56 protein-coding genes (1 of these 56 running past the window's edge) are annotated in these 54,223 nt (G+C 71.3%); 27 read left to right on the top strand and 29 right to left on the bottom strand.

What is annotated here, in order from left to right; translation table 11 throughout:
• From rnr to DR046_RS01625, 10 genes are all read right to left on the bottom strand, one after another.
• On the bottom strand, positions 1–285 hold the 5' portion of the coding sequence (gene rnr, locus DR046_RS01670) for a ribonuclease R (RefSeq protein ID WP_115379285.1). Its footprint begins 1,908 nt before the window's first position; 285 of the gene's 2,193 nt are visible here — the first part of the coding sequence; its start codon is at positions 283–285; its stop codon lies beyond the left edge, outside the window.
• An 88-nt stretch (positions 286–373) separates the two neighbouring features.
• Positions 374–1,402, bottom strand: coding sequence for a DNA recombination protein RmuC (locus DR046_RS01665; RefSeq protein WP_115379283.1), 1,029 nt, complete (start codon positions 1,400–1,402; stop codon positions 374–376).
• Complete coding sequence (mutL, locus tag DR046_RS01660; RefSeq protein ID WP_115379281.1) at positions 1,399–3,198, bottom strand: DNA mismatch repair endonuclease MutL; 1,800 nt, start codon at positions 3,196–3,198, stop codon at positions 1,399–1,401. The genes DR046_RS01665 and mutL overlap by 4 nt, the downstream gene beginning before the upstream one ends.
• 86 nt (positions 3,199–3,284) lie before the next feature.
• Positions 3,285–4,625, bottom strand: coding sequence for a M16 family metallopeptidase (locus DR046_RS01655; protein WP_115379279.1), 1,341 nt, complete (start codon positions 4,623–4,625; stop codon positions 3,285–3,287).
• Positions 4,622–6,010: a M16 family metallopeptidase gene (locus DR046_RS01650; protein ID WP_370815479.1), complete on the bottom strand. Its 1,389-nt coding sequence runs from the start codon at positions 6,008–6,010 to the stop codon at positions 4,622–4,624. The genes DR046_RS01655 and DR046_RS01650 overlap by 4 nt, the downstream gene beginning before the upstream one ends.
• A 124-nt stretch (positions 6,011–6,134) precedes the next feature.
• Positions 6,135–6,641, bottom strand: coding sequence for a DUF3035 domain-containing protein (locus DR046_RS01645; RefSeq protein WP_115379277.1), 507 nt, complete (start codon positions 6,639–6,641; stop codon positions 6,135–6,137).
• A gap of 52 nt (positions 6,642–6,693) precedes the next feature.
• The gene (lspA, locus tag DR046_RS01640; RefSeq protein ID WP_115379275.1) at positions 6,694–7,158 is read right to left on the bottom strand and encodes a signal peptidase II; all 465 of its coding nucleotides are present in this window, start codon (positions 7,156–7,158) and stop codon (positions 6,694–6,696) included.
• Positions 7,159–7,174: 16 nt separating this feature from the next.
• A complete protein-coding gene (gene purH / locus DR046_RS01635) occupies positions 7,175–8,746 on the bottom strand; it encodes a bifunctional phosphoribosylaminoimidazolecarboxamide formyltransferase/IMP cyclohydrolase (RefSeq protein ID WP_115379273.1) in 1,572 nt (523 codons plus the stop codon).
• A gap of 12 nt (positions 8,747–8,758) precedes the next feature.
• On the bottom strand, positions 8,759–10,483 hold the full coding sequence (locus DR046_RS01630; protein WP_115379271.1) for a heparinase II/III family protein: 1,725 nt from the start codon (positions 10,481–10,483) through the stop codon (positions 8,759–8,761).
• A 56-nt stretch (positions 10,484–10,539) separates the two neighbouring features.
• Complete coding sequence (locus DR046_RS01625; protein ID WP_115379269.1) at positions 10,540–11,802, bottom strand: RsmB/NOP family class I SAM-dependent RNA methyltransferase; 1,263 nt, start codon at positions 11,800–11,802, stop codon at positions 10,540–10,542.
• Between the two features lie 72 nt (positions 11,803–11,874).
• Between DR046_RS01625 and DR046_RS01620 the strand changes: the two genes are divergently transcribed.
• Positions 11,875–12,171 carry a DUF1674 domain-containing protein gene (locus DR046_RS01620; RefSeq protein WP_245190753.1) on the top strand — a complete coding sequence of 99 codons (297 nt, stop codon included), beginning with the start codon at positions 11,875–11,877 and terminating at the stop codon, positions 12,169–12,171.
• A 94-nt stretch (positions 12,172–12,265) separates the two neighbouring features.
• On the opposite strand, the gene DR046_RS01615 is transcribed toward DR046_RS01620, so the two are convergent.
• Both DR046_RS01615 and dapB read right to left on the bottom strand, forming a co-directional pair.
• Positions 12,266–12,607, bottom strand: coding sequence for a dihydrodipicolinate reductase (locus DR046_RS01615; protein WP_115379267.1), 342 nt, complete (start codon positions 12,605–12,607; stop codon positions 12,266–12,268).
• Positions 12,608–12,707: 100 nt separating this feature from the next.
• A complete protein-coding gene (gene dapB / locus DR046_RS01610) occupies positions 12,708–13,517 on the bottom strand; it encodes a 4-hydroxy-tetrahydrodipicolinate reductase (RefSeq protein WP_115379265.1) in 810 nt (269 codons plus the stop codon).
• A 119-nt stretch (positions 13,518–13,636) separates the two neighbouring features.
• Between dapB and rbfA the strand changes: the two genes are divergently transcribed.
• The 4 genes from rbfA to DR046_RS01590 all read left to right on the top strand — a co-directional run bounded on the left by rbfA (position 13,637) and on the right by DR046_RS01590 (position 16,358).
• Positions 13,637–14,068 (top strand): 30S ribosome-binding factor RbfA, encoded by a 432-nt coding sequence (gene rbfA, locus DR046_RS01605; protein WP_115379263.1) that lies wholly within the window; start codon positions 13,637–13,639, stop codon positions 14,066–14,068.
• Positions 14,065–14,787 (top strand): phosphodiester glycosidase family protein, encoded by a 723-nt coding sequence (locus DR046_RS01600; protein ID WP_115379261.1) that lies wholly within the window; start codon positions 14,065–14,067, stop codon positions 14,785–14,787. Before rbfA ends, DR046_RS01600 begins: the two co-directional genes overlap by 4 nt.
• A gap of 98 nt (positions 14,788–14,885) precedes the next feature.
• Positions 14,886–15,788 (top strand): tRNA pseudouridine(55) synthase TruB, encoded by a 903-nt coding sequence (gene truB / locus DR046_RS01595; RefSeq protein ID WP_115379259.1) that lies wholly within the window; start codon positions 14,886–14,888, stop codon positions 15,786–15,788.
• 51 nt (positions 15,789–15,839) lie between these two features.
• Positions 15,840–16,358, top strand: a complete 519-nt coding sequence (locus DR046_RS01590; protein ID WP_115379257.1) for a DUF1643 domain-containing protein — start codon at positions 15,840–15,842, stop codon at positions 16,356–16,358.
• Here the strand turns inward: DR046_RS01590 and DR046_RS01585 are convergent.
• A complete protein-coding gene (locus tag DR046_RS01585; protein ID WP_115379255.1) occupies positions 16,319–16,669 on the bottom strand; it encodes a hypothetical protein in 351 nt (116 codons plus the stop codon). The genes DR046_RS01590 and DR046_RS01585 overlap by 40 nt on opposite strands.
• Positions 16,670–16,898: 229 nt before the next feature.
• Here DR046_RS01585 and rpsO point away from each other — a divergent pair, with 229 nt between their 5' ends.
• The 3 genes from rpsO to pnp all read left to right on the top strand — a co-directional run bounded on the left by rpsO (position 16,899) and on the right by pnp (position 19,976).
• Positions 16,899–17,168 carry a 30S ribosomal protein S15 gene (gene rpsO / locus DR046_RS01580; RefSeq protein ID WP_115379253.1) on the top strand — a complete coding sequence of 90 codons (270 nt, stop codon included), beginning with the start codon at positions 16,899–16,901 and terminating at the stop codon, positions 17,166–17,168.
• A gap of 207 nt (positions 17,169–17,375) precedes the next feature.
• Positions 17,376–17,654 (top strand): hypothetical protein, encoded by a 279-nt coding sequence (locus DR046_RS01575; protein ID WP_115379251.1) that lies wholly within the window; start codon positions 17,376–17,378, stop codon positions 17,652–17,654.
• A gap of 189 nt (positions 17,655–17,843) precedes the next feature.
• Positions 17,844–19,976, top strand: coding sequence for a polyribonucleotide nucleotidyltransferase (gene pnp / locus DR046_RS01570; RefSeq protein WP_115379724.1), 2,133 nt, complete (start codon positions 17,844–17,846; stop codon positions 19,974–19,976).
• A gap of 329 nt (positions 19,977–20,305) precedes the next feature.
• On the opposite strand, the gene DR046_RS01565 is transcribed toward pnp, so the two are convergent.
• Positions 20,306–21,007, bottom strand: a complete 702-nt coding sequence (locus tag DR046_RS01565) for a glutathione S-transferase family protein (protein WP_115379249.1) — start codon at positions 21,005–21,007, stop codon at positions 20,306–20,308.
• 141 nt (positions 21,008–21,148) lie between these two features.
• On the opposite strand from DR046_RS01565, the gene mscL reads away from it, so the two are divergent.
• Positions 21,149–21,607, top strand: coding sequence for a large conductance mechanosensitive channel protein MscL (mscL, locus tag DR046_RS01560; RefSeq protein WP_115379247.1), 459 nt, complete (start codon positions 21,149–21,151; stop codon positions 21,605–21,607).
• A gap of 4 nt (positions 21,608–21,611) precedes the next feature.
• Here mscL and ald read toward each other — a convergent pair whose 3' ends face one another.
• The gene (gene ald / locus DR046_RS01555; RefSeq protein WP_115379246.1) at positions 21,612–22,733 is read right to left on the bottom strand and encodes an alanine dehydrogenase; all 1,122 of its coding nucleotides are present in this window, start codon (positions 22,731–22,733) and stop codon (positions 21,612–21,614) included.
• Between the two features lie 155 nt (positions 22,734–22,888).
• Here ald and DR046_RS01550 point away from each other — a divergent pair, with 155 nt between their 5' ends.
• The gene (locus DR046_RS01550; RefSeq protein ID WP_115379722.1) at positions 22,889–23,332 is read left to right on the top strand and encodes an Lrp/AsnC family transcriptional regulator; all 444 of its coding nucleotides are present in this window, start codon (positions 22,889–22,891) and stop codon (positions 23,330–23,332) included.
• A 60-nt stretch (positions 23,333–23,392) separates the two neighbouring features.
• Here DR046_RS01550 and DR046_RS01545 read toward each other — a convergent pair whose 3' ends face one another.
• Positions 23,393–23,716, bottom strand: a complete 324-nt coding sequence (locus DR046_RS01545; RefSeq protein WP_115379245.1) for an AzlD domain-containing protein — start codon at positions 23,714–23,716, stop codon at positions 23,393–23,395.
• Entirely contained in the window at positions 23,713–24,396 is a 684-nt protein-coding gene (locus DR046_RS01540) for an AzlC family ABC transporter permease (RefSeq protein ID WP_115379244.1), read from the bottom strand. The genes DR046_RS01545 and DR046_RS01540 overlap by 4 nt, the downstream gene beginning before the upstream one ends.
• Positions 24,397–24,459: 63 nt before the next feature.
• Here DR046_RS01540 and DR046_RS01535 point away from each other — a divergent pair, with 63 nt between their 5' ends.
• From DR046_RS01535 to DR046_RS01520, 4 genes are read left to right on the top strand one after another with little or no spacing between them, the layout of a single operon-like run.
• Complete coding sequence (locus DR046_RS01535) at positions 24,460–25,281, top strand: formate dehydrogenase accessory sulfurtransferase FdhD (protein ID WP_115379243.1); 822 nt, start codon at positions 24,460–24,462, stop codon at positions 25,279–25,281.
• A complete protein-coding gene (gene mobA, locus DR046_RS01530) occupies positions 25,278–25,871 on the top strand; it encodes a molybdenum cofactor guanylyltransferase MobA (RefSeq protein WP_115379242.1) in 594 nt (197 codons plus the stop codon). The genes DR046_RS01535 and mobA overlap by 4 nt, the downstream gene beginning before the upstream one ends.
• A complete protein-coding gene (gene mobB, locus DR046_RS01525; RefSeq protein WP_115379240.1) occupies positions 25,862–26,332 on the top strand; it encodes a molybdopterin-guanine dinucleotide biosynthesis protein B in 471 nt (156 codons plus the stop codon). Before mobA ends, mobB begins: the two co-directional genes overlap by 10 nt.
• On the top strand, positions 26,320–28,356 hold the full coding sequence (locus DR046_RS01520; protein ID WP_115379239.1) for a molybdopterin-binding protein: 2,037 nt from the start codon (positions 26,320–26,322) through the stop codon (positions 28,354–28,356). Before mobB ends, DR046_RS01520 begins: the two co-directional genes overlap by 13 nt.
• Positions 28,357–28,444: 88 nt before the next feature.
• Here the strand turns inward: DR046_RS01520 and DR046_RS01515 are convergent, their stop codons facing one another.
• From DR046_RS01515 to irrA, 3 genes are read right to left on the bottom strand one after another with little or no spacing between them, the layout of a single operon-like run.
• A complete protein-coding gene (locus DR046_RS01515) occupies positions 28,445–29,332 on the bottom strand; it encodes an NAD(P)-dependent oxidoreductase (RefSeq protein WP_115379237.1) in 888 nt (295 codons plus the stop codon).
• 26 nt (positions 29,333–29,358) lie between these two features.
• On the bottom strand, positions 29,359–30,111 hold the full coding sequence (locus DR046_RS01510) for an SDR family NAD(P)-dependent oxidoreductase (RefSeq protein ID WP_115379235.1): 753 nt from the start codon (positions 30,109–30,111) through the stop codon (positions 29,359–29,361).
• A gap of 26 nt (positions 30,112–30,137) precedes the next feature.
• Complete coding sequence (irrA, locus tag DR046_RS01505) at positions 30,138–30,566, bottom strand: iron response transcriptional regulator IrrA (protein ID WP_115379233.1); 429 nt, start codon at positions 30,564–30,566, stop codon at positions 30,138–30,140.
• A gap of 150 nt (positions 30,567–30,716) precedes the next feature.
• Between irrA and fabA the strand changes: the two genes are divergently transcribed.
• Positions 30,717–31,226: a bifunctional 3-hydroxydecanoyl-ACP dehydratase/trans-2-decenoyl-ACP isomerase gene (fabA, locus tag DR046_RS01500; RefSeq protein WP_115379231.1), complete on the top strand. Its 510-nt coding sequence runs from the start codon at positions 30,717–30,719 to the stop codon at positions 31,224–31,226.
• Here fabA and DR046_RS01495 read toward each other — a convergent pair.
• On the bottom strand, positions 31,215–31,715 hold the full coding sequence (locus tag DR046_RS01495) for a DUF2306 domain-containing protein (protein ID WP_115379229.1): 501 nt from the start codon (positions 31,713–31,715) through the stop codon (positions 31,215–31,217). The two genes, fabA and DR046_RS01495, sit on opposite strands and share 12 nt — an antisense overlap.
• A 91-nt stretch (positions 31,716–31,806) precedes the next feature.
• On the opposite strand from DR046_RS01495, the gene DR046_RS01490 reads away from it, so the two are divergent.
• The 7 genes from DR046_RS01490 to DR046_RS01460 all read left to right on the top strand — a co-directional run bounded on the left by DR046_RS01490 (position 31,807) and on the right by DR046_RS01460 (position 37,871).
• Positions 31,807–32,565, top strand: coding sequence for a LytTR family DNA-binding domain-containing protein (locus tag DR046_RS01490; RefSeq protein ID WP_167766835.1), 759 nt, complete (start codon positions 31,807–31,809; stop codon positions 32,563–32,565).
• Positions 32,566–32,650: 85 nt separating this feature from the next.
• Positions 32,651–33,880 carry a beta-ketoacyl-ACP synthase I gene (gene fabB, locus DR046_RS01485; protein WP_115379225.1) on the top strand — a complete coding sequence of 410 codons (1,230 nt, stop codon included), beginning with the start codon at positions 32,651–32,653 and terminating at the stop codon, positions 33,878–33,880.
• Between the two features lie 71 nt (positions 33,881–33,951).
• Entirely contained in the window at positions 33,952–34,731 is a 780-nt protein-coding gene (locus DR046_RS01480) for an enoyl-ACP reductase FabI (protein WP_115379223.1), read from the top strand.
• 192 nt (positions 34,732–34,923) lie between these two features.
• Positions 34,924–35,367 (top strand): hypothetical protein, encoded by a 444-nt coding sequence (locus DR046_RS01475; protein ID WP_115379221.1) that lies wholly within the window; start codon positions 34,924–34,926, stop codon positions 35,365–35,367.
• Between the two features lie 52 nt (positions 35,368–35,419).
• Entirely contained in the window at positions 35,420–36,106 is a 687-nt protein-coding gene (locus DR046_RS01470; protein WP_115379219.1) for a haloacid dehalogenase type II, read from the top strand.
• Positions 36,106–36,936, top strand: coding sequence for an alpha/beta fold hydrolase (locus DR046_RS01465; protein WP_115379217.1), 831 nt, complete (start codon positions 36,106–36,108; stop codon positions 36,934–36,936). Before DR046_RS01470 ends, DR046_RS01465 begins: the two co-directional genes overlap by 1 nt.
• On the top strand, positions 36,918–37,871 hold the full coding sequence (locus tag DR046_RS01460) for a threonine ammonia-lyase (RefSeq protein ID WP_115379215.1): 954 nt from the start codon (positions 36,918–36,920) through the stop codon (positions 37,869–37,871). Before DR046_RS01465 ends, DR046_RS01460 begins: the two co-directional genes overlap by 19 nt.
• A gap of 84 nt (positions 37,872–37,955) precedes the next feature.
• Here the strand turns inward: DR046_RS01460 and DR046_RS01455 are convergent, their stop codons facing one another.
• Genes DR046_RS01455 through pobA form a run of 4 tightly spaced genes read right to left on the bottom strand, consistent with a single transcriptional unit; the run spans position 37,956 to position 42,502 of the window.
• Positions 37,956–39,194: a TCR/Tet family MFS transporter gene (locus DR046_RS01455; protein ID WP_115379213.1), complete on the bottom strand. Its 1,239-nt coding sequence runs from the start codon at positions 39,192–39,194 to the stop codon at positions 37,956–37,958.
• Between the two features lie 49 nt (positions 39,195–39,243).
• On the bottom strand, positions 39,244–40,554 hold the full coding sequence (locus tag DR046_RS01450) for a lyase family protein (protein WP_115379211.1): 1,311 nt from the start codon (positions 40,552–40,554) through the stop codon (positions 39,244–39,246).
• Positions 40,551–41,303: a 3-oxoadipate enol-lactonase gene (gene pcaD / locus DR046_RS01445; RefSeq protein ID WP_115379720.1), complete on the bottom strand. Its 753-nt coding sequence runs from the start codon at positions 41,301–41,303 to the stop codon at positions 40,551–40,553. The genes DR046_RS01450 and pcaD overlap by 4 nt, the downstream gene beginning before the upstream one ends.
• Positions 41,304–41,338: 35 nt before the next feature.
• The gene (gene pobA, locus DR046_RS01440) at positions 41,339–42,502 is read right to left on the bottom strand and encodes a 4-hydroxybenzoate 3-monooxygenase (protein ID WP_115379209.1); all 1,164 of its coding nucleotides are present in this window, start codon (positions 42,500–42,502) and stop codon (positions 41,339–41,341) included.
• 141 nt (positions 42,503–42,643) lie between these two features.
• Between pobA and DR046_RS01435 the strand changes: the two genes are divergently transcribed.
• Both DR046_RS01435 and DR046_RS01430 read left to right on the top strand, forming a co-directional pair.
• Positions 42,644–45,145, top strand: a complete 2,502-nt coding sequence (locus tag DR046_RS01435) for a GcvT family protein (RefSeq protein WP_115379207.1) — start codon at positions 42,644–42,646, stop codon at positions 45,143–45,145.
• Between the two features lie 157 nt (positions 45,146–45,302).
• The gene (locus tag DR046_RS01430; protein ID WP_115379205.1) at positions 45,303–45,758 is read left to right on the top strand and encodes a hypothetical protein; all 456 of its coding nucleotides are present in this window, start codon (positions 45,303–45,305) and stop codon (positions 45,756–45,758) included.
• Here DR046_RS01430 and DR046_RS01425 read toward each other — a convergent pair.
• The gene (locus tag DR046_RS01425) at positions 45,746–46,696 is read right to left on the bottom strand and encodes a DUF2125 domain-containing protein (RefSeq protein WP_115379203.1); all 951 of its coding nucleotides are present in this window, start codon (positions 46,694–46,696) and stop codon (positions 45,746–45,748) included. The two genes, DR046_RS01430 and DR046_RS01425, sit on opposite strands and share 13 nt — an antisense overlap.
• A 68-nt stretch (positions 46,697–46,764) precedes the next feature.
• Between DR046_RS01425 and DR046_RS01420 the strand changes: the two genes are divergently transcribed.
• The 3 genes from DR046_RS01420 (at position 46,765) to DR046_RS01410 (ending at position 51,161) form a co-directional block, all read left to right on the top strand.
• Positions 46,765–47,307, top strand: coding sequence for a gamma-glutamylcyclotransferase (locus tag DR046_RS01420; protein ID WP_115379201.1), 543 nt, complete (start codon positions 46,765–46,767; stop codon positions 47,305–47,307).
• A 97-nt stretch (positions 47,308–47,404) separates the two neighbouring features.
• A complete protein-coding gene (locus DR046_RS01415; RefSeq protein WP_115379199.1) occupies positions 47,405–48,619 on the top strand; it encodes a biopolymer transporter ExbB in 1,215 nt (404 codons plus the stop codon).
• Position 48,620: 1 nt separating this feature from the next.
• Positions 48,621–51,161 (top strand): peptidoglycan -binding protein, encoded by a 2,541-nt coding sequence (locus DR046_RS01410; RefSeq protein WP_115379197.1) that lies wholly within the window; start codon positions 48,621–48,623, stop codon positions 51,159–51,161.
• A gap of 141 nt (positions 51,162–51,302) precedes the next feature.
• On the opposite strand, the gene DR046_RS01405 is transcribed toward DR046_RS01410, so the two are convergent.
• The 3 genes from DR046_RS01405 to hisC are packed head-to-tail and all read right to left on the bottom strand — an operon-like array spanning position 51,303 to position 54,183.
• Positions 51,303–52,145 (bottom strand): extensin-like domain-containing protein, encoded by an 843-nt coding sequence (locus DR046_RS01405; RefSeq protein WP_245190752.1) that lies wholly within the window; start codon positions 52,143–52,145, stop codon positions 51,303–51,305.
• Positions 52,142–53,104 (bottom strand): prephenate/arogenate dehydrogenase family protein, encoded by a 963-nt coding sequence (locus DR046_RS01400; RefSeq protein WP_115379716.1) that lies wholly within the window; start codon positions 53,102–53,104, stop codon positions 52,142–52,144. The genes DR046_RS01405 and DR046_RS01400 overlap by 4 nt, the downstream gene beginning before the upstream one ends.
• Positions 53,101–54,183 carry a histidinol-phosphate transaminase gene (gene hisC / locus DR046_RS01395; protein WP_115379195.1) on the bottom strand — a complete coding sequence of 361 codons (1,083 nt, stop codon included), beginning with the start codon at positions 54,181–54,183 and terminating at the stop codon, positions 53,101–53,103. Before hisC ends, DR046_RS01400 begins: the two co-directional genes overlap by 4 nt.
• Between the last annotated feature and the right edge of the window lie 40 nt (positions 54,184–54,223).

The following is a 54,223-nucleotide window of genomic DNA, read 5'->3' as shown; positions in this document are numbered from 1 at the left end:
CTCCGGCGCGTCGCCGCGCCAGTCGGCGGGCGCGAGGAACAGGTCGCCGTCCCTGTCGGTCCCGGCGACCTTCAGGATCGAGACGGGCGGCAGGCGGTTCGGGTCGTCGAAGGACTTCCGGCGCTTCGTCAGGTGGCCCTCGTCCTGCATCTCGCGCAGCAGGCGCTTCAGATCGACCCGCGCGGCGCCCTTGACGCCGAACGCCTTGGCGATGTCGCGCTTGGAGGTCAGGGCGGGGTTTTCGGCGATCCATTGCAGGACCGCCTCCTTGGTGGGAATGCTCATGCGGGGCAGGTAGCACGGGCCGGGGGCGGCGTCGAACCGATCCGCAGCGATGCGTGCGGGGCAAGCCCCACAGAACCGATGGAAGATCCTAGGAGCGGTGGATGACCGGCGCGAGACGCGGCTTCGCCGGCGCATCCTCGCCGAAATCGAACGCGTCCAGCCGCTCGGCCCGCTTGCCTGCCCGCTCGGCGGCGGTGGCCAGTCCCTCCACGTCCCGGCGCGCCTGGTCGAAATGGGTCTCGAGCTTGGCCGCCCGCTCCACGATCAGCTCCACGTCGCGGTGCAGCGCGGCCAGCGCGCGACGGATGTCGCCCGCCTGCTCGCGCATCCGGTGGTCCTTCAGGATCGCCCGCAACGTGTTCAGCGTCGCCATCATCGTCGTGGGCGACACGATCCAGACCCGCGCCGCGAAGCCCTCGCGCACGATCTCCGGGTGGTTGGCGTGAAGCTCCGCATAGACCGCCTCGGAGGGCAGGAAGAGGCAGGCGCCTTCGGCCGTCTCGCCGGGGAGGACATATCTGTCGGCGATGGCGCGGATATGGGTGCGCAGTGCCGCGCGGAAGGCGGTGCGGCTGGCCTGGGAGGGCTCAGCGATCAGCGCCTCGTAGCTCTCCAGCGGGAACTTCGCGTCGATGACCAGCGGGCCGGGCGGGTCCGGCATGTGGATCAGGCAATCGGCCCGGCGGCCGTTCGAGAGGGTCGCCTGCCAGGTGAAGGCGTCCGGCGGCAGGGCCTTGGCGATCAGGTCGTGGAGCTGGATCTCGCCGAAGGCGCCCCGGGTCTGCTTGTTCGACAGGATGTCCTGCAGTCCCAGAACGTTCGAGGACAGGTCCTCGATCCTAGACTGCGCCGCGTCGATAGCCGTCAGGCGCTGCTGCAATGCTCCGAGGGTCGCCGCCGTGCGCGTCGCGCCTTCGGTCAAGGCCGCCGCCGTCCCCGCTTCGGCGCGCGCCTGCGCGTCCGTCAGGGCCGCGAGCGTGCCGGTCAGCTGCGTCTGGGCGCGCGACAGGTCGCGCAGGCGGGCCGACATGGCCAGCACGATCGCCACGAGGAGGAGCGCGACCGCCCCCGCGGCCAGCGCCCCGAGTGTCGCCGGATCGCCGAGGTCGAGCGTCATGTGCGGCCGAACAGCCGCTCGATATCCTTGAGGTCGAGCGTCACATAGGTCGGCCGGCCATGGTTGCACTGGCCGGACATCGGCGTCGCCTCCATCTCGCGCAGCAGCGCGTTCATCTCGGGCGCCGACATGCGGCGGCCTGCGCGGATCGAGCCGTGGCAGGACATGCGGCTCAGGATCGCGTCGAGCCTGCGGCGCAGCGTGAGCGGGTCGGCCTCCTCATCCTCCTCCAGCTCCTCGACGATGTCGCGGATCAGCGCCTCGGCCGAGACCGCTCCGAGGATCGCCGGCGTCTCGCGCACGGCCAGCGTGCCGGGGCCGAAGGGCTCCAGCGCGAGGCCGAGGGTCGACAGGTCCAGCGCAAGCAGGCGCTCGGCCCAGGGGCCGACCTCCACCACCTCGGGGATCAGCAGGGCCTGCGCGGCGATGCCGCCGGTCTCGGCCTGCGCCTTGAGACGTTCGTAGACGAGGCGCTCATGGGCGGCGTGCTGGTCGACCAGCACGAAGCCGGTTTCGGTCTGGGACAGGATGTAGGTCTCGTGGAGCTGCGCGCGGGCGGCGCCGAGCCAGCCTGCGGGCGCGGTCTCGCGCACTGCCTCAGGCTCCGGCTCCATGCGGGCGGAAGCTTCGGCGAAGCCCGGCATCTGCATCGCGTAGGCGGTGTCCCGGGCGCGCGACGAGGGGCGGTCCATCTGGTAGACCGGCGCGGCGGGCCGCTCGGGACGTGCCGCGCCCAGTGTCGCCCCTGCGACGGTCGTGGCGACGCGATGGCCCGCCTCGGCCAGCGCCTGCCTGAGGCCGGAGACGATCAGCCCGCGCACCAGCCCCGCGTCCCGGAACCGCACCTCGGTCTTGGCGGGGTGGACGTTGCAGTCGACCAGCACGGGCGCGCAGGTCAGGAACAGGGCCGCGACGGCGTGGCGATCCTTCGCGAGCACGTCCGCATAGGCGCCGCGCAGGGCGCCGGTCAGCATCCGGTCCCGCACCGGGCGGCCATTGACGAAAAGGTACTGATGCACCGCGTTGCCGCGCGAATAGGTCGGCAACCCGGCATGGCCGGTGAGCCTGTGCCCCTCGCGCTCGGCGTCGAGCGTCATGCAGTTCTCGGCGAAGGCCCGGCCCAGGATCGCGGCGAGCCGGTCGGCGAGGTTCGCTGCCGGATCGGCGCGGAACAGCGTCCGGTCCTCGCCGTTCGAGACGTCGCGCAGGTGGAAGGCCACCCCCGGCTCGGCCATGGCGAGGCGGCGGACGGCGTCGGCGACGGCCATCGTCTCGGAGCGTTCGGACTTGAGGAACTTCAGCCGGGCGGGGGTCGCATGGAACAGGTCGCGCAGCTCGACCACGGTTCCGGCGCGCAGCGCGGCGGGGCGCGGGGTCTCGATCCGGCCGCCCGAGACGTGCAGCGATGCGGCCTCGGCCGAGCCGGCGGCGCGGGTGGTGATCGTCAGCCGGCCGACGGCGCCCAGCGAGGGGAGCGCCTCGCCGCGGAAGCCGAAGGAATGGATGTTGAGCAGGTCGCTGCCGTCGATCTTGCTGGTCGCGTGGCGCGACAGGGCCAGCGGCAGGTCCTCGGCCGCGATCCCGTGACCGTCGTCGGTGACCCGGATCAGCGTGCGCCCGCCATCGGCGATCTCGATCCCGATCCGCGTGGCGCGAGCGTCGAGCGCGTTCTCGACCAGCTCCTTGACGGCGGAGGCGGGGCGTTCGACCACTTCGCCCGCGGCGATGCGGTTGACGGCGCCCTCGTCCAGCTGACGGATGCGCGGTGGGGAGATGTTGCGGTCGGCGGCGCCCATGCCACGAGACCTAGCGCGCGCCGCCGCCCATTGGAACCCGGGTCGCCCCGGTTTTCGGGCCGCCCCGAGGGGGGGCGGCGCCATGCTCATCCGTCGCTAGCCGTCTCGGGTAGCGGGCCCGTCTCCAGCCCGTCAGGCTGGCCCACAACGACGAAATGAAGGTTCTCCGGCTGGAGGATGCGGCGCGCCACGCGGGCGATGTCTTCGGGCGTGACCGCCATGACCTTGTCGTTGCGCGTCGCGATGTAGTCGATCGGCAGGTCCTGCGACTGCATCGCCACAAGGATGTTGGCGATGTTGGCGTTGCCGTCGAATCGCAGCGGATAGGCGCCGGTCAGGTAGGTCTTGGCTGCGTCCAGCTTCTCGGTCGAGATGCCGTTCGTCGCCACGTCCTCCCAGATGTCGCGCACGATCTGGACGGCCTCGGCGGTCTTGTCGTTCGAGGACGCGAACTGGCCCAGATACTGCGCCGCGTGATCGCGGGGGACGAGGAAGCTGCCGATGCCGTAGGTCAGGCCACGCTCTTCGCGCACCTCGGTCATCAGCTTCGAGGCGAAGCCCGAGCCGCCGAGGATGTGGTTCATCACATAGGCCGGGAAGAAATCCTCGTCGTCGCGCATGATCCCCTCGTGGCCGAACAGGACGAGCGATTGCGGCGTCGGCCAGTCGACGACGGTCACCCCGCCCTCGAGGCTGTATTCGGCCTCGCCGGCCTCGGGCGCGCCGCTTTCGGGCAGGTCGCCCAGCAGCTTGTCGAGCAGGGGGCCCAGCTCCTCGGCGGTGATGTCGCCGGTCACGCCGACATGGACGTCGTCGCGGGTCAGGGCGTTGCGATGCGCCTCGACCAGATCCCCGCGGGTCAGGGAGGAGACCGTTTCGCGCGTGCCCTCCAGCCGGGTGCCGTAGGGATGCTCCGGGAAGGCGAGCCGGTTCATCGTGGCGGAGGCGATCTCCTGCGGGTCGGTCTCGTCCTGCGCGATGACGGCCAGGACCTGGTCGCGGACGCGGTCGATGTCGTCCTGCTCGAATTGCGGGAACTTCAGCGCGTCGCGTAGCAGGGCCAGCGACTCGGTTCGGTTCTCGGTCAGCACCTCGGCCGAGACCGAGACGCTGTCGTTGTAGGTCTCGAAGGCGAAGCTGGCCGCCAGCCCCTCGACCGCCTCGGCGAAGGCGAGGGCGTCGCGGTCGGCGGCGCCTTCCTCCAGCAGGGCCATCATCAGGTTGGTGGCGCCGCGCTTGCCGGGGGCGTCGAGATTGGCGCCGCCCTCGAAGCTGATCTCGATGGCGAGGAAGGGGATCGACGGCTCCTCGACCAGCCAGGCGGTGATGCCGCCCTCGGAGGTGACCTCCTGGATCTCGACCGCCGCCAGGGCGGGCAGGGGCAGGACCGTCGCGGCGGCGAGCGTCAGGGCACGCAGGAAAGTCATTGGCTGATCTCTTCGGGTTCGGCCTGCGCCTGCTCGGGCGCGGGCTCGGGGCGTTTCAGGTAGCCGGTCACCGACTTCTTCGGGTCGAACAGGCGCTCGGCGGCGGCGAGGATGTCCTCCTCGGTCACGGCCTCCAGGATGCGGGGCCAGGCCTGCACGTCCTCGACGGTCAGGCCCGAGGTGACGCCCACGCCGTAGGTGCGGGCACGGCCCTGAAGGCTGTCGCGGCCGTAGATCTCGCCCGCGCGGACCTGCGTCTTGATCCGGTCGAGCTGGGCGTCGTCGATGCCCTCCTCCAGCAGCAGGGAGATCATCCGGTCCATGTCGGCTTCGGCGTCCTCCAGCGATCGTCCCGGGACCGGCATGACGACAAGACCGAAGGTCGTGTCGTCGAGCGAGGTGCCGTTGTAGAAGGCGGAGGTATAGAGCGCCGTGCCCTCATCCTGCTCCAGCGTGCGGCCCATGATCGAGGTCTGGGACGATCCGCCCAGCACCTGCGCGAGGATCGTCAGCGCGGCGGCCTCCTCCTGCGCACCGGGGTCGCGTTCGGGGGCGAGGTAGGTGCGGATGACGTAGGGGTTGGAGACGCGCTCGTCCTCGAAGGTGGCCCGGCGCGGGATGACCTGCGGCGGCTCGGAGGGGCGGAGGCGCGCGCCCAGCGCCGGGTTCGGCTCCACCGGGCCGTAATGTTCCAGCGCCAGCCGCTCGACCTCGGCGGGATCGACGTCGCCCGCGACGATCAGGGTCGCGTTGTTCGGGGCATAATGCTCCCGATAGAACTCGATGGCGTCCTCCAGCGTCAGCTGGCTGACCTCGTGCTGCCAGCCGATGATCGGGATGCCGTAGGGGTGGTTCATGTACTGGATCGCGTTGCGCTGCTCGGCGAAGAGCGCGCCGGGATCGCTGTCGACGCGCTGCGCGCGCTCCTCCTCGACGACGTCGCGCTCGGTCAGGAAGTCCTCGGAATCCAGCTGCAGGTCGCGCATCCGGTCGGCTTCCATCTTCATCATCAGGCCCAGCCGGTCGGCGGCGACGCGCTGGAAGTAGCCGGTATAGTCCTGCGAGGTGAAGGCGTTGTCGGACCCGCCCTGGGCTTCGACGGTGGCCGAGAACTCGCCGGGCTCCAGCTCGTCGGTGCCCTTGAACATCAGGTGTTCGAGATAATGGGCCAGGCCCGACTTGCCCGGCGGCTCGTCGGCGGAGCCGACATCGTACCAAACCATGTGGACGACGAGGGGGGCGCGGTGATCCTCGATCACGATCGCGTCCATCCCGTTCGGGAGGGTGAAGGTCGTCACCGTGTCGTCGCCCAGATCGGGAGTGCTCTGCGCGAAGGCAGGCAGGGCGAGGGCCGTCACGGCGGCGGCGAGGGTCGGCAGTCGCAAGGGCAGGCTCCGGGGTTCGGGTGTCTGAGCTACCGTGCCAGATGAGGTCGGCGCGCGCCAATTCAAACAGGGGCTGCGGCGTGCCTCACGATGTTGTCAGCGCAGAGCGGCCCGCCGCTGCCACCTATTCGACGATCTCCGGCGGCGCGGCGACCGTGCGCACGCCGAGGCGGCGCAGGCGCTCCAGCTCCCGGTGCTGGTCGAGCGACTGTTCCTCGTAGGCGCGGAAATAGACGTTCACGCTGAACAGCCGTTCCAGCAGGCGCCCGTCGCGGCGGCGGCGGAAGGCGAGGTCCTCCTGCGCGAGCTGCGCGCGGATGTCGCCCTGCACGCCGTAGCGCGTGACGGCGGCGACCAGCGCGCCGTCGACGCCGGCGCCCCGGTCGATGTTGCCGCCCAGCGCGGCGATGGCCTCGGCCTGCGGTTGCGGATCGGTGCGGTTGACCCCGCCCGGCGTCGGCGGCGGCAGCGTGGAGAAGTCCGGCGGCGGCTGAAGCGGGCGGGTTGGCATGATCGCGAACTCGTCCGGGGTGCGGTCCTGCGCGCGGATGTTGAATAGGGTCGGGTTCTCGCGCTCGCAGGCGGCAAGGGTCAGGGCGGCCAGCGCGGCCAGGCTGATGCGGGCGATCATCCGGTCTTCCTCGTGTCGTCGGCGCCCGGTCTAGCGCAGGGGCGGGCCGGGGTCACGGGGTCTTGTGCCGCGTCTCGCCCCAGATCACGAGGCCCAGCGCCCCGGCAAAGATGAAGACGTCGGCCAGGTTGAAGGCGAAGGGGTTCCGGATGCCGCAGCAGGACATGTTGAGGAAATCCGCGACCGCGCCGTAGAGAACCCGGTCGAGCGCATTGGCCAGCGCCCCGCCGATCACCAGCCCGGCTGCGATGCGGGCGACGGGCCGCTCCATGCCCCGGGCCCAGCGCCAGAGCACGACCGATATGACGACGGCCAGAACGATCAGCGCCCAGCGGGCGCCGACGCCCGAGAAGAGGCCGAAATTGATCCCCTCGTTCCAGCCCATCCGGAACACCAGGAAGGGCGGGAGGACCGGCATCACCAGCACCTCCTTCAGGTTCAGCCCGAAGACGACGATCAGCTTCGACAGCTGGTCGATCCCGAAGGCCAGAGCGGCCGCGACCCAGAGTCCGCGCATCGGTGTCGCCCCCGCCTCAGTGCCGGAAATGCCGCATGCCGGTCAGCACCATCGCCAGACCGGCCTCGTCCGCGGCGGCGATGACCTCGTCGTCGCGCATCGACCCTCCGGGCTGGATGACGGCGACAGCCCCGGCCTCTGCGGCAGCCAGCAGCCCGTCGGCGAAGGGGAAGAACGCGTCCGACGCGACGACCGAGCCGCGGGCGGCGCTATGCGGCAGGCCCAGGGCCTCGGCCATGTCCTCGGCCTTGCGCGCGGCAATGCGCGAGCTGTCGACCCGGCTCATCTGGCCCGCGCCGATGCCGACGGTCGCGCCGTCCTTCGCATAGACGATGGCGTTGGACTTGACGTGCTTGGCGACCGTCCAGGCCAGCGCGAGGTCGCGCATCTGCGCCTTGGTCGGCTGGCGCTTCGTGACGATGCGCAGGTCGTCCTCGGCCACGTGGCCGGTGTCGTGGTCCTGCACCAGCCACCCGCCCGCGACCTGCTTCATCATGCGCCGCGCCGTGCGCGGGTCGGGCAGGGTTCCGGTGGTGAGCAGCCGCAGGTTCTTCTTCGCGGCGAAGACGGCCTTCGCCTCGTCGGTCGCGTCGGGAGCGATCACGACCTCGGTGAAGATGCCCGCGATCAGCTCTGCCGTCTCGGCGTCGAGCGGGCGGTTCAGGGCGACGATCCCGCCGAAGGCCGAGGTCCGGTCGCAGTCGAAGGCGCGCCGGTAGGCCTCCGCCAGGGTCGCACCGGTGGCCACACCGCAGGGGTTCGCGTGCTTGATGATGGCGACGGCGGGACCGTCGGTGAACTCCGCCACAAGCTCCACCGCCGCGTCGGTGTCGTTGATGTTGTTGTAGCTCAGGTCCTTGCCCTGGTGCTGGGTCGCCGTCGCCACGCCGGGCCGGGCGGAGCCGTCGGTGTAGAACGCCGCCCCCTGGTGCGGGTTCTCGCCGTAGCGAAGCGGCTGGGCCAGCCGGGCGGAGACGGCGACCCGGCGGGGGCTGTCGCCTTCGAACCGCGCCATCCAGGTCGAGACGGCGGCGTCGTAGGCCGCCGTGCGCCCGTAGGCGATGGCCGACTGGCGCTGGCGGAAGCGCAGGGTGGTGGCGCCGTCATTCGCCTCCAGCTCCGCCAGAAGCGCACCGTAATCCTCGGGGTCGGTGACGACGCAGCACCAGCCCCTGTTCTTGGCCGCCGCCCGGATCATCGCCGGGCCGCCGATGTCGATGTTCTCGATGCAGGCCGCCTCGTCCGCGCCCGAGGCGACGGTCGCCTCGAACGGGTAGAGGTTCACCACCAGCAGGTCGATCCCCTCGATCCCGTGGGCGGCCATGTCGCCCGCATGGGCGTCGCGCAGGGCGAGCAGCCCGCCATGCACCTTCGGATGCAGCGTCTTCACCCGCCCGTCCATCATCTCGGGCGAACCGGTCAAATCGGCCACGTCCCGCACGTCGAGCCCCGCCGCCCGCAGCGCCGCGGCCGAACCGCCGGTCGACAGGATCTCCACCCCGCGCGCGGCCAGGGCCTGGCCCAGCTCCACCAGTCCCTCCTTGTCGGAGACGGAGATCAGGGCTCGTTTCAGCGGCACGTCGGTCATGGGCACTCCGGGTCACACCCCCTCGGCGGGCGAGGGCGGCAGGTCCACCGCCTCCTGCGCCCGCGTCAGGGTCCAGTCGATGGTGGCCGCGTACTTCACAACGCGGTCGGTTAAAACCACCTGCGTCGAGGCGCGGGGGCGCAGGCGCCCGGGCTCCAGGTGGACGGAAGGGTCGACCGTCATCTTCACCTCGCGCCCGGGGCGGAAGACCCAGACCTCGCCCGAGGGCAGGGTGATCGACACCGCCCGCCCGCCGAGATCCAGTTCAGCCTGTGCGTCGGGATGCAGGTGGAAGCGGATCTGGAACGGGATGCCCTGCAGCTTGGCCTCGGTCATCGCGTCGTCGAAGCGTTCCTTGTCGGAGGCCCTGATGGCGCGCAGCCCGTCCTCGCCTTCCAGCAGGCGGCCGTCGGTCGACAGGATCAGCCGGCGCAGATGGGTCAGCCCGTGCGAGGGGACGTAGCCGTCATGGCTGAACATCGCCGTCGACGACCGGCGCGAGTTGCTGCGCTGCCACTGCACGTGGCGCGGCGTCTGGATCAGCGGGGCGATGCGGCGCCCGCCCTCCTCGATGAGGGGGCCGATGCGGGACGACGACCAGCCGTCCACGATCAGCGTCGAGTGCGAGGCGGTGGCGCGCCCCGCGCGGTGCCAGTCGGGGCCGAACGGGCCGCCGGGGCCGCAATTGACGATGACTGGGCTGCCGCCCGAGGTCATCTCGAAGGCGAGCGTCGAGGCATGGGCCGAGCCGGAGACGCGGCCCGTCGGCGGGGGTTCCGCGTCGACGACGATGGTGGTGCGGCCATGCGACATCGGCACGAAGCCCATCGCCAGCCCGCTGTCGTTGCGCGCGCGGATGCCGGACGTCGCCAGCACCCGGTCGAGCCGCCCCTCGCGCCCGCGCCCACCGCCATGGAACCGGGCGAGCCCCCCGTCGGCATGGCGCAGCGCGCGCAGGGTGGGGATGACCCGGCCCTGCGCCTCGGTCAGGCCCTCGGGCACGGCGCGGTCGCTGGCGGCCAGCGCCTCGATCGCCCAGCCGAGCAGGGTCGCCACCTCCAGCAGGGCCTCGGGGTTGCGGGAAGCAATGCCGCCATCGGGGCCGATATCCTCGGCCAGCGCACGGGTCAGCGCGGCGGCGGCGTCATCGCAGAGTCCGTCCATCCCCTCCAGCGTCAGCCCGGCATAGAGCAGTCCGGTCAGCGCCTCGGTCCGCGGCAGGCCCGACGGAGCATCGTGCCAGCGCGCCCGCAGCAGCCCCGCCTGCCGGTAGGCGGAGTCGAAGAAGGCCGATTGCGCGTCGGGGCCGAGCGCGTGCAGAAGCTCCGGCGCGTGGCTGATCCAGCGCAGCAGGCGGCGCCCGGTCAGCGCCGGTGTCCAGCCCGGCCCGGTGCCGGTGCCGTAGCGCCGGATCCAGTCCATGACCCAGCGGCGCACCCCGTCGATGGCGGCGCGGTCGCCGGTGGCCATCACGTCGTCGATCCAGCCCATGCCGTGCAGCTGCATCTCGAAGGGGATCGAGGGCGCCTCGATATCCCAGGGCGACGCGCCCTCGGCCTCGATCAGCTGGCCCGCGAAATGCCAAAGCCCGCCCGCGATCTGGCGCCCCCGCCGGGGCGAGCCGCTGCCGCGCGGCGGCGGCCGCCAGGCGAGCGCGCGCGGGCCCTTCGGCGGGGCCGCGCGCATCACGCGCCAGCGCGTCGCCAGCCTGTCGCGAAACCCCTGCCGCGTCGCCATTCAACCCCCTCCGGACCGCTTCCGGTGGGGACTGATACGGCGCGCCCCGGCCGGAGTCACGCAGGAGCCCGCAACAGCGCCATGTAGAACCCGTCCATATGCCCCCGCTCCGGCCAGAGATCGGGGAGCAGGCGCAGCCCGTGGGCCGAGGCCGTCTCGGGCGGCAGGCCCAGCGCAGCGGGGTCCGGGGCCTCGGCCTGCAGGCCGGGATGGCGGCCCAGGGCGGCGGCGACCTGTTGCTCGCCCTCGACGGGCAGCAGCGAGCAGGTGCAGTAGACCAGCCGCCCGCCCGGCCTGAGAAAGGTCAGCGCGCGGTCGATCAGCCGGTATTGCAGCTTCGTCAGTGCCTCGACGTCCCGAGCCTCGCGCAGATGTGGCAGGTCGGGGTGGCGCCGGATCGTGCCGGTCGCGGTGCAGGGCGCGTCGAGTAGTACGGCGTCGAATTGCGCCTCGGGTGTCCAGTCGAGCGCGTCCGCGACCACGATCTCGGCCGGAAGACCGGTGCGCTCCAGGTTCTCGCGCAGGCGCCGCATTCGCGCCTCCGACAGGTCGAGCGCGGTGACCTCCGCGCCCCCGGCCGCAAGCTGCATCGTCTTGCCCCCGGGCGCAGCGCAGAGGTCCAGCACCCGGAGCCCTGCGACGTCCCCCAGCAGGCGGACGGGGCAGGCGGCGGCGGCGTCCTGCACCCACCAGGCGCCCTCGGCATAGCCGGGCAGCGCGCTGACCTGCCCGCCGGGCAGTCTGAAGGACCCCGTGGGCAGCGCTTCGGCGCCCTCGACTGCCACGCCGGGTTTCGGCGTCAGGTCCAGCGGCGCCGGGACAGTATGCGCGGCCTCGATCGCCTCCAGCCGGTCGCGGCCCCAGGCCTTCGCCAGCGGCTTGCGCAGCCAGGGCGGAAGCGAGGGCGGCGGCAGCGCGTCCCATTCGGCCTGCGCGTCCGACAGCCCCCGCAGGACCGCGTTCACCAGTCCGGCCTGCTTCGCCGTCTTTGGGCTGATGCGGGCCAGCGCCACGGCGTCGTGGACGACGCCATGGGGCGCGGCGCCCAGCGCGAACAACTCGACCGTGGCGAGCCTGAGGATGTCGCGCGTGCGGGTGGCGGGCTGCCGCTCCAGCCGTCGCTTCAGTAGCGCGTCGGCCCGGCCCATGTGGCGCAGCACCGCGCCGGCGAGGCGCAGGGCGCGGGCGGCGTCCGGCCCCTCCAGTCCCGAGGCGCCGTCGCCCAGCATCCGCCCGTCGCGCAGGACATGGGCCAGCAGGCGCAATGCGCCGCGGCGGGCGGCGAGGCCGCCTTGGGGATCGGGCTGCGGCTGCGACATGGGGGACCACTCCTTGGCAGGGGCGGAGGCGGGACGTATATCAACCCGGCCGAAGCGACAAGGAGGCCCGCCATGGCGCAGCGCATGAATGTCGATCCGTCGGAGCTGCCGCAGGCCAGCGCGGAGGCGCCCGCCTGCCCGACGGAAAACCGCCGCCCGGAGGCCGAGATCCTCCCGCTGACCCCCGAGGAGGAGTCCGCGCGCCGCGCCGCCCTGCCGGAGGCCGCGCGCCGCGCGCTGGAGGAGGCCGACGCCCGCCGCGCCGCCGCGGCGTCGCCCGACCTGCCGCTGGAACTTGGCGGGCGCAAGGGACCCGAGCCGGTGCGTTACGGCGACTGGGAAGCGAAGGGCCTCGCGATCGACTTCTGAGGGGCGGTGCCTTGAGGATGCGCGGCATCGGCCTTGCCGATGCTGTTTCGCGCAAGTCGTCCACTCCAAAGTGGGCGCGTCTCAAAAGGGGGCTTCACCGCAGCGTCAGGTCCGCCACGTCCCCGGCTCCGCGATCCGCGGTGAATCGCAGGACGTTCCCCTGTAGCTGAACCAGCTGACAGTTGCGGGGGAAGTCGCGCACGAGCGTGTCGAGGGTCCGGCAGAAGAACCCGTCCTCCCAGGTCCAGCCGCCTGTCACGCGGAACCCGAAGCCGCGCCCGGCGATGGAGCCGTCGGCGCCGACGCGCAGCGACACGCCGTCACCAGCCAGCGTCCGGCCCTGCACGAGCGACAGGAAGGCGTCCCGGCTCTCGATCCGTTCGAAGGCGAGGGCGGGAGAGGACAAGAGCAGGAAGATAAGGATCAGGGCGCGCATGGTCCTTCTACGCGCGCGGGTCCGGTCAGGATCATTCCTTCCTGTGGCCGGAAATACTCCGGGGGGCGCCGCAGGCGCGGGGGCTGGCCCCCTCCGCCCGCTACTTCAGGCCCAGCACGTCGAGCATGTCGAAGCAGCCCGGCCCCTTCCCCTGTCCCCAGAGCGCCGCCTTCAGCGCGCCCCGCGCGAAGACCGAGCGGTCGGTGGCCTGGTGGCGCAGGGTGATCCGCTCCCCGTCGGCGGCGAAGATGACGTCGTGCTCGCCGATCACGTCGCCGCCCCGGATCGCGTGAAAGCCGATGGCGCCCCGCGCCCGCGCGCCGGTCATGCCGTCGCGGCCCCGGTCGGCGACCGCGTCCAGCGCGACGCCCCGCCCCCGCGCCGCCGCCTCGCCCAGCATGAGCGCCGTGCCCGAGGGCGCATCGACCTTGTGGCGGTGATGCGCCTCGACGATCTCGATGTCGTAATCGGCATCCAGCGCCGCGGCGACCTGGGCCACGACCTGCGTCAGCAGGTTGACGCCCAGCGACATGTTCCCCGCCCGCACGATGGTGGCGTGGTCGCCCGCCCGCTCGATCACCGCGATGTCCTCGGGCGTCAGTCCCGTCGTCCCGATCACGTGCACCGCGCGGGCCTGCGCGGTCAGCTCGGTCATGGCGACGGTGGCGGCGGGGGTGGTGAAGTCGATCACGGCCTGCGCACGGGCGACGACCTCGATGGGATCGTCTGTCACCGGCACGCCGGTCGGCGCGCCGCCCATGACCTCGCCCAGGTCGCGCCCGGCCCAGGGATGGCCCGGCGCTTCGGTCACACCGACGAGGCGGGTGGCCTCGCTCCGCTGCACCAGATCGCAGAGCATCCGCCCCATCCGCCCCGATGCGCCCATCACCACGATGCCCGTGCCCGCCATTGCTCCGTCTCCTTCGCGTCCCGTGCCCCGTGATGGCGCGGGCGGCGCCCGGGGGCAACGCCCGGCTTGCGCGCCGCGGCCGCCCGGCCTATCTGACGCCCCTTCCCAGGGAGGCACCCATGGCACGATCCAGACCCGAAGGCCGCGGCCCCTCGCAGCGCCAGCTTCGCGTGGGCGAGCTGATCCGCCGCACCCTCTCCGAGGTGCTGATGCGGGGCGAGGTCCATGACCCGGAGCTCAACGCCATGTCCATCACCGTGGGCGAGGTCACGATCACCGGCGACCTGAAGATCGCCACCGCCTGGGTGCTACCGCTGGGCGGCGAGGGCGCGGACGCGGCCATCGCCGCGCTCAACCGCAACCGCGGCGCGCTGCGCCATCTGGTCATGAACGGCCTCACCCTGCGCCACGCGCCGGAGCTGCGCTTCCGCATCGACGAGACCTTCGACCGCATGGACGCCACCCGCCGTCTCTTCGAGGACGAGCGCGTCCGCCGCGACGTCGAAGCGGGGCGGGAGGAGGAGGGTCCAGAGGGAGAGGGGGGCGAATGATCCGCCTCGCGCTCTTCCTCTGGCTGGCGCTTGCCGGGGCCGCCGCCGCCTGCGAGGCGGTGACCCATCGCGACCGCGCCTTCACGGTCTGCACCGCCGACCTCGCCCGGCAGGAGATCGCGCTCCGCCTGAACGACGCGGACGGGCAGCCGCTGGGCAGCTTCACGGCGCTCGACCGCGAGACCGAGGCGCCCATCGCCTTCGCGATGAATGGCGGGATGTATCACCAGGACCGGCGGCCGGTCGGGCTCTATGTCGAGGACGGGGTCGAGGCGAAGCGCATCGTCACCTCCGCCGGGCCGGGCAATTTCGGGATGCTGCCCAACGGCGTCTTCTGCGTGGAAGACGACCGCGCCGCGGTGATCGAGAGCCGGGCCTTCGCTGCCGCGCCCCGCGACTGCCGGCAGGCCACCCAGTCGGGGCCGATGCTGGTCATCGACGGCGCGCTGCATCCGCGCTTCATCCCCGACAGCACCTATCTCAACCTGCGCAACGGCGTCGGCGCCAGCCCCGACGGGCGGCGCGTGCATTTCGTCATCTCCGACCAGCCGGTCAGCTTCCACGAGATGGCGACGCTCTTTCGCGACGTGCTGGGCGTGCGCGACGCGCTCTATCTCGATGGCAGCGTCTCGCGGCTCTACGCGCCCGCGCTGGGCCGGGCCGATCCGGGGCGGCGGATGGGGCCGATCCTCGTCGTGACGGAGAGGCAGGATGGCTGATCTTCCGGCCTCTGTCGCGACCGACGCGCCCCGTTGCCCTCATCGAGGGCTGCCGAACACCCATGTCGCACCGGCCGCCGCTGGGCAGGAGGTCGCCGATGGCGCGCCGTAAGAGGGGCCGCCCGGTCCATGGCTGGGTCATCGTCGACAAGCCCGCGGGCATCGGTTCCACCCAGGTCGTCGGCAAGGTCCGCTGGGCCTTCGACGCGCAGAAGGCGGGCCATGCCGGGACGCTGGACCCGGACGCGACGGGCGTGCTGGCCGTGGCTCTGGGCGAGGCGACGAAGACGGTGCCCTTCGTGACCGATGCGCTGAAATGCTACCGCTTCCGCATCGCCTGGGGCGCCGAGACCGCGACCGACGACGCCTCGGGCGCGGTGACCGCCACGTCGGAGGCGCGGCCGGACCGGGCGGCACTGGACGCCGCGCTCCAGGGATTCCGCGGCCAGATCGAGCAGGTCCCGCCGCAGGTCAGCGCCGTCCGGGTGGAGGGCGCCCGCGCCTACGACCTGGCCCGCGAGGGGGTCGAAATGGACCTCGCGCCCCGCCCGCTCTGGGTCGAGTCGCTGGATGTGATCGCGGCGGACGAGACGGGCGCGGAGCTGGAGATGGTCTGCGGCAAGGGCGGCTATGTCCGCGCCATCGCGCGCGACCTGGGCCGGGCGCTGGGCACCTATGGCCATGTCGCCTGGCTGCGCCGGACCTGGTCGGGGCCGTTCGAGGCCGAGCACGGCCTGTCGCTCGACGACCTGGACCGCCTCGCCCGCACGCCGGAGCTCGACGCGCATCTGCACCCGCTGGAACTGGGCCTCGCCGATCTGCCCGCCCTGCCGGTCACCGAGGCCGCCGCCACACGGCTGCGCAACGGCAACCCGGCCGAGGTCCTGTCCGGCGCCGAGTTCGGCGAGACCTGCTGGGCCTCGCGCGACGGCCGCGCGGTGGCCGTCGGCACCTACGGGGCCGGGCTGTTGCAGCCGACAAAGGTGTTCCAGACCGGCTGACCTTCCTGTGGGTGGCGTTGCGCCGCGACCCGGCGCGCGGCATCAGAAGCCATGCTGATCCGTACCCACCAGAAGGGCGATGCGCCCTCGACCGCGACCTATAGCGACGACGAGGTCTTCCGCTACGACCTGACTCGCGTCTGGGACCCGGCGGGCAGGCGCGTGGCCTTCGCCATGCTCAATCCCTCGACCGCGACCGAGATCGCCAACGATCCCACCGTAGAGCGCTGCGAGCGCCGCGCCCGCGCGCTGGGCTACGGCGCCTTCCGCGTCGTCAACATCTTCGCCTACCGCGCCACCGACCCGCGCGACATGCGCGCCCATCCCGACCCGGTCGGGGGGGCGGCGAACAACGCGGCCATCCGCGAGGCTGCGCTCTGGGCGGAGGCGACGGTCTGCGCCTGGGGCACCCATGGCGCGCATCTCGGACGCGGCCCGGAGGTGGAGCAGCTGCTGCGCGCCACCGGTCGGCCCCTGTTCCACCTGGGCCTCTCGAAGGCGGGGCATCCGAAGCACCCGCTCTATATCGGTTACGGGGTGCGCCCCGTGCGGTGGGACGCGCCGGTCTGAGCGCGGGGAAGTGGGGACTGCGCCCCGTCGTCTGCGGCGCCTCCCCCCGAAGTATTCGGGGCCACGGGACGGGGGCAGCCCGCCTCCCGGTCGTCCCGTCGGATCAGCAGGATGTCCGACAGGACGACGCGCGTCCCCGGCGCGAAGCGGGCCACTTCGTCGCTGCCGAGGCGCAGTTCGGTCCGGTCGGCGGAGTGGACGAGGGCGACCGGCGGCGCAGGACCCGGGCCGCAGGTGAGCTCGATCGCGTCGCGGTCCGGGTCGAACTCCGCGATCCAGGGGGGCGGAGGCGGTGCGTCGCAGGCGACCATGTCCGAGCCCCAGGCGCCCGCGCTGGGGGCGCGAAAGAGGGGCTGCGGCAGAGCGAATCCGGGGCGGGGCGTGCCGCCTTGTCGGGGGCGCGTGTTGAGGAAGGGCGAAGACGCCGCGCATGGGGGCTTTCCAATGCGCCGGGGGGGGTGTATGCGGCGCGCTCACTCCATGGGCCCGAACTGGACGACATCCCGGGCGGCGCCATCACTCGAACCTCAGGAGACCCCGATGTCGATCACCGTCGAAGAGAAGAACCGCCTCATCAAGGAATTCGCGACCAAGGAGGGCGACACCGGCTCGCCCGAGGTCCAGGTCGCCATCCTGACCTCGCGGATCGCCACGCTGACCGAGCACTTCAAGACCCACAAGAAGGACAACCACTCGCGCCGTGGCCTTCTGATGATGGTCGCGCAGCGCCGCAAGCTGCTGGACTACACCCGCGCGCAGGACGAGGCCCGCTATCAGGACCTCATCAAGCGGCTGGGCATCCGCCGCTGAGCTTCGGCTCTTCGCGATCTTCGACGCCCCCCTCGTGGGGGCGTCTTGCGTTCAGGGGGTCGACGTCATGACTGGCGAATGGACCATGCACGATCTCGACCGGTTCCGCCCGAGACAGCATCGCGAACCGACAGCCCTGTCGCTCTGGCCATAGATGTTCGCGGCCAACACCACCGTGCCTAGCCATTGGTCGGGGGCGGGCCGGTGATGACCTTCGACAACATGTGCGCTGGAAACCTCGAGGGAGCGGCCAGGTTGCTCGAGGCGGCCGGGTTCACCGAATTCGTCCGCGATTTGCCACGATGCAGCGTCTTCATCGCCACGCTGGACGGCTCCGATGCAGTTGCGGCCACGGCTGCGGCGCAGGCGACCGAACCTCTGCTCGTCGAAAAAGCCGCGTATTGCCTCGGCGACCCGCGATATCGCCCGCGTCTGTCACTGGACCAGTTCCATGCGAGGCTGCCCGCGGTTCCCGGAGCCACGTGACGGGAACTGCCTTGACGGGCAGGCCGCGGGCAGCCCTTCCCATCCTATCCAAAACCTCCTACATGCCGGAATATCTGAGACGTGACGCAGAAGACCCCGGCGTCGTGCGAAGGAACAGGGGTCGGCGGCAATGGGGCCGCCATATGCCAGGGGACCCGGAAGGCCGGGTGCGCCCCAGACAGGATGAACATGTTCGACATCGTGAAGAAAGAGATGGAGTGGGGGCACGACACCCTCACCCTGGAAACCGGCAAGATCGCGCGTCAGGCCGATGGCTGCGTCATCGCCACCTATGGCGAGACCTCCGTCATGGCCGCCGTGACCTATGCCAAGGAACCCAAGCCCGGACAGGACTTCTTCCCCCTGACCGTGCACTACAACGAGAAATACTACGCCGCGGGCAAGATCCCCGGCGGCTTCTTCAAGCGGGAGGCCCGGCCGACCGAGAAGGAGACGCTGACCTCGCGCCTGATCGACCGGCCGATCCGGCCGCTCTTCGTCGAGGGCTTCAAGAACGAGGTGCTGGTGATCTGCACGGTCCTCAGCCACGACCTCGAGAACGATCCCGACATCGTCGCGATGATCGCCGCCTCGGCCGCGCTGACGATCTCGGGCGCGCCCTTCATGGGTCCGATCGCCGGCGCCCGCGTGGGCTTCGTGGATGGCGAGTACATCCTGAACCCCTCGGTCGACGACATGCAGACCCTGCGCACCGATCCCGAGCAGCGGCTCGACCTCGTCGTCGCGGGCACCAAGGACGCCGTGATGATGGTCGAGTCGGAGGCCTACGAGCTTTCCGAGGCCGAGATGCTGGGCGCAGTGAAGTTCGGCCATGAGCAGATGCAGCCGGTCATCGACCTGATCGTGAGCCTCGCCGAGGACGCCGCGAAGGAGCCGATGGACTTCCAGGCGCCGGACTACAGCGCCATCCTCGCCCGCGTCACCGAACTGGGCGAGAGCCGCATGCGCGACGCCTATGCCATCACCGACAAGCAGGAGCGGGTGAACGCCGTCTCCGCGGCGAAGGCGGCGATCAAGGCCGAGCTGTCGGAGGAGGAGCTTGCCGACGAGAACCTCGGCACCGCGCTCAAGAAGCTGGAATCGAAGGTGCTGCGCGGCGATGTCGTCAAGAACGGCAAGCGCATCGACGGCCGCTCGCTCGACACGGTTCGCCCGATCGTCTGCGAGACGGGTCTTCTGCCCCGCACCCACGGCTCGGCGCTGTTCACGCGTGGCGAGACGCAGGGCCTCGTCGTGACCACGCTGGGCACCGGCGACGACGAGCAGTTCATCGACGCGCTGCACGGCAACTTCAAGGCGAACTTCCTGCTGCACTACAACTTCCCGCCCTACTCGGTCGGCGAGGTGGGCCGCTTCGGACCTCCGGGCCGGCGCGAGATCGGCCATGGCAAGCTCGCCTGGCGCGCGCTGCAGGCGGTGCTGCCCTCGGCCACCGACTTCCCCTACACGATCCGCCTCGTCTCGGAGATCACGGAGTCGAACGGCTCCTCCTCGATGGCGACCGTCTGCGGCGGCTCGCTGTCGATGATGGACGCGGGCGTGCCGCTGAAGGCCCCCGTGGCCGGCGTGGCCATGGGCCTCGTGCTGGAGGAGGATGGCTCCTATGCGGTGCTGACCGACATCCTGGGCGACGAGGACCATCTCGGCGACATGGACTTCAAGGTCGCGGGCACCGAGACCGGGATCACCTCGCTGCAGATGGACATCAAGGTCGCGGGCATCACGCCCGAGATCATGGAGAAGGCGCTGGCGCAGGCCAGGGACGGCCGCGTCCACATCCTGGGCGAGATGGCCAAGGCCCTGTCCTCGGCCAATGCCTTCAGCGAGCACGCGCCCCGCATCGAGACGATGCAGATCCCGACCGACAAGATCCGCGAAGTGATCGGCTCGGGCGGCAAGGTCATCCGCGAGATCGTCGAGCTGTCGGGCGCCAAGGTCGACATCAACGACGACGGGATCATCAAGATCGCCTCGGCCAACGGCGAGGCCATCCAGAAGGCCTACGACATGATCTACTCGATCGTGGCGGAGCCCGAGGAGGGCAAGGTCTACAAGGGCAAGGTCGTGAAGATCGTCGATTTCGGCGCCTTCGTGAACTTCTTCGGCAAGCGCGACGGGCTGGTGCATGTCAGCCAGATCGAGAACCGCCGCCTGAACCATCCGTCGGACGTGCTGAAGGAAGGGCAGGAGGTCTGGGTCAAGCTGCTGGGCTTCGACGATCGCGGCAAGGTGCGGCTGGCCATGAAGATGGTCGACCAGGAGACCGGCGAGGAGAAGACGGAGAAGGAAGAGGTCGAGTAAGACCGCCCCCTTCCCCGACGGACACGAAAGGCCCCGGCGATGCGCCGGGGCCTTTTTCGTTCGACATGACCGTTTCCGCCGAAGGCACAGGCGGGCGCGCCGGCACCCGGCTGTTTCCTCACGCGCAGGTCCGGCCGCCGTGGTGCGATCCGGGCAATGGACCGTTTCCGCGCGCGGCGGACCCGAAGGGTCGTTCAGGGGTTCCTCTTAAGGAGTTCGAAACGTATCCGAACCAAAAAGTGGTCATGTCTGTACGAGTTGAAATCGCGGCCCTGTCGGCCGCCCTGTGCTTCCTCCTGCTCACGCTCGGGGTCGCAACCGTCAAACTCTCATCCCTCCCGGGGTGGGATATTCATGCCGCGAGCCACGGCCTCCCGGGCCAGGAAGCGGTCGAGATAGGTCTGTAGCGCCGGGTGATCGTCCCAGCCGACGATCTCCTTGGCGCCATAGAAGTTGAGCGCGTTGAGCCAGGGTGCGATGGCGATGTCGGCGGCGGAAAAGTCGCCCGCGATCCAGTCGCGCTGCGCAAGCTCTCCGGACAGGACGCCCAGCAGGCGCTTCGCCTCGGCGACGTAGCGGTCGCGCGGGCGCTTGTCCTCCCATTCCGACCCGGCGAACTTCACGAAGAAGCCGAGCTGTCCCAGCATCGGGCCGAGGCCCCCCATCTGCCACATCAGCCACTGCGTCACCCGCGCCTTGTCGGCGGCGGTCTCTCCCAGCAGCTTGCCGGTCTTCTCGCCGAGATAGAGCAGGATCGCCCCGCTCTCGAACAGGCCGAGCGGCTGGCCGTCCGGCCCGTCCGGGTCGACGATGGCCGGGATCTTGTTGTTGGGGTTCAGCGACAGGAACTCGGGCGACTTCACGTCCGCGTCCGACAGCGTCACGCGATGCGCCTCGTAGGGCAGGCCGGTCTCCTCCAGCATGATCGCGACCTTGACCCCGTTGGGGGTCGGGAAGCTGAAGAGCTGGAGGACGGACGGGTCCTTCGGCGTCCATTTCTGGGTGATCGGGAAGGCGCTGAGATCGGCCATTATGCGGCTCCGGCTTTGGATTGACGCGAAGAAGCTTAGTGGGCGTCGTCAAAAACGAAACGGTCGACAAGCGTGCGACTTCTGCGGAACCTCTGTGCAAACCTGCGCCCGGATTCGCGCGCGGCCAGAGACGGGGAAGACATGATAAACGAATTCAAGGATTTCATCGCGAAGGGCAACGTGATGGACCTCGCGGTGGGGATCATCATCGGCGCGGCGTTCACGGCCATCGTGAACTCGCTCGTCGGCGATCTCATCAACCCGGTGATCGGCCTGATCCTCGGCGGGATCGACTTCACGTCGATGTATGTCGTCATGGCAGGCGACGTGCCTCCGGGCGTCGGGCTCGCGGCGGCGCGCGAATCCGGGGCTGCAATCTTCGCCTACGGCGCTTTCATCACCGCCGTGATCGAGTTCTTCATCATCGCCTGGGTGGTCTTTCTGCTGGTCAAGGCCGTCAACCGCGTGAAGGCCACGGCCGAAAAGCCCGACGACGTCGCCCCCGAGGTGCATACCGGCCCGTCTCAGGTCGACGTCCTGATCGAGATCCGCGATCAGTTGCGGGGCAGGGGCGACACCGCGCCGCCCCCGGCCCAGTGACGGATCACGCCGCGTCGAGCGCCTTCATCGGATCGACCGACGCGATCCCCAGCGCCTCGCCCACGGCCGAGTAGGTCAGCTTGCCGGCGTGGACGTTCAGCCCCGCGCGCAGATGCGGGTCGGCGAGGCAGGCCGCGCGCCAGCCCTGATCGGCGAGCGCCAGCATGAAGGGCAGCGTCGCGTTGCCGAGCGCGATGGTCGAGGTGCGCGCGACGGCGCCCGGCATGTTGGCCACGCAGTAGTGCATGATGCCGTCGACCTCGTAGATCGGGTCCTCGTGGGTCGTGGCGTGCGAGGTCTCGAAGCAGCCGCCCTGGTCGATGGCGACATCGACGATCGCCGCGCCGGTTTTCATCTCGGACAGCTGCGCCCGGCTGACCAGCTTCGGCGCGGCGGCCCCGGGGATCAGAACTGCGCCGATCACCATGTCGGCGCGCCGGACCATCTCGGCGGTGTTGCCGGCGCTGGCATAGCGCGTCTGGAAGACCGAGCCGAAGACGTCGTCGAGATAGCGCAGCCGCGGCAGCGAGCGGTCGAGCACCGTCACCTGCGCGCCCATGCCCGCGGCGACCCGCGCGGCATGGGTGCCGACGACGCCCCCGCCGATCACGACGACCTCGGCCGGGCCCACGCCCGGCACGCCACCCATCAGCACGCCGCGCCCGCCATTGGCCTTCTGCAGGGTCCATGCCCCGACCTGTGGCGCGAGCTTGCCCGCCACCTCGGACATCGGCGCCAGCAGCGGCAGGCCGCCATTGCGGTCGGTCACGGTCTCGTAGGCGATGCAGGTCGCGCCGGAGGCGAGCAGGTCCTTCGTCTGCTCCGGATCGGGGGCGAGGTGCAGGTAGGTGAAGAGAAGCTGGCCCTCGCGCAGCATCGCGCGTTCGGGCGCCTGGGGCTCCTTCACCTTCACGATCATGTCGGCCTCGGCGAAGACCTCCTCGGCACTGTCGGCGATGCGGGCGCCGACGGCCTCGTATTCGCTGTCCTCGAAGCCCGCGCCGATGCCGGCGCCGCGCTGCATGACGACCTGGTGGCCGTGGGCGACGGCCTCCTGCGCGGCGGCGGGCGTGACGCCGACGCGGAATTCCTGCGGCTTGATTTCCTTCGGGCACCCGATGAGCATGGCGCGATCTCCCTGTTTGCATTTGGCGCCTTCATAGGGGTGACGGCGTCGAAAGGTTTCGCCAATATGGGCGCCAAGAGGCCGGGTGGTGCGGTACCTGTGCGTGCGGCGGCCGATAAGCGGGAAGATTTCGCGTGGACCATGAGATCGACGAGATGGACGCGCGCCTGCTGCGCCTCGTGCAGCGGGACGCGAGTCTTTCCGCCGCCGAGCTGGCCGAGAAGGTGCATCTCTCCCCCTCGGCTTGCCATCGCAGGCTGCAACGGATGCGCCAAATCGGGATCGTGCAAGGGCACGTCGCGCTTCTGGATGCGCGCCGGGTCGGACGGCCGACGACGGTTTTTGTCGAGATCAGCCTCTCGACCCAGGCCGACGAGGTGCTCGACGCCTTCGAGGCGGCGGTGGCCCGCATCCCCGACGTGATGGAATGCCACCTGATGACCGGCGCCTACGACTACCTTCTGAAGGTCGTCGCCCGCGACAGCGAGGATTTCGCGACGATCCATCGCCGGCATCTCGCCCGCCTGCCGGGCGTGGCGAAGCTGCAATCGTCCTTCGCACTCAAGACCGTGTTCAAGACGACGGCGCTGCCGGTCTGAGCCGGAAGACTGCGGGTCGACCCGCGGTCCCTCGCCGCTCGACCGGCGACGCGGCGGCCCTCAGCCCAGAGCCCAGGACATCGCCGCCAGCGTCAGCCCCCCGGCCAGCACCGCCTGGATCACGTCCTTGCGCCAGTATCCCACGCCCAGCGCCGCCGCGGCAGCCAGCAGCCGCGCGGGATCGACTTCGCCGCCCGTGGCCGCGGGCCAGACGACCAGCGGCGCGACGAGGCCCGGCAGGACCGCGACGCCGGTATAGCGCAGGTGGCGCAACAGCCAGGGCGGCATCGGCCGGTCGCCGACGAGCCCCAGGAAGGCGAAGCGCGCGGCATAGGTGCCGATCCCCAGCGCGACGATGATCCCCCAGACGGTCGCGTCGCTCATGTCCGCCGCTCCACCTCGGCGCCGACCGCCATGGCGAGCAGCGCAGCCAGAATCAGGCCGAGGTTCCACGGCATCCAGGCCAGCAGCAGCGCCCCGGCCACCGAGACGAAGGCCGCCGCGACATGAGCCCGCGTCCGGAGCATCGGCCCGACCAGCGCGAGGAAGGCGAGCGGCACCGCGAAGTCGAGCGACAGCCCCTCCGGTACCCGCGCGCCCAACACGGCCCCGGCCCAGGTCGCGCCGACCCAGCCCGGAAAGACCGGCAGCGCCACGCCGATCAGGTAGCCGACCTTGTCGGACACGCTCCAGGCCGTCTCCGTGTCGTAGGCCGATTGTGCGAGCGCATAGACCTGGTCGACCAGCAGGTAGGCGATCACCGCCCTCTGCCAGGCGGGCGCGGGTCCCAGATGAGGGGCGAGCGCCGCCGAATACATCGCCATCCGCAGGTTCACCGCCAGGGCCGACAGCACGACGATGGCCGCCGGCGTGCCGTCGACCATCAGCTGGATGGCGGCGAATTGCGATGCGCCCGCGATCACGATGCTCGAGAAGGCCAGGATCTGGGTCAGGGACAGTCCCGCCTCGGTCGCGGCCACGCCGAACAGCGCGCCGAACGGGACGATGATGACGAGGAAGGGCAGGCCCTGAACCGCGCCGCGCCCGAACGGGGATCTCGTCATCGTCTTGCATCCCCCAGCCGCACCGGACAGGCTGGCTCTATCGTCGCCCTCCGCAGGTCACAAGTGTCGCTCCTGATCCCGCCTTCCCTGCTGGTCCGCCCCGACCCGACCGATCCCCGGCTGACGCGGGCCGTCACCGGGCGCGACCAGGATGGCGCGCCGGTCCAGTTGCGCGTGGTGGAGGAACGGCCCCTGGCCATCTACCTCAACTCGCGCGAGATCCTGACCGCGATGACCGTCGGCGCCCATCCCGAATGGCTGGCGCTGGGCTTCCTTGCCAACCAGGGGATGCTGGCCGGGGCCGAGGTCACGGGCGTCGAGCACGACGAGGAGGCCGAGGCCGTCGTCGTCCGGACCGCCGCCCCGACCGACCATGAGGCCAAGCTCGCCCGCGCGACGCGGACCTCGGGCTGCGCCGTGGGCACGGTCTTCGGCGACATGATGGAGGGGCTCGACGGCCTGACCCTGCCCGCGACCCCTCTGCTTGTCTCGGACCTGCGCGCCCTCTCGGCGGCGATCGCCCGCACCCCGTCGCTCTACCTGGAGGCGGGGGCGATCCATGGCTGCTGCCTCTGCCGCGGTCCCGACCCGCTGGCCTATTTCGAGGATGTCGGCCGCCACAACGCCATCGATACGCTGGCGGGCTGGATGCGGGTGACAGGGACGGGGGCGGCGGACAAGACGCTCTATACCACCGGACGGCTCACCTCGGAGATGGTCATCAAATGCGCGCTGATGGGCATTCCGTCGCTCGTCTCCCGCTCCGGCTTCACCGCCTGGGGGGTGGAAATCGCGCGCCGCGTGGGCCTCACGGTGATCGGCCGCATGAAGGGCGCGCGCTTTGTCTGCCTGTCGGGCGAGGACCGCGTGGTCTGGGACGCATGACCTCCGGCGTGATCCTCGCGGGCGGGCGGGCGACCCGGATGGGGGGCGGCGACAAGGGGCGGCTGACGGTCGCGGGACGGCCGCTGATCGCGCATGTGACCGCGCGGCTGGGGCCGCAGGTGGCGGGGATGGCGCTGAACGCCAACGGGGACCCGACGCGCTGGGCCGATCTCGGCCTGCCCGTCCTGGCCGACGCGACCGACGACCGCCCGGGGCCGCTCGCGGGCGTGCTCGCCGGGCTCGACTGGGCGGCGGGGCAGGGGGCCGAGGCCATCGTGACGGCGGCCGCCGACACGCCCTTCCTGCCTCCGGACCTCGTCATGCGGCTTCGGGAGGCGGCGGGGCCGAGCGGCCTCGTCCTCGCCGCCACGCGCGAGGAGGGGCGCGTCTGGCCGCAGCCGACCTTCGGCCTCTGGCCAGTCGCGTTGCGCGACGACCTGCGCGCGGCGCTGGCGGGTGGTACGCGCAAGGTCCTGCACTGGACCGACCGGCACGAGGCGCGGCTCGCCGTCTGGGACGACCCGGCGCCCTTCTTCAACGTCAACACGCCCGAGGATCTGGCCGTGGCCCAGGCGCTGGCATGCGCCTGATCGGCATCGTCGGCCGCAAGAACGGCGGCAAGACCACCCTGACCGAGCGGCTGGTCGCGCATTTCGTGGCGCAAGGCCTCACCGTCTCGACGCTCAAGCGCAGTCACCACGCGCTCGACCTCGACACGCCCGGAACCGACAGCCACCGCCACCGGATGGCGGGGGCGCGGCAGGTCGTGCTGGCCTCGGACGCCCGGCTCCACATGTTCGAGGAACTGCCCGCGCCGATGCCGCTGGAGGCGCTGGTCGCCCGGCTCGCCCCCTGCGACATCGTGCTGGCGGAAGGCTGGAAGTCCGGCACCCACTTCCGCATCGAGGCCTGGCGGGCCGCCAGCGGGGCCCCGCCGCTGATCGAGGCGGACCCGACCATCGCGGCGCTGGCCGCCGACATCGCCCACCCGAGGGCCCGCTTCGCGCTCGACGACATCGCCGGCATCGCGGAGTTCGCATGTTCGAGCTGATCCTCGCGGCCGACTGGTCCGCCGCCGCCTCGCCCACCGGGCCGCGCCCGAAGAAGGATGCGATCTGGGTCTGCGCCGACCTGCATGGCGCGCAGGAGACGCGCTACTTCCCGACCCGTGCCGGGGCGCTCGGGTGGATCGACGGTTGGCTGGCGAAGGGCCATCGCACCCTGCTCGGCTTCGACTTCGCCTTCGGCTATCCGCCGGGCTTCGCGCGTGCGCTCACCGGGCAGGACGATGCGCTGGCCGTCTGGGACCGGCTCGCCGCGCATCTGACCGACGGGCCGGACAACGCCAACGACCGCTACGAGGTCGCGCAGGCCATCAACCGTCGCTTCCCGGGCACCGGCCCTTTCTGGGGTCGGCCCGCCCATCTGGACCTGCCCGACCTGCCCACGACCGACCGGGCGCGGGAGGGCCATGGCCTGCCCGAGCGCCGCGCGATCGAGACCGTCGTTCCCGGCGCCAAGCCGGTCTGGCAGCTTGCCTATGCGGGCGCCGTCGGCTCCCAGTCCCTGGTTGGCCTCGCCGCGCTGGCGGGGCTGCGCGCGCGCTGGGGGACCGAGCTGCAGGTCTGGCCGCAGCAGACGGGCTGGCAGGTGCCGACCGCCCGGATCGCGCTGGTGGAGATCTATCCGAGCCTCTGGCCCCCCGCCCAGGCGCCGATCCGCGACCAGGGGCAGGTGATCGCCACCGCCGCCGCCCTGCGCGCCGCCGAGGCCGCCTGGTTCACCGGCCCCGCCGCCCAGCCAGATGCCGACCGCATCGCGCGGGAGGAGGGCTGGATCCTCGGCACCCGCCTCGCCGCCGAGGCCCAGGCCCTGCCGCCCGGCGTGGACTGGACCCCGATGGCGGAGGCGCTGGAGACGCTGCGCAAGGCCCACCCTTGCCGAGTAGGGAAGGAGGAGGTGCCGCTCGGCGCTGCCGCCGGTCGCTTCGCCGCGCAGGACATCTCCGCCCGCCGCGCCAGCCCCCCGCGCGCCAATGCCGCCGTGGACGGCTGGGGCTTCGCCCATGCGACGCTCGCCCCGGGCCCGATCCCCGTGGCCGAGGGCCGTGCCGCCGCCGCCACGACCCGGGCGGCCGCCGTGCCGCCGGGCCACGCGATCCGCATCCTGACCGGTGCGGCCCTGCCGCCCGGCGTCGACACCGTCGCCCTGCAGGAGGAGGCGGAGCTGCGGGACGGCGTCCTCCATCTGCGCGCGCTGCCGAAGCCCGGCGCGAATGCCCGCGCCGCGGGCGAGGACGTGCAGGCTGGTGCCCCGATCCTCCCTGCGGGCCGCCGCCTCACCCCCGGTGATCTGGCGCTGGCCGCCTCGTCCGGGCACGGGACGCTGCCGGTCCGCGCGCCGCTCCGCGTCGGCGTGCTGTCGACGGGGGACGAGCTGATCGAGCCCGGGGCGCCGGGCGACGGCATCCACGACGCGAACCGCCCGATGCTGCTCGCCATGCTGGCGGGCTGGGGGCTGGAGCCCGTCGACCTGGGCCATGTCCCGGACGACCCGGGCGTCTTGCGCGATGCGCTCGACGCCGCCCCGGTCGAGGCGGTCCTGACCTCGGGCGGTGCGAGCGCGGGGGACGAGGACCACCTCTCGCGCCTTCTGTCGTCCGAGGGTCGCGTCCACCACTGGCGTATCGCGATCAAGCCGGGCCGCCCGCTGATGCTGGGCGACTGGCAGGGGAAGGCCCTGTTCGGCCTGCCCGGCAACCCGGTGGCGGCCTTCACCTGCGCCGCGCTCTTCGCGCGCCCGGCGCTCCTGCAGATGGCCGGCGCCGCCTGGTCGGAGCCCGAGCCGCTGTCGGTTCCCGCCGCATTCGCGAAGCGCAAGAAGGCGGGCCGGACCGAGATCCTGCGCGCCCGTTTGCGGGACGGCCGGGCGGAGGTCTTCGCCTCCGAAGGCTCCGGCCGCACCTCCGGCTTGTCCTGGGCCGAGGGCTTCGTCATCCTGCCGGAGCCCGCCGCGACCATTTCCGAAGGCGATCCCGTTCCCTACCTGTCCTTCACCGCGCTGGGCATCGGGTAACCCTTCGCCCCCTTCCTGTGGCCGAAAATACTCCGGGGGCTCCGGGGGCAGAGCCCCCGGAGGATCGGCCCGCGCAGCGGGTCGATCCTCAGCCCTTCGCGATCCCGTTCGCCTTCGCGACGTAGTCGACAAGGTGCGGAACGTAATCCTCGGGCCCGTCCCCCCCGGTATTCACCGCCAGCGCGAAGGAGTTGCGGATCGCGGCGCCCATCGGGTTCGCGACCCCCGCGCCCCCGGCCATGGACGAAAGATAAGTCATGTCCTTCAACGCGTTGGCGAGGGAGAACTTGTGCGCCTCGCGATTGCCCTCCACCGCGTAGCCCATGAAGGTCTGGTAGAAGCCGCAATCCATCCGGCTGCCGCGGATGACCTTGTCGAAGGTCGCCGTGCCCAGCCCCGTCTTCTCGGCCAGGGCCAGCGCCTCGGCATAGAGCGCGCCGTAGCCCAGCGAGAGGAAGTTGTTGAGCAGCTTCATCCGGTGCCCATCGGCTGGGCCGCCGACATGGGTGATGGACTTCGCCCAGGTGGCGATCACCGGCTCGACGCGGGCGAAGACCTCGGGCGTGGCGCCGACCATCGCAGCAAGCTCTCCGGCCTCGGCCTGCACCGGCGTGCCGCCGAGCGGGGCGTCGGCCCAGCCGATGCCCTTCGCATCGAGCTTCGCGGCCAGCGCCTCGGACGAGACGGGGTTCGCGGTCGAACAGTCGATGACCACGCCCCCCGACGCCATCTCGGCGGCGAGCACCTCGACGATCGCCTCGACCTGCGGCGAGCCCGGCGCGCAGATATGGACGATGTCCGAGGCGCGGGCGAGCGCGGCGAGATCCGCCGCCTCCTCGGCGCCCTTCGACACGAGATCCTCGACCGGCGCGCGGTTGCGATGCGCGATCACGGTCACGGGATGGCCCGCCCTCAGCAGGCAGCCCGCCATCCCGTGGCCCATCAGGCCCACGCCCACGAATCCTATTCTTTCCATCCCCGTCCTCCCAGACGTTCCGTCGCCTAGATCGAGCCCGCCTCGACCATGTAGTTGTTCGCCGTGCACATCATCGCGTCGTCCGAGGCGAGGAACAGGACCATCCGCGCGACATGGACCGGGTCGATCGGGTCGGGCAGGCACTGGTTCTGCAGATGCGCGGCCAGCGCCTCCTCCGTGACCCAGAGCTGTTTCTGCCGCTCGGTCATGATCCAGCCGGGGACGACCGTGTTCACCCGGATGCGGTGGCGGCCCAGGTCGCGGGCCATGGTGCGGGTCAGCCCGTGGACCGCGGCCTTGGCCGTGGCGTAGGCGGGGAAGTTGCCCACCGCCTCCCACCAGGAATTGGACCCCATGTTCACGATGCTGCCGCCGCCGTTGGCGATCATGTCGGGCGCAACGGCCTGAATGGCGAAGAATATGTGGCGCAGATTCACGGCCTGCCGCTCGTCCCAGTAGTCCGGCGTCACCTCGCGCCAGTCGTGGCGGTCGTCATGGGCGGCGTTGTTGACCAGCACGTCGGCGGGGCCGATCCGGTCGCGCAAGGCGTCGAAGCCGCCCCGCAGCGCCGCGATGTCGCGCAGGTCGCAGGTGACGTGATGCACGTCGTCGTACTGCCCGGCCAGTTCGGCCCCGCGGGCCGCGTCGATGTCGAGGAAACCGACCCGCGCACCCTGCGCGGCGAAGGCGCTCACGATCTCGGCGCCGATGCCGGAGGCGCCTCCGGTCAGCATGACGCTGCGGCCGCGCAGCGAAGGATAGGTGGCGAAGTCGGGCATGGCTCTCGTCGCGGCGCGCGCCGCGATCAGGCCTTCGGCCGGAGCCGGATGACGACGTCGACCTTCGCGATCTCCATCCCCTCGGGCGCGGGGGGCAGGTTTGCGATCTCCAGCGCCTCGGCGCCGGCATCGGTCAGGCGGGCGTCCTCCTCCCAGTAGAAATGGGGGTGGTCGTCGAGCCGCGTGTCGAAATAGGAGCCGGTGCCATCGACCGTGATCTCCTGCACCAGCCCGGCCTCGCTGAAGGCGCGCAGCGTGTTGTAGACCGTGGCCAGCGAGACCTTGTCTCCGGTGCGACGCACGGCGTCGTGCAGCCATTCCGCCGTGACGTGCCGGTCCCGCCCGTCACCGACCAGCAGGGAGGCGAGCGCGACGCGCTGCCGGGTGGGGCGCAGGTTCGCGCGGGCCAGCCAGGCCTCGCCGCGGGTGCGGGCGGTATCGGGACTCGGTTCCATCACCGGCAATATAGGGCGCCGTGTGGTGGCTTTTCAAACTCTTTCCGTCGGGAAAGCCCGGTCTTCGCTGTCTTCGGCCCGCGCGCGCGACGGGTTGCGGCGCTGCGTGGCGCTCGCTAGACCGGCGCGGACCAGCCGAGCGGGGAGCCCATGAGCCAGTATCCGACCAGTTTCGACCGCGACGCCCTGCTCGAATGCGCGCGCGGAGAGCTTTTCGGCCCCGGCAACGCGCAGCTTCCCGAACCGCCGATGCTGATGGTCGACCGGGTGACCGACATCTCGGGCGATGGCGGGGCGCATGGCAAGGGCCATGTCCTGGCCGAGTTCGACATCACCCCGGACCTCTGGTTCTTCGAATGCCACTTCCCCGGCAACCCGATCATGCCCGGCTGCCTCGGGCTTGACGGGCTGTGGCAGCTGACCGGCTTCAACCTCGGCTGGCGCGGCTGGAAGGGACGCGGCTATGCGCTGGGCGTGGGCGAGGTGAAGCTGACCGGCATGGTGCGGCCCGACCGCAAGATGCTGACCTACAAGATCGACTTCACCAAGGCCGTGCAGACCCGCCGCCTGACCATGGGCGTGGCCGACGGCATCGTCGAGGCCGACGGCGAGGTCATCTATCAGGTCAAGGACATGAAGGTCGCCCTGTCAGAGAGCTGACCACTTCCGGCCCGCCGCCCGGCGGTCGCTGATCTCGCGCCAGATCACGGCGGCCCCGATCACGGCAAGGACGGCATAGCCCGCCTCGGGCGCCTCGGGAAACAGCACCTGGTTGAGGCGGCGGCCGGGCAGCAGCGTCGCCGCCCCCGCTACCAGAAGACCGTAGCGGTAGAGCGACCGGAAGGTTGCGTGATGCGCCTCGATCCGCCCCGCCCTCGCCTCGCGAACCCCCGACCAGAGTGACCAGAGCACCCAGAGCGACAGCAGGTGCAGCGGGCCGAACGGCCCCACCAGCTCGAACCCGCGGATGCCGAAGGAGCTGAGCGCCACCACCGCCATTGCCCCGACCCAGACGCGGCCGAGCGCGCGGTGCAGCGCGTCGCGGCGTCGGCGCAGCAGGTTCGCCGCGCCAAGCAGCAGCGCGAGCGTTGCGGCGTCGGCGTGAATCTGGATGATCGGGCTGGCGGCGAGAAGGGGGGCAAGGGTCATCGTCGGGGCTCCTGTCGTCTGGATCGCCGCCACTGACGCGCAGGGCAGGGCCACGGGCAACGGAGGTTTCGCGAATGCACGGGACGGACACGTGAACGACGGCGCCCCGCAAGTCGCGCTTCGCGAATGGCGGCGGCACCTGCGCGCGCCGCGGACCTGGGGCGCCCTGGGGGCCGTCGCCGTCGCCCTGGCGATTCTGGGCCCGTTCGGCCTCAACGACCTGCTGACCCCGCCAGGGCGGTTCGCATACTGGCTGGCGATGACGGGCGGGACCTATGCGGCGGGGCTTCTGGCGAACCTGTGGCTGGAGCGGGCGCTGCCGAAGCGCCTCCCCGCCGCGCCGCGCTGGGTGCTGGGCGGGCTCGGCACCGGGCTCGCCGTGTTGCCGGTGGTCGCGGCGCTGAACCTTCTGACCTTCGGCTACTGGCCCGACCTCGCAGGCTGGGCGGTGCTGGTGCCGCAGGTCTTCGGGCTGGCCTTCGTGGTCAACACGGTGTTCGACCTGCTGACGCCCGCCCTGCCGGAGGCGGAGCCCGCGCGCCCGGCGCTGCTGGACCGGCTGCCGCCGCCGAAGCGGGGTCCGATCCTGTCGCTCTCGGCCCAGGACCACTATACCGAGGTCGCGACCGAGGCGGGGCGGGAGCTGGTCCTGATCCGCCTCGCCGATGCCACCCGGGAGGCGGCGCCGACCGAGGGGCTGAAGGTCCACCGCTCCCACTGGGTGGCGCACGCTGCCATCGCCTCGGCCCGCCGGGACGGGGACCGGGCGATCGTCACCCTTCGCTCCGGCGCCGAGATCCCCGTCAGCCGCGCGAATGTCGCCGCGCTGAGGCAGGCGGGCTACCTCTAGCACCCGCCCGGAGCGCATCTAACCGCTTGCCCCTCCGGGCCGCCCCGTCCTAGGTGCGCAGCTAAAGCAAAGGGAGGATCGGCCCATGCGTCGCGTCGTCGTCACCGGAATCGGAATCGTCTCGCCCATCGGAAATACCCCCGACGAGGTCGAGGCCTCGCTGCGGGCGGGCAGGTCCGGCATCACCGCCGCCCCGATCTATGCCGAGCACGGCTTCCGCAGCCAGGTCCACGGCGTGCCCGACATCGACGTGGCCGAGCATATCGACAAGCGCCAGCTGCGCTTCATGGGACCGGGCGCCGCCTACAACTACATCGCGATGGAGCGGGCGGTCGCGGATTCGGGGCTGGAGAAGGACGAGGTCTCCAACGAGCGGACGGGCCTCGTGATGGGCTCGGGCGGCCCGTCGACCTCCAACTTCTTCTCCGCCTTCGACACGGTCATCAACAAGGGCTCGCCCAAGAAGATGGGCCCGTTCATGGTGACGCGCTGCATGTCGTCGACCAACTCAGCCTGCCTGTCGACACCCTTCGGGATCAAGGGGATCAACTACTCGATCACCTCGGCCTGCACGACCTCGCTGCACTGCATGGGCAACGCGACCGAGCAGATCCAGTTCGGCAAGCAGGACATCGTCTTCGCCGGCGGCGGGGAGGAGGTCGACTGGACCCTCTCCTGCCTGTTCGACGCGATGGGGGCCATGTCCTCGAAGTACAACGACACGCCGGAGAAGGCGTCCCGCCCCTACGACGCGACCCGCGACGGCTTCGTCATCGCCGGTGGCGCCGGCGTGGTCGTGCTGGAGGAGCGGGAGCGCGCCATCGCCCGCGGCGCGAAGATCTACGGCGAGATCACCGGCTACGGCGCAACCTCGGACGGCGCCGACATGGTCTCCCCCTCGGGCGAGGGCGGCGAGCGGGCGATGCGGCTGGCGCTGAGCCAGCTGCCCGAGGGCCGCAGCATCGACTACATCAACGCTCACGGCACCTCGACGCCTGTGGGCGACGTCAAGGAAGTCGTGGCCTGCCGCAACATCTGGGGCGAAGGCAAGACGCCGCCCATCGCCTCGACCAAGTCGATGACCGGGCACAGCCTGGGCGCCACCGGCGTGCAGGAGGCGATCTATTCCATGCTGATGATGAACAAGGGCTTCATCGCGCCGACGATCAACGTCACCCAGCTCGACGAGGCGCTCGACCCGTCCGAGATCGTGACCGAGCTGCGCGACGGGGTGGAGATCGACTCGATCCTGTCGAACTCCTTCGGGTTCGGGGGCACGAACGGGACGGTCATCATTTCGAAGCATCGGGACTGACGCGCGGGGCCGTGACATCCTGTCCCGGCCCGTGGCAATTACCGGAGCGGATTTCACGAAGGCGAGGCCCCATGGACTTGAACGGTAAACGCGGCCTCGTGATGGGCGTCGCCAACGAGCGCTCCATCGCCTGGGGCATCGCGAAGGCGCTGCACGGCGCGGGGGCGGAGCTGGCCTTCACCTACCAGGGCGAGGCCTTCGGCAAGCGCGTGGCGCCCCTGGCCGAGCAGGTCGGATCCACGACGCTGCTGGACGTCGACGTGACCGACGACGCCTCGCTGGAGGCGGCCTTCGCACGGCTCGCCGACTGGGGCCGGCTGGACTTCGTGATCCACGCCATCGCGTTCTCGGACAAGGCGGAGCTGACGGGCCGCTTCGTCAACACCAGCCGCGCCAACTTCAAGCATTCGCTCGACATCTCCTGCTACTCCCTGGTCGAGGTCGCGCGCCGCGCCCGCCCCCTGATGACCGAGGGCGGCACCATCCTGACGCTGACCTTCGACGGCTCGCGCCGGGTCATGCCGTTCTACAACGTGATGGGCGTGGCCAAGGCCGCGCTGGAGGCGTCGGTGCGCTATCTCGCCGCCGATCTTGGCCCCGAGGGTATCCGCGTCAACGCCATCTCGCCGGGCCCGATGAAGACGCTGGCCGGAGCCGCCATCGGCGGCGCGCGCCGCACCTTCCGTCATGCCGAGCAGAACGCGCCGCTGCGCGCCAACGCCACGCTGGAGGCGGTGGGCGGCACTGCGCGCTGGCTCTGCTCGGATGCGGGCGCCTGCACCACCGGAGAGGTCGTGCATGTCGATGGCGGCTATCACGTCATGGGCATGCCGCAGCCCGACAATCTCTGACCGGGGCCGCGCGACGGGCCGTGTCCAGCCGGATGTTGAGGGCGGTCCCGGCGAATTCCCGCGCGGAATCAGCGCCTGCGCCCGAACTGTGGCTAAAATGGGGAGCGCTCCCTCCACTTCGCCATAAATTGGTCTCATCTCCTTGACACGGTGGACCTGTTTACCGAGTGCCGATGTGACTGCACGACAAGAATGCGGATCGATGTGAAAAATTTCCTGACAGACGAGTCGGGGGGCGTGTCCCTCGACTGGGTCGTGCTGACCTGCGTGCTGGTGGCGACCGGCCTCGCCGTCATGGGCACGCTGCGCGGCGGGATCGAGACCACTACCCTCGACGTGGCCGCGGATCTCCGAGGCCAGGTCGTGCGCTCCTCCTTCGAGGCGGAGCTTTGCCCCGGGGGCGTTCCGGCCCTGCAGGCGCATGAGGACGCCCGCGCCGCCTCCGCCGAGGAAGAACCGCTGGACGTCGCGGCCTGGATGGAGACGAACCTCGGCCCTCTCTCCGACGAGACCATCCGGACCGACGTGCTGGCGAACCTGGAGGCCGGCGGGACCGAGACCGGCACCGCCTGGACCTCCGAGCGCGTCCGCGTCGCGGCCCTGGCGTGCGAAGCCGTCCTGCGCGGTCTGGACTGACCCGCCGCCGCCATGCGAGTGTCCCGCCGATCCGATCGGAGGGGCACCGGCCATGGCCATCGACACCTGCATATTCGACGCCTACGGGACGTTGTTCGACGTGACCGCTGCGGCGCGCGAAGCCGCCGAGGAAGAGGGCTTCGAGGCCTTGGCCGAAACCTGGCCCGCCATCGCCCGCGACTGGCGCGACAAGCAGCTTCAATACACCTGGCTGCGCGCGATCACGGGGGACCATGCCGATTTCTGGCAGGTGACCGGCGACGGGCTCGACTGGGCGCTGGAGGCCAACGGCGTCGCCGACCCGCGCATCCGGGACCGGCTGATGCAGTTCTACCGTGGGCTGTCGGCCTACCCGGAGGTTCCCGCCATGCTGGGCGCGCTGCGCGATGCGGGCCGGGCCGCCGGCATCCTGTCCAACGGCTCGCCGGAGATGCTCCAGTCCGCCGTCTCCTCGGCCGGGATCGGGCGGTTGCTGGATCATGTCCTCTCGGTCGAGAGCGTGGGCGTCTTCAAGCCCTCCTCCAAGGTCTACGACCTCGTCGGCCGCGCCTTCGGCTGCGAGGCGGGCAACGTGCTCTTCGTGTCCTCGAACGGCTGGGACGCGGCGGCGGCGGCGGGCTACGGCTTCACGACGGTCTGGGTCAACCGTGCGGGCGCGCCGGTCGACCGGCTGCCGCACAAGCCGCATCACGTGCTGGACGACCTGACCGGTATTCCCGCCCTCGCGGCGTCGCTCTGATGCCCGAGTTCCGGTCTTCCGACAACCTGCGCCTCTGGTACGAGGATCAGGGCGAGGGCGATGGCCCGCCGATCCTGTGCCTGTCGGGCCTGACCCGCAACTCGACCGATTTCGACTACGTCCTGCCCTACCTGCTGGGCGAGAACCGGGTGATCCGACTCGACTATCGCGGCCGCGGCAAGTCGCAGCGCGCGCCGGACTGGAAGACCTACACGATCCCGACCGAGGCGCGGGACGTGCTGGAATTGCTGGCCCATCTCGACGTGCCGAGGGTCGCCATCCTCGGCACCTCGCGCGGCGGCCTCATTGCGATGTCGCTGGCGCTGATGGCCAGGGACCGGCTGGCGGGCGTCTGCCTCGTCGATATCGGCCCCGTCATCGCCGAGACGGGGATGGAGGCGATCCGCGGCTATGTCGGCCTGCCGCCCGCCGCCCGGACGCTCGACGAGGCCGTCGCCATGCGCGCCGAGCTAATGGCCGGGTTCGAGGGCGTCCCCGATACCCGCTGGCGCGAGGAGGTCGAGAAGCATTACCGCGAGACCGAGGACGGGCTCGCGATCAACTACGACGCCCGCCTGCGGGACGCGGTGCTGGAGGGGGGGGCGCAGCCCGCGCCGGATCTCTGGCCGCTCTTCGACGCGATGGCGGGCCTGCCGCTGGCGCTGATCCGCGGGGCGAATTCGGACCTGCTGTCACCCGAGACGGTGGCCGAGATGCGCCGCCGCCGCCCCGACATGATCTACGCCGACGTGCCGGGCCGCGGCCACGTCCCCTTCCTCGACGAACCCGAGGCGCTGGAGGCGCTGAACGAATGGACGATGCTGCTGTAATTCCCACCGTCACCCGCGCCGATATCGAGGCCGCCGCCGACCGCATCCGCGGCCATGCCCTGCGCACGCCGCTGCTCAATGCGCCGTCGCTCGACGCCGTCGCCGGGCGCCGCATCTGGGTCAAGGCGGAATGCCTGCAGAAGACCGGCAGCTTCAAGTTCCGCGGTGCCTACAACGCCGTCAGCCGCGCGCCGGGCGACGTCGTCGCCTTCTCCTCGGGCAACCACGCGCAGGGCGTGGCGCTCGCCGCGCGGATGACGGGCAAGCAGGCGGTCATCATCATGCCCTCCGATGCACCCGCCGTGAAGATCGGCAACACGCGCGGCTACGGCGCCGAGGTCGTGCTCTACGACCGCGTCACCGAGGATCGCGACGCGCTGGGCGAGGCGCTGCAGGCAGAGCGCGGCCTGACTCTCGTGCGCCCCTTCGACGAACCGCTGGTGATCGCGGGGCAGGGGACCTGCGGGCTGGAGATCGCCGAGGACCTGCCCGAGGGGGTCGAGGAGGTGCTGGTCTGCTGCGGCGGCGGCGGCCTGACCTCGGGCGTGGCGCTGGCGCTGGAAGGCCGCGCCACCGTCCGCCCGGTCGAGCCGGAGGGCTTCGACGATGTCGCCCGCTCGCTGGCCTCCGGCACGATCGCGCGCAATGATCGCCTGACCGGCTCGCTCTGCGACGCGATCCTCACGCCTGCGCCGGGGCGGATCACCTTCCCGATCCTCCACCGTCTCTGCGGCCCGGGCCTCGCGGTCACCGATGCCGAGGCCCTGCGTGCCATGGCGCTGGCGTGGCAGCACCTGCGCATCGTGCTGGAGCCGGGCGGCGCCGTCGCCCTGGCCGCTGCCCTGTTCCACGCGAAGGGCGATGTCTGCGCGGTCGCCTCCGGCGGCAATGTCGACCGGGAGGTCTTCATCCGGGCGCTTCAATCGCTCGACTGAGACGATTTACCTCAAATTTTCCCCGCCTTCCTGTGGCCCTAAATACTCCGGGGGGAGGCGAAGCCGGGGGGCAGAGCCCCCCTCCTACGTCTCCAAGGGCGCCGCCACCCGCTGCGGCGCGCCCCGCCGGAACAGCGCCCAGCTCACCGCCATCAGTGCGCAGGCCAGAAGGAACGGCGCGCCGGGGAAATGCGCCTCTCCCTCGGTCGCGAGGCCGAAGACCCGCGTCATCGCCAGCGGCGAGACGATTGCCGCGACCGCGGTGATCGAGGCCAGCACGCCCTGAAGCTCGCCCTGCTGGTCGTCGTCGGCGATGCGGCTCGTCAGGCCCTGGATCGCGGGCGCCACCACCGCGCCCAGCGCCGAGAAGGGCGTCAGCGCCAGCATCAGCCATCCGTAGGGGACGAAGGCCACGCAGGCGAGGATCAGCGCGTTGTAGGGCAGGAACCATGCCAGCACCCGCCGCTCGCCCAGCCGCGGCACGATCACCCGGATCAGCCCGCCCTGTACGACCACCATCGAGACGCCGTAGACGGCCAGCGAGCTGCCGACCATCCGCTCGTCCCAGCCGAAGGCCGATTGCGTGAAATAGGCCCAGATCGCCGGATAGACGTAGTTGGCGACCTGATAGAAGAACCAGACCAGCAGCAGCGCGCCCAGCCCCGGCAGCGCCCGGATCGCGATCAGCCCGCCCAGCGGGTTGGCGCGGCGCCAGTCGAAGGCGCGGCGGCGGCGCAGGGTCTCGGGCAGGACGATCAAGCCGAAGACGAGGTTCGCCCCCGCGAGGATCGACGCCGCCCAGAAGGGCGCGCGGGGTCCGAGTTCCGCCAGCAGCCCGCCGATGGCGGGGCCGAGCACGAAGCCCAGCCCGAAGCCGGCAGAGACCAGCCCGAAATTCTGCGCCTTCTTCTCGGGCGGCGAGATGTCGGCCATGAAGGCCAGCGCCACCGACATCGTTGCCGCCGCAATTCCCGCAACGATCCGGCCCGCGAGCAGCAGCCAGATGCTCTGCGCCAGCGCCATGACGATGTAATCGACGAAGATCACCGCCAGCGACAGCAGCAGCACGGGGCGCCGCCCGAACCGGTCCGAGACGTTGCCCAGCGTCGGCGAGAACAGGAACTGCATCAGCGCATAGGCCGAGGCGAGCACCCCGCCCCAGATCGCGGCCTCGCTCAGCCCGACGCCCCGCACCTCCTCCAGAAGGGCGGGCATGACCGGCAGGATGAGGCCAATGCCCATGGCCTCGACCATGACGGTCAGCATGATGAAGAGGATCGGCAGCCGCGTGTCCCGCGGCGCCTCTGCGGCGGGATCGGTCATCGCTCTCCGGTACCGCTTCCGACTGCGCCTGACCAGAGGGCGCCTGGGCTCAGAGTGTGTCCTCCCCGTTCCCCCGCACCCGCGCGGCGAAGGCGCGAGCCTGCTCCGGGGCCTCGCCCCAATGCCGTTCGGGCGCGTAGTCGGCGGGATCGGCACCCGCCTTCTCCAGCAGCGACCCGCCCTCGGCGCGCAGTTCCGCGACCCAGTCCTTGATGCGAGCCTGCGCCTCGGGGCGGGGCATCTCGCGGGCCAGCGCGAAGGACAGGGCCTCGGCATGGATCAGTCCCGTCGGGTCCTCCAGTGCCGCGCGGAGGCTGGCCGCGTCGGGCCGGATCTCGATCCCGCCCAGCAGCGAGACGGCCCGCGCCGCGCCCGCCAGCAGGGGCGGCAGCGACAGCCATTCCGTCAGCCAGGCCGCGGCGTCGCGGGCGTCGCGCGTGGGCTGGGCGTGGATCGCCGCGGCAAGCCCGTTCGCATGAGCCGCCAGCGCGCAGATCGCCGAGGGCGCCACCGGGTTCGCCTTCTGCGGCATCGTCGACGACACCCCGCCGCCGCCCAGCGCGACTGATCCGTCGCGCGTCAGCAGCAGCAGGTCGGCGGCGGGCTTGGCGCAGGCCTGCGCCAGCCGGTTCGCCCAGGCGGCCAGCGCCAGCACGCCCGACCGCTCTGCATGCGGCGGGCCGCCGGGGTCCCGCAGCCCGAGCGCCTTCGCCACGGCGGCGCGCACCGCGGGTCCCTCCGGCCCCATCGCCGACAGCGTGCCGGAGGCGCCGTGCAGCGTCACGATCAGGCAGGCGTCGCGGATGGCGTCCAGCTCCTCCCGCACGGCAAGCAGGCCCGAGCCCCAGACCGCCACCGTCGCGCCGAAGCTGGTCGGCGTGGCGATCTGGCCCCAGGTGCGTGCGGCCATCGGCGTCTCGGCATGGGCCTCGGCCAGGTCGGCGAGACCGCTTAGAACCGCGTCGAGCCGCGTTTCGATCAGCGCCAGCACCTGCCGCAGCCTTAGCGCCAGCCCGGTGTCGAGCGCGTCGTGGCTGGTCAGCCCCCAATGCAGGTATTGCGCATGCTCGGGCGCCTGCGCGGCCTTGCGCGTCTCGGCGACGAGGCCGGGGATCATGATGCCGTTCTGCGCCGTCCGCTCGGCCAGCGCGGAGGGGTCGACCTGAAGCTCCATCGTGGCGCGGTGCAGGAAGGCGGCGGCGGTCTCGGGGATGACGCCCAGATCGCCCTGGGCCTTCGCCACGGCGCCCCAGAAGATCATGATCGCGCGGAGAACCGCCGTGTCCGAGAAGAGCTGCGCCACCTCGCGGTCGGCGAAGAGGTCGCGAGTGATCGCGCTGTCGAAGGCCGAGATCGTCATGCGCGGCCGAGCCGGGTCAGGAAGCCGGTCAGCAGGCGGGCGTATTCCCCGGGCGCCTCGACGCAGGGCAGATGGCCCGCGCGCCGGATCAGCGCGAACTCCGATCCGGGGATCAGGTCTGCCGTCTCGCGCACGAGGTCGGGCGGCGTCGCCCCGTCCTCGGACCCGGCGATGGCCAGCGTCGGCAGGCGCAATCCGCTGGTGGGCGTGTAGAAATCGGTGCCCTTGATCGCCGCCGAGCAGCCGGCATAGCCCTTCGGCGGCGTCTCGCAGAAGCGCTGGCGCCAGAGCGCGAGGTCCGGCCCGTCGAGGAAGTCGCGTCCGAACCAGCGCTCCATCACGCCGTCGGCCAATGGCTCCATGCCCTGCGAAAGGACGGTCTCGATCCGCATGTCCCACAATTCCGGCGTGCCGATCTTGGCGGCGGTGTTCGAGATCACCATCGCGGCCACGAGGTCGGGGCGCTTCACTGCCACACCTTGCGCGATCATGCCCCCGACCGACAGGCCGCAGAACACGGCGTCGCGAACACCCGCCGCCTCCATCACCGCCTCGGCATCCGAGACGAGCATCCCCATGTGGTAGGGTGGCTCGGGCACGTCGGACCGGCCGTGGCCGCGCTTGTCCCAGCGCACGATCCGCAGCCCCGGCGGCAGATGCGGCAGCACCGCGTCCCAAAGGCGCAGGTCAGTCGCCAGCGAGTTGGCGAAGACGAGGGCGGGACCGTCTTGGGGCCCCGTCGCCTCCATATTGAGGCGCGTTCCGTCGCGCGCGATGACATCGGTCAAAATGGCAACCCCACGTAGTTTTCGGCCATGACCGTCTGCGCGGCTTCCGACCCTTCCAGATAGTCGATCTCCGCTTCCTTCATCCGGGCGCCGAAGGTGCCGTCCTCGGGGAAGCGGTGCATCAGCGTCGTGAACCACCACGAGAAGCGCGTGGCCTTCCAGACCCGGGCCAGCGCCCGGTCGGAATAGCCGTCGATGCCCGCGTCGTCGCCCCCGTAATGCGCGATCAGCGCCTCGGACAGGTAGCGCGCGTCCGAGACGGCGAGGTTCAGCCCCTTGGCGCCGGTGGGCGGGACGATATGCGCCGCGTCGCCGACGAGGAACAGGCGGTTCCAGCGCATCGGCTCGGCCACGAAGGACCGCAGCGGCGCGATCGACTTCTCGATCGACGGCCCCGTCTCCAGCGCCTCGGCCACGTCGGACGGCAGGCGGCGGCGCAACTCGTCCCAGAAGGCTTCGTCGGTCCACTTGTCGAGCGGGTCGTCCACCGGCGCCTGGATGTAGTAGCGGCTGAGCCGCTCGTTGCGCATCGAGGCCAGCGCGAAGCCGCGCGCATGATTGGCGTAGATCAGCTCGTCGTCGGCGGGCTTCGTGCGGCTCAGCACGCCCAGCCAGCCGAAGGGATAGACCCGCTCCACGGTGCGCAGCACGTCCTTCGGGATGGTCTTGCGGCTGATCCCGTGGAACCCGTCGCAGCCGGCGATCCAGTCGCAATCGACGCGATGCTCGGCCCCGTCCTTGCGGTAGGTGACGTGGGGCGTCCCGCCCGCGTCGTGGATCGCGACATGCTCGGCCTCGTGCACGACCGCGCCGCCTGCCGCGTCCCGCGCGGCGTAGAGGTCCGACGTCACCTCGGTCTGGCCGTAGACCATCACGCGCTTGCCGGTCAGCGCCTCGAACCCGACGCGGAAGCCGCGGTTGCGCGCGGCGACATAGGTGCCGCCATGGGGAAAGCCCTCGCGGTCCATGCGGTCGCCCAGCCCGTGCTCGCGCAGCGTCTCGACGGTGCCCTGCTCCAGCACGCCGGCGCGGATGCGGCTCAGCACGTAGTCGCGGGTCTGGCGTTCCAGCACGATGGTCTCGATCCCCGCCCGGTGCAGGATGTGGGACAGGAGCAGGCCGGATGGCCCCCCGCCGATGATGCAGACTTGAACGCGCATGGATCCTCCTGCGATACAGATGACGCGCGGGGGAAGGCGCGGCAAGGGCGCGTCGCATCCGGCTCCTGTCTTGTCGCCCCGGGCTGACCGCGCCGGGCCGCTTGCGTCAGAAAGGCCCCTGATCGGACCGGAGACCGCGCAATGAAGACCCATGTCAAAGCCCTCGTCGTCGGCGGGGGCGCCGTCGGAACGGGCATCGCCTATCACCTCGCCAAGGCGGGCTGGGCGGACGTCATGCTGCTGGAGCGGGACGAGCTGACCTCCGGCTCGACCTGGCACGCCGCGGGGCTGCTGCCGCTGTTCAACATGGGCTACGCCACCAGCCACATCCACGCCTACTCGGTCGAGTTCTACAAGACGCTGGAGGCGGAGACGGGCCTCAACCCCGGCTTCTCGGTGGTGGGCAATTTGCGCATGGCGCAGACCGACGACCGGATGGACGAGTACGCGCTCTATGCCGCGACGGCCGAGACGGTGGGCATTCCCCATGAATGGCTGACGCCCGCCCAGATAAGGGAGCGGTATCCGCTGGTCCGGACCGAGGACCTGAAGGGCGCGATCCTCCACCCGACCGACGGCTACATCAATCCCGCCGACGTCACGATGGCCATGGCCAAGGGCGCCCGCCAGCGCGGCGTCACCATCGAGCGTAAGTGGCAGGTCGACGGCTACGAATGGGCGGCCGATCACTGGAAGGTGACGGTCACGAAGATGGCGGAGCGGGGCGGCAACCTCGTGCCCACCGAAGAGACCGCCGTGATCCATGCCGAGCACGTCGTGACCGCGACCGGCAACCACGCGCCCCGCACCGCCCGCCTGCTGGGGATCAAGACCCCGGCCATCGTGGTCGAGCACCAGTATATCGTGACCGAGCCGGACCCCGCGCTGGTCGAATGGCGCGCGGCGGGCAACCCGCAGCACCCCGTGCTGCGGGACGCCGACGCCAAATGGTACGTTCGCGAGGAGCGCGGCGGCTGGATCCTGGGACCTTACGAGCAGAATGCCCCCGCCCGCTTCCCGTATGGCGTGCCCGACAGCTTCCGCGCGGACCTCTTCCCCCTCGACCTGGAGCGGATCGAGGCGGAATACATGTCCTTCATCCACCGCATCCCCTCGTCGGAGAACGCCGGCCTCAAGGACGACTTCAACGGCCCGATCTGCTACACGCCCGACGGCAACCCGCTGGTCGGCCCCGCGCCCGGCCTGCGCAACATGTGGCTGGCCGAGGGGTTCAGCTTCGGGATCACCGCTGCGGGCGGCACCGGCCATTATCTCGCGCAGATGATGGTCGAGGGCGAGGCCGAGATCGACATGGCGTCACTCGACCCCAAGCGCTTCGGGTCCTGGGTGACGACCGAATACGCCTGCCGCAAGAACGAGGAGGCCTATGACCACGTCTTCATCCTCCACCACCCCGACGAGGAGCGGCCCGCCGCCCGGCCGCTGAAGACTGCGCCCTGCTACGACCGGATGAAGGCGGCGGGCGCGCAGTTCGGCTGCGTCAACGGGTGGGAGCGGCCGAACTACTTCGTGCCGGGGGCGGAGGCGGATTTCGACCTGACCTCGCGCAGCTTCCGGCGGGGGAAGTGGTGGCAGCACGCGGCCGACGAGGCGCGCGCCGTGCGCGAGACCGCGGGCCTGATCGACGCGACCGCCTTCGCCAAGCACCGCATCTCGGGGCCGGGGGCGGCGGGTTTCCTCGACTGGTTCACGACCAACAGGCTGCCCAAGGTGGGACGCATCAACCTGACCTACGCCCTGACCGAAGTCGGGACCACGCGGACCGAATACACCATCGTCCGGTTGGCCGAGGACGATTTCTACCTCATCTCCGCCGGCGCGTGGGAGGCCTATGACGAGGACTACCTCTACAAGGCCATCGCCGACACCGAGGCCCGCTTCGGCCGCATCGACCGCCAGAACGTGACCGGCCGCACGGGCGTCTTCGCGCTGGCTGGCCCGAACAGCCGCGCCATCCTGTCGGAGCTGATCCGCGACGCGGAGCCCGCGACGGCGCTGTCCAACAGGCGCTTCCCCTGGCTGTCGCAGCGCGACATCGAGCTGCTGATGTGCCCGGTCAACGCCATCCGCGTCGCCTATACCGGCGAGCTTGGGTGGGAGCTGCACCACCCGATGGAGATGCAAAACTACCTTTTCGACCGGCTGATGGAGGCGGGCGAGGCCCACGGGCTTAGGCTGGTCGGCGCGCGGGCGCAGAACTGGCTCCGGCAGGAAAAGTCCTATCGCGCCTTCGGGACTGAGCTCGGCCGCGACGCGACCCCGCTGGAGGCGGGGCTCGACCGCTTCGTCGACCTGTCGAAGGATTTCCTCGGCAAGGCGGCGATGCAGGAGATCGGCATCCGCTCCCGCTGCGTGACGCTGCTGGTGGACGGCCCCGGGGACGCCGATCCCTGGGGGCGCGAGGCGCTCTATGCGCCGGACGGCAGCCGGGTCGGGCGCCTGACCTCGGGCGGCTATTCGGTCGTCTTCGGCAAGTCGATCGGGATGGGCTATGTCCGGCCCGACCTGGCCGAGCCGGGGACGCGGCTGAAGGTCCGGATGCAGCGCGCGCTGTGGGATGCCGAGATCGTGGAGGACAGCCCGCACGACCCCCGGCAGGAACGGCTGCGCGTCGACGGATAGGACTGGCCCCGGGCCCGGCCGGGGAGGGGGGCTCTGCCCCCCGCCTTCGGCTCCCCCCGGCATATTTTTGGAGCATCGAAGGAGGGAAGGGGCGCGTTAACCTTGATTTTCGGTAAACGGGCGGCCCCGGTCGCGGCGGGCGCTAGATTGCGTCCGCATGCGGATCGGCGTTCTTCTTCTCCTGGCGGGTCTCGGTCTCTGGTTCCTCTGGCCACGGGACGGACCGCCGGGCGTGTCGGTCCTGGGCGACGGCGCGCCGGTCGTGGCGGCGGCGCTGGACCTGCCTCCGGACGCCTCGGCCGATGCGGTGCTGCTGCGGCGCGAGGCCAGCCTGCGGCACCTGGCCGATCTGGCGCGGCTCTGCCGGGGACGCTGCGGACCGGGGGTGACGGTGCTGCGGGTGCTGGGGCCCGGCGGGGGCGAGCGGCTGGTCTTCGAGATGTCCGGACTGGACGGGATCGAGGCGCTGGACCGGGGCGCGCCGCTGCCGGAGGCGCTCGCCGCCTGCATCGCGCGGGTCATCGCGGCGGAGGCGGCCGTGGGCTGGCGCGACCCGGGCGAGCGCTGCGCCGGGCCGCGCCGCGCCCTCCTGGTGCTGCCTTACGGGCTGTAGGGCGCGGGCAGGCGGGGCAGGGGGGCGAGAGGGATCACCCCGAAGCGCAGCATGCCGCCGGACAGCGTCAGCGGGATCTCGGCGCGGCCGTCCTGCTCCAGCCCCTCGATCCCCGCCGAGAGCAGGCGCGCCTGACCCTCCGCCAGGCCCAGCCCGGTCAGGAGCGGCAGCAGCGCGCGCCAGCCCTCCAGCTCCAGCAGCAGCTCGCCCTCGGGCAGGCCGCTGGGACCGACCGCAAGCGCGCCGGTCAGGTTCACCCGCGTCTCTCCCCAGGCCAGTTCCGCGCGACGCAGGGTCAGGGCGGTGACGTTCGGCTGGTCCGAGAGCGGTCGGTCCAGCGTCACGGTGCCGTCGATCTCCGCCGCGTCGAAGACGGCGGGCAGCGGTGCGTCGATCCCCTCGACCGCAAGGTCCGACAGCGACAGCGCTGCGTCATGGGACAGGTCGGCCTCCGCCTCGCGCATTGCGACCACGCCGCGCGAGATGCGCGCCGCGATCCCCGCGCCCTGCGCCGCCAGGGCGGTCGCCTCGACCTCGACCCGGACCGGCTGCGGCGGGCCGGAGCCGTCGAAGGCCGCGAAGGCGCGCAGGTCCCCGGCCTCGACCGCGACCGGTCCAGCCGGGGTCAGCAGCGACAGCGGCGTGCCCGGCACGACGATGACCTCGTTCGGGCGATAGCTCAGCGCCATCACCTCCAGCCGCGGCACCTCGACGCCCCAGCCCCCGGGGCCGCGCGCGACAAGGCCCCTGAGCCCGGTGTCGAAGCGGTTGGGGAAGCCCGCGACCGACAGGTCGTCCCAGGCGATCTCCCAGCCTTCGGCCCGCGCCTCGGCGACGCCCGCCTCGATCCCGCGCATCACCGACATCCGCCCGGCGATCCAGTAGCCGGACCAGCCCAGCGCCGCGACCAGCACCAGAATCGTGAGGATGCGTATCATCGGATCGCCCTTTCGCCCTGCCTCCGGCCCGTCTATCTGCGACGGCGCCGGGGGAAAAGGAGAGCGACATGGACGCACCGGACGAGCTCTGGGTCTTCGGCTACGGGTCGCTCATCTTCGATCCGGGCATCGAGGTGGCGGAAACACGGCTGGCGACGCTCGCGGGCTTCCGGCGCCGGTTCTGCATGTGGTCCATCCATCACCGCGGATCGGAGGCCGAGCCGGGCCTCGTCCTGGCGCTGGAGCCGTTCGAGGGAGAGGCCTGCACCGGCCTCGCCATCAGGGCCGAGGAGCCCGAAAGGGCGCTGGCCTCCCTGCGCGCCCGCGAGCTGATCTCGAGCGCCTATCGGGAGGAGGACGTCACGCTTTTGTGCAAGGACGGCAGTGAGATAGCCGCCATCGCCTATGTCGTCGACACCGCGCACCGGCAATATACCGGCGCCCTTCCGCTGGAGCGGCAGGCCAAGATCATCGCCCATGCCGCGGGCGGGCGCGGGCCCAACCACGAGTATCTGACGAAGACCGCCGAGAAGCTCCACGCGCTCGGAATCGGCGACCCGGACATCGACTGGTTGGTATCTCGCGTGCAACAGATGCGGGCGGACGGATAAGCGGAAAGACGCCTTCGCTTGTCGCTGAAAAGGGGCATCTCTAGCGTCGCCCGTGTTTTCTAAAGGACCCCGACCAACGGGGCGGCAGGGCAGAGCGATGGCACGCGCACAATTCGTCCAGGAGACGCAGTTCTCCCAGCCGGTCCGGCAGATCGTCTACATGCTGGCGGTGCTGAGCGCGGTCGGCGCGGGGACGTGGCTCGCCTATCCGCAGATCGCCCCGATCTTCACCTCGAACCCGTGGCTGAACGGCACGATCATCGCGGTCTTCGTCCTCGGCGTGATCGCCTGCTTCGCGCAGGTGTTCCAGCTGTTCTCGTCGGTCAGCTGGATCGAGGGCTTCGCCGAGCAACGCCCGGGTCACGACATCACCCGGCCGCCCGGCCTTCTGGCGCCGCTCGCCGCGATGCTCCGGGCGCGGTCCGCGCGCAGCCAGATCTCGTCCTCGTCCTCGCGCTCCATCCTCGATTCGGTCGGCGCGCGGATGGAAGAGGCGAGGGACATCACCCGCTACCTCGTCAACACGCTGATCTTCCTCGGCCTGCTGGGGACGTTCTGGGGCCTCGCCATCACGGTTCCTTCGGTCGTCGACACGATCCGCAACCTGAACCCCGCGGGCGACGAGGGCAGCGTCGCCGTCTTCGCCCGGCTGATCGACGGTCTGGAGGAGCAGCTTCAGGGCATGGGCACGGCCTTCGCCTCGTCGCTGCTGGGCCTTGCCGGATCGCTGGTCGTGGGCCTTCTGGAGCTGTTCGCGGGCCACGGCCAGAACCGCTTCTACCGCGAGCTGGAGGACTGGCTGTCGTCGATCACCCGCGTCGGTCTCGTTGGCGACAACGACGAGGAGACGATCGACCAGTACTCGCTGGCCGCAGTTCTCGACCACATGAACTACCAGATGGAAAGCCTTCAGGACATGTTCCAGAAGGCCGAGGCCGGGCGCCTCGCCGCAGACAGCAAGATGTCCACCCTCTCCGAGGCGATCACCACCATGGCCCACCGCATCGAGAGCGGGGCGGGCGGGAACATCGACGTGGCGTTGCAGCGGCTGGCGGACGGCCAGGACCGCGTGGTCGAGGCGCTGACCTCGGCCAACTCCATCGGAGGCGAGGCGATGGACGCCGAAAGCCGCGCGCGGCTGCGGTCGATCGACGTGCAGCTTCTGAAGGTCTTCGAGGAGATGCAGCAGGGCCGGCAGGCCGCGACCGACGACCTGCGCGGCGACCTCGGCGCGCTGACCCGCGCGATCCGCCAGATGAACCGTCTGGTCGGCCAGCAGGGCGGCCATTACGGCACCGACGGGGACGCCTAGCATGGCCCTCGCCCGCCGTTCGGGACAGCGCTTCACCGCCAATGTCTGGCCGGGCTTCGTCGACGCGATGACGGCGCTGCTGCTGGTGCTGATGTTCGTGCTGTCGATCTTCATGATCGTCCAGTTCATCCTGACCGAACGGATCACTTCGCAGGACAACGAGCTGATCGCGCTGGGCGAGGAGCTCGACGGGCTGGCCCGTGCGCTGGGGCTGGAGCAGCAGCGTGCCATCGGGCTGGAGACCAACCTCGACGAGACGCGGGCCGAGCGCGACCGCCAGGCCACCCTGATCGCCACGCTGAGCGCCGAGCGCGACGCGCTCGAAGGCCAGGTGGCGAGCTTCGAGGACCGCGTCGCGGGGCTGCTGTCGGAGCAGGCACGCCTGACCGGCGCGCTGGAGGAGGCGGAAGGGGAGCGCCGCGCGCTCGCCGGCCAGCTGGAGACGACGCAGGGCGAGCTGACCCGCATCATCGACGAGCGCGAGGCGCTGCAACTCGCGCTCGCCTCCGCGCGCGACGAGATCGACGCCACCGCCGAGCAGGCCCGCCTCGCCGCCGCCCGCGCCGAAGCCGTCGAGGCGCTGGTCGCCGAGCTGGAGGCCGAGGCCCAGACCCGCGAGGCGTCGCTGGCGCAGACCCTCGCCGCGCTGGACGATTCGCAGGCGGATGTCGCCGCGCTGAGCGGGACGCTCGAGGATGTGCGCGGCGCGCTCTCCGAAGAGGAATCCGCCCGCCTGGCCGAAGCCGCCGCCGCCGAGGCGCTGCGCGCCCGCCTGTCGGAGACCGAGGCCGCCCTGTCGGAGGAGGAGCGGGCCCGCCTCGCCGAGGCCGCCGCCGCCGAAGCCCTGCGCGCGCGGCTGGAGAATGCCGACGCCGAGCTGACCGCCATGACACTGGCGCTGGAGCAGCAGCGGCGCGAGGCGGAGGAGACGCTGACGCTCCTCGCCGCCACGCAGGAAGCCGAGGAGGACCTGAACGCCCGCCTCGCCGCCACGCTGACCGAGCTGCAGGGCGCGCAGGGACGTGCGGACGATCTGGACGAGCAGCTGGCCGCCACGCTCGCCGCCCTCTCCGAGAGCCAGGCCGAGGTCGAGGCGACCCGCGACCGCCTCGCCGCGCGCGTGCAGGAGCTGGAGGCGACGCTCGCCGCCCGCGACGGCGCCGTGGCCGATGCCGAGGCCGTGCAGGCCGAGCTCCAGACCAGGCTCGACGCCGCGCTGGCCAGCCTCCAGACCGCCGAGGGGCGGGTCGAGGATCTTGACGCGCAGCTCTCGACCGCGCTGGCCGCCCTGGACGAAGCGCGGGGCGAGGCGCAGTCGACCACCAGCCAGCTGCGCGCCCGCATCGCCGAACTGGAAGCGACGCTCGCCGCCCGCGGCGCCGAGGTCGCGGACGCGGAGGCCGTCCGCGCCGAGCTGCAGTCGCGGCTGAGCGCCGCGCTCGGCGATCTCGACGGCTCGCGCGACCGCGCGGCAGAGCTGGACGAGCGGCTCGCCGACACGCTCGCCGCGCTGGAGCAGGCCCGCGAGGAGGCCCAGACGACCCGGGCCCGGCTCGAAAGCCGCATCCAGCAGCTCGAGGCCGCGCTCGCCGCGCGCGAGACGGATATCGCCGACGCCGAATCGGTCCGGGCCGAACTGCAGTCGCGCCTGAACGCCGCGCTCGCCGCGCGCGAGGAGGCCACTCTCACCTCCGAGGAGGTGCAGGAGCAGCTTTCTGCCGCGCTCGCCCGCCAGCTCACCGCCGAGAGCCGCGCCGCCGAGGCGCTCACCCAGGCGCAGCAGCGCGAGGCGCTGCTGTCGCAGGCGCAGACCGAGCTGGCCGAGGTCGACGAGGAGCGCGCCGAGGCCCTGCGCGAGGCCGCGCTGCTGAACCAGCAGGTCATCCAGCTTCGCAGCCAGCTCTCCAGCCTTCAGGCCGTGCTCGACGCCTCCTCCGATGCCGACAGCGAGCAGGAGGTCCGGATCGAGACCCTGACCCAGGACCTGAACGCGGCCCTTGCCCGTGTCGCCACCGAACAGCGCGCTCGCGCCGAGCTGGAAGCCGCCGAGCGCGCCCGGCTCGAGGCCGAGGCGCGGGAGCTGGAGGCCTTCCGATCCGAGTTCTTCGGCCAGCTCCGCCGCGTGCTGGGCGACCGCGAGGGCGTCGAGATCGAGGGCGACCGCTTCGTCTTCTCCTCCGAGGTCCTGTTCCCGCGCGGCGAGGTGGAGCTTCAGCCCGAGGGCCGCGCGCAGATCGCCGAGGTGGCCGAGGTCATCCTCGACATCGCCGACCAGATCCCCGAGGAGCTGGACTGGATCCTGCGCGTCGACGGCCATACCGACGATATTCCGCTGGCGGGTTCCGGCAAATATTCCAACAACTGGGAGCTGAGCCAGGGCCGCGCCCTGTCGGTCGTCCAGTACCTCATCGAGGAGCACGGCATCCCGCCCGAGCGGCTGGCCGCGACCGGCTTCGGCGAGTTCCGCCCCGTCGATCCGAGCCCGACCCCGGAGGCCCGCGCCCGCAACCGGCGGATCGAGCTGAAGCTGACGGAACGCTGAGTGCCGCCGCCGGCCCATCGGCGGAGGTCGCGCAGCATTCGGCTTCCCTGACTGGCCAGACCCGCCTGCCGGGGCCGGCGTCGTCGGGTTTCCTGCCTGAAGAACCCGCAGTTCAAGCTTGGGTGCGGCGGAGGGCTTCCCCTAACGGCAGTAGGACCCGCTGCGATACCGGGCCGTGTCGAAGTGGAAGTGGTCCGCGTGGAAGCGGTCCGAATCCGGCCCGAGCACCGTGCCGAACGGCCCGCAGGCCCGGCGCCAGAGCTCCCGCAACAGCGCCCCGTCCGAGGAGTTCCAGCCGGTCAGCACCGTCACCTCGGAGCCGTTGGCCAGAAGGATTCCGCTGATGTCGATCGCGCGGCCTTTGCCATGCTCGCTGACCCGCCCGCCGGCCTGGTTGTTGCGCCCCCGGCAGGCATAGCCCGCCGCGACCCGCAGGCCCACCGCGCCGCCGCCGCGCTCGCGCATCACCGGCAGCAGGCCGCCCCGCACCCAGTCGTCGAGCGCCGCGGCCGTCGCGCAGTCCATCCGCGCCGCAAGGCTCAGCTGCACCCCCGAGACGGAGCGGACCTGCACCGCCTGCGGAATGCCGCACTGGCCGGGTCCCGACACCGGCGGGATCGCCTCGCCCCGGATCGAGGGGCGCCCGCAGATGCCGCCGCCCGATGCGCCCTGGCGGGGGCGGGAGGCAGCGGCGGGAATTAGCGTCGCGTCGCGCAGGCTGGGCCGGGCCGATCGCTCGACCAGCCCGGCGGTGTCGATCACCGGCCGGGGCACGCGCAGCGCGCGCATCATCGCGCGCCGTTGCCGCACGTCCTCGGTCAGTCGCCCGACGGGCCGCGGCGAGGCGGCCACGGCCGCCTGCGCGGGCACCGAGATCGCGCCGACCCGGCTCAGCACCTCGATCGCGGGTTCCGGGCGCGGCACCGGTCGGGGATTCGCCTCGGCGGCCCCCGCCATCAGCGCCAGCCCCAGCAGCCACCTCACGACGAGACCCCCCGCCGCGCCGGGGGCCGGTCCGTCGCCGCCGCGCCGCGCCCGAAATCGGGCGCGTCGGTGTCCTGACCGGCCTCGATGATCCCGCGTCGAATCGCCCGCGTATGGGTGAAGTACTCATGCAGCATCGCCCCGTCGCCGGTCCGGATCGCGCGCTGCAGCGCGAACAGCTCCTCGGTGAAGCGGCCCAGGATCTCCAGCGTCGCGTCGGTATTGGTCAGGAAGACGTCGCGCCACATGGTCGGGTCCGAGGCGGCGATCCGGGTGAAGTCGCGGAAGCCCGCGGCGGAATACTTGATGACCTCGCTGTCGGTCACGCGCCGCAGGTCGTCGGCCACGCCGACCATCGTGTAGGCGATCAGGTGCGGCACATGCGAGGTGACGGCCAGGACGAGGTCGTGGCGGTCCACCTCCATCGTCTCGACAAAGGCGCCCATCCCCTGCCAGAGCCGCGTCAGCCGGTCGATCGCCTCCGCCGACGCCCCCTCGGCCGGGGTCAGCAGGGTCCAGCGGTTGCGGAACAGTTCGGCGAAGCCCGCTTCCGGGCCGGAATGTTCCGTGCCCGCCAGCGGGTGGCCCGGCACGAAGTCGACATGGGCGGGCAGGTGCGGCGCGACCGCGTCGATCACCGCCTGCTTGACCGAGCCGACATCGGTGATCGTTGCGCCCTGCGCCAGCGCGGGGCCGATCTCGGCCGCGATCTCGCCCATCGCGCCGACCGGCACGCAGAGCACGACGAGGTCCGCGTCCCGCACCGCCTCGGCCGCCGTCTCGCAGACCCGGTCGCAGAGCCCGCGCCGGAGCGCGGTCTCCCGCGTCTGCGCGGTGCGGGCATGGCCGACGATCTCCGTCGCGAGCCCCGCGCGCTTCATCGCCAGCCCCATGGAGCCCGCGATCAGACCAAGCCCGATCAGGGCCACACGGTCGTAGATCGGTCCCGCCCCGCTCATGCCGCGCGCCAATCCGCCAGCGCCGCCAGCAGCCGGTCGTTGCCCGCCGCGTCGGGCACGCTGATCCGCAGGCAGTCGGGGAAGCCGTAATTGGCGGGATGGCGCACGATGATGCCCCGGGACTTCAGATAGGTGTCGCAGGCCACGGCTTCCTCGGGACCCGCGAAGCGGGCCAGCACGAAGTTCGCCTCCGACGGGTCGGAGGGCAGGCCGAGCTGCGCCAGCGACCCGCGCAGACGGTCGCGCTGCTCGGCGTTGTCGGCGACGCAGAAGGCGGCGAAGGCGCGGTCGCGCACCGCCGCCTCGGCCGCGGCCAGCGCCACGTTCGACAGGTTGAACGGCCCCCGGATGCGGTTCAGCACCTCGACCACGGCGCGCGGGCCGTAGCCCCAGCCGACCCGCATCCCGCCCAGCCCGTAGAGCTTCGAGAAGGTCCGCGTGGCGAAGACGTTCCCCCGCTCCCCGCCCAGCCCCAGCCCGCCGTCGAAATCCCCCGCGAACTCGGCATAGGCTCCGTCGAGAACCAGCAGGCACCCGTCCGGCAGCCCGTCGGCCAGCCGCGTCACCTCCGCCGCCGAAAGCAGCGTGCCGGTCGGGTTGGCCGGATTGGCGATGAAGACCAGCCGCGTGGCCCCGGTCACCCCCGCCAGCAGCGCGTCGACGTCCACGCGCCGCTCCCGCTCGGGGACGCGCACGGGGGTCGCGCCGGCGGCGCGGGCGCTGATCGGGTACATCAGGAAGCCGTGCTCGGTATGCAGGACCTCGTCGCCCGGGCCCGCATAGGCCTGGCAGAGCCAGTGGATGATCTCGTCCGATCCGACCCCGCAGATCACCCGCTCGGGGTCGAGCCCGTGGACCTCGGCGATGGCGGCGCGCAGCTCCGCATGGTCGGTCGGGGGATAGAGATGCATCGCCTCCGCCGCCTGCCGCGCGGCCGCGCGGGCCGAGGCGGGGGCGCCGTGGGGGTTCTCGTTGGACGACAGCTTGAGCACATCGTCATGCCCCGCCACCTTCGAGGCGCCGCCCTGGTAGAGCGCGATGTCCATGATCCCCGGCTGGGGCTGCGGCGCGGCCTGCATGTCTGTCTCCGGTCTCTGACGGCGCCTCAATAGCGGCAGG

Source organism: Jannaschia formosa (assembly GCF_003340555.1).
GTDB lineage: Bacteria > Pseudomonadota > Alphaproteobacteria > Rhodobacterales > Rhodobacteraceae > Jannaschia > Jannaschia formosa.
The sequence above is the reverse complement of the archived record's forward strand: the minus strand, read 5'-3'. Positions and strand labels throughout refer to the sequence as shown.

Bases quoted from the DNA above. Each gene is read 5' to 3' on its own strand.
- fabA (WP_115379231.1), top strand. From the start codon at position 30,717: ATGAGCCAGTATCCGACCAGTTTCGACCGCGACGCCCTGCTCGAATGC.
- DR046_RS01565 (WP_115379249.1), bottom strand. From the start codon at position 21,007: ATGGCCGATCTCAGCGCCTTCCCGATCACCCAGAAATGGACGCCGAAG.
- DR046_RS01425 (WP_115379203.1), bottom strand. From the start codon at position 46,696: ATGATACGCATCCTCACGATTCTGGTGCTGGTCGCGGCGCTGGGCTGG.
- DR046_RS01645 (WP_115379277.1), bottom strand. From the start codon at position 6,641: ATGATCGCCCGCATCAGCCTGGCCGCGCTGGCCGCCCTGACCCTTGCC.
- DR046_RS01585 (WP_115379255.1), bottom strand. From the start codon at position 16,669: ATGGTCGCCTGCGACGCACCGCCTCCGCCCCCCTGGATCGCGGAGTTC.
- DR046_RS01615 (WP_115379267.1), bottom strand. From the start codon at position 12,607: ATGCGCGCCCTGATCCTTATCTTCCTGCTCTTGTCCTCTCCCGCCCTC.
- DR046_RS01470 (WP_115379219.1), top strand. From the start codon at position 35,420: ATGGCCATCGACACCTGCATATTCGACGCCTACGGGACGTTGTTCGAC.
- DR046_RS01475 (WP_115379221.1), top strand. From the start codon at position 34,924: ATGCGGATCGATGTGAAAAATTTCCTGACAGACGAGTCGGGGGGCGTG.
- DR046_RS01480 (WP_115379223.1), top strand. From the start codon at position 33,952: ATGGACTTGAACGGTAAACGCGGCCTCGTGATGGGCGTCGCCAACGAG.
- DR046_RS01400 (WP_115379716.1), bottom strand. From the start codon at position 53,104: ATGAGCGGGGCGGGACCGATCTACGACCGTGTGGCCCTGATCGGGCTT.
- mscL (WP_115379247.1), top strand. From the start codon at position 21,149: ATGATAAACGAATTCAAGGATTTCATCGCGAAGGGCAACGTGATGGAC.
- pnp (WP_115379724.1), top strand. From the start codon at position 17,844: ATGTTCGACATCGTGAAGAAAGAGATGGAGTGGGGGCACGACACCCTC.
- DR046_RS01630 (WP_115379271.1), bottom strand. From the start codon at position 10,483: ATGGCGACGCGGCAGGGGTTTCGCGACAGGCTGGCGACGCGCTGGCGC.
- pcaD (WP_115379720.1), bottom strand. From the start codon at position 41,303: ATGGAGGCGACGGGGCCCCAAGACGGTCCCGCCCTCGTCTTCGCCAAC.
- lspA (WP_115379275.1), bottom strand. From the start codon at position 7,158: ATGCGCGGACTCTGGGTCGCGGCCGCTCTGGCCTTCGGGATCGACCAG.
- DR046_RS01575 (WP_115379251.1), top strand. From the start codon at position 17,376: ATGACCTTCGACAACATGTGCGCTGGAAACCTCGAGGGAGCGGCCAGG.
- DR046_RS01420 (WP_115379201.1), top strand. From the start codon at position 46,765: ATGGACGCACCGGACGAGCTCTGGGTCTTCGGCTACGGGTCGCTCATC.
- DR046_RS01540 (WP_115379244.1), bottom strand. From the start codon at position 24,396: ATGACGAGATCCCCGTTCGGGCGCGGCGCGGTTCAGGGCCTGCCCTTC.
- mutL (WP_115379281.1), bottom strand. From the start codon at position 3,198: ATGGGCGCCGCCGACCGCAACATCTCCCCACCGCGCATCCGTCAGCTG.
- DR046_RS01600 (WP_115379261.1), top strand. From the start codon at position 14,065: ATGATCCGCCTCGCGCTCTTCCTCTGGCTGGCGCTTGCCGGGGCCGCC.
- DR046_RS01410 (WP_115379197.1), top strand. From the start codon at position 48,621: ATGGCCCTCGCCCGCCGTTCGGGACAGCGCTTCACCGCCAATGTCTGG.
- DR046_RS01460 (WP_115379215.1), top strand. From the start codon at position 36,918: ATGGACGATGCTGCTGTAATTCCCACCGTCACCCGCGCCGATATCGAG.
- truB (WP_115379259.1), top strand. From the start codon at position 14,886: ATGGCGCGCCGTAAGAGGGGCCGCCCGGTCCATGGCTGGGTCATCGTC.
- DR046_RS01625 (WP_115379269.1), bottom strand. From the start codon at position 11,802: ATGTCGCAGCCGCAGCCCGATCCCCAAGGCGGCCTCGCCGCCCGCCGC.
- mobA (WP_115379242.1), top strand. From the start codon at position 25,278: ATGACCTCCGGCGTGATCCTCGCGGGCGGGCGGGCGACCCGGATGGGG.
- DR046_RS01520 (WP_115379239.1), top strand. From the start codon at position 26,320: ATGTTCGAGCTGATCCTCGCGGCCGACTGGTCCGCCGCCGCCTCGCCC.
- rpsO (WP_115379253.1), top strand. From the start codon at position 16,899: ATGTCGATCACCGTCGAAGAGAAGAACCGCCTCATCAAGGAATTCGCG.
- DR046_RS01655 (WP_115379279.1), bottom strand. From the start codon at position 4,625: ATGACTTTCCTGCGTGCCCTGACGCTCGCCGCCGCGACGGTCCTGCCC.
- DR046_RS01430 (WP_115379205.1), top strand. From the start codon at position 45,303: ATGCGGATCGGCGTTCTTCTTCTCCTGGCGGGTCTCGGTCTCTGGTTC.
- DR046_RS01450 (WP_115379211.1), bottom strand. From the start codon at position 40,554: ATGACGATCTCGGCCTTCGACAGCGCGATCACTCGCGACCTCTTCGCC.
- DR046_RS01545 (WP_115379245.1), bottom strand. From the start codon at position 23,716: ATGAGCGACGCGACCGTCTGGGGGATCATCGTCGCGCTGGGGATCGGC.
- DR046_RS01415 (WP_115379199.1), top strand. From the start codon at position 47,405: ATGGCACGCGCACAATTCGTCCAGGAGACGCAGTTCTCCCAGCCGGTC.
- mobB (WP_115379240.1), top strand. From the start codon at position 25,862: ATGCGCCTGATCGGCATCGTCGGCCGCAAGAACGGCGGCAAGACCACC.
- DR046_RS01550 (WP_115379722.1), top strand. From the start codon at position 22,889: ATGGACGCGCGCCTGCTGCGCCTCGTGCAGCGGGACGCGAGTCTTTCC.
- DR046_RS01510 (WP_115379235.1), bottom strand. From the start codon at position 30,111: ATGCCCGACTTCGCCACCTATCCTTCGCTGCGCGGCCGCAGCGTCATG.
- DR046_RS01495 (WP_115379229.1), bottom strand. From the start codon at position 31,715: ATGACCCTTGCCCCCCTTCTCGCCGCCAGCCCGATCATCCAGATTCAC.
- dapB (WP_115379265.1), bottom strand. From the start codon at position 13,517: ATGGCGGGCACGGGCATCGTGGTGATGGGCGCATCGGGGCGGATGGGG.
- irrA (WP_115379233.1), bottom strand. From the start codon at position 30,566: ATGGAACCGAGTCCCGATACCGCCCGCACCCGCGGCGAGGCCTGGCTG.
- DR046_RS01435 (WP_115379207.1), top strand. From the start codon at position 42,644: ATGAAGACCCATGTCAAAGCCCTCGTCGTCGGCGGGGGCGCCGTCGGA.
- DR046_RS01465 (WP_115379217.1), top strand. From the start codon at position 36,106: ATGCCCGAGTTCCGGTCTTCCGACAACCTGCGCCTCTGGTACGAGGAT.
- hisC (WP_115379195.1), bottom strand. From the start codon at position 54,183: ATGCAGGCCGCGCCGCAGCCCCAGCCGGGGATCATGGACATCGCGCTC.
- DR046_RS01455 (WP_115379213.1), bottom strand. From the start codon at position 39,194: ATGACCGATCCCGCCGCAGAGGCGCCGCGGGACACGCGGCTGCCGATC.
- pobA (WP_115379209.1), bottom strand. From the start codon at position 42,502: ATGCGCGTTCAAGTCTGCATCATCGGCGGGGGGCCATCCGGCCTGCTC.
- DR046_RS01665 (WP_115379283.1), bottom strand. From the start codon at position 1,402: ATGACGCTCGACCTCGGCGATCCGGCGACACTCGGGGCGCTGGCCGCG.
- DR046_RS01515 (WP_115379237.1), bottom strand. From the start codon at position 29,332: ATGGAAAGAATAGGATTCGTGGGCGTGGGCCTGATGGGCCACGGGATG.
- ald (WP_115379246.1), bottom strand. From the start codon at position 22,733: ATGCTCATCGGGTGCCCGAAGGAAATCAAGCCGCAGGAATTCCGCGTC.
- DR046_RS01620 (WP_245190753.1), top strand. From the start codon at position 11,875: ATGGCGCAGCGCATGAATGTCGATCCGTCGGAGCTGCCGCAGGCCAGC.
- purH (WP_115379273.1), bottom strand. From the start codon at position 8,746: ATGACCGACGTGCCGCTGAAACGAGCCCTGATCTCCGTCTCCGACAAG.
- rbfA (WP_115379263.1), top strand. From the start codon at position 13,637: ATGGCACGATCCAGACCCGAAGGCCGCGGCCCCTCGCAGCGCCAGCTT.
- fabB (WP_115379225.1), top strand. From the start codon at position 32,651: ATGCGTCGCGTCGTCGTCACCGGAATCGGAATCGTCTCGCCCATCGGA.
- DR046_RS01590 (WP_115379257.1), top strand. From the start codon at position 15,840: ATGCTGATCCGTACCCACCAGAAGGGCGATGCGCCCTCGACCGCGACC.